We start from the raw sequence: 55411 nt of genomic DNA, 5'->3' as shown, positions 1-55411 counted from the left end.
ACGCTCAGCAGGAACTGGCCCATGCTGGCGGCGAACCCCATCGCGAGCGTGGCGACGTCGTTGGGGATCAGCCGCATCGTGTCGTAGATGGCGAGGCCCGCGTGGACCGAGCCGCCGGGGCTGTTGATGAACAGGCAGATGTCGGTGCGCGGGTCCTCCGCCGACAGGATCAGCAGCTGCGCGCAGACCCGGTTGGCGGACACCTCGTCGACCTGCGTGCCCAGCAGCACGATCCGCTGCCCGAGCAGCTGGGCCGCGAGCTGGTCGTCGAACCGGGTGGGCGGGGTGTCGCCCTCCTCGGCCCGGGGCGCGAGCGTGGTGAGAGAGGTCATGGGAACTCCTCGTCGGTTCAGCGGTTGCCGTCGACTTCACTGTTGCCCGGCCACCCCGCCCACCGGCGGTTTCTCTGCCCGCGGCAGATCTGCCACGGGCAGAGCGATGACTTCGAGGGCGTGCGCCGGTCTCTATTGCCGACCGGTTCGACACCTCCAGGAGGACGACATGACCGCCGAGGGATTCATCACCTGCCTCTGGTTCGACGACCAGGCGGAGGACGCCGCCCACTACTACGCCTCGATCTTCAAGAACTCCAGCATCCAGAACATCACCCGCTACCCCGAGGGCGGCCCGCAGCCGGCCGGGTCCGTCCTGACGGTCGAGTTCACGGCCAACGGCCACAAGTTCTGCGCGCTGAACGGCGGCCCCCAGTTCACCTTCAACGAGGCGGTCTCCCTGCAGATCTTCTGCGAGAACCAGGAGGAGGTCGACCACTACTGGACCAAGCTCACCGAGAACGGCGGCGAGGAAGGCCCGTGCGGCTGGCTCAAGGACAAGTACGGGCTGTCCTGGCAGGTCGTCCCGGAGCGGTTCCCCCAGCTGATCGCGGACCCCGACCCGCAGAAGGCCGCCCGCGCCATGCAGGCGATGATGGAGATGCGCAAGCTCGACATCGCCGCCCTGGAGAAGGCCTACGCCGGGGAGTGAGCGCGCGGTCAGCCGCCGGTGCGCTCCGCGACCGCCCGCGTGATCTCCCGGGCGATGCGCAGGATGCCGGGGGAGCGCACCGGACACGGCCTCGGCGTGGACGTCGTGGGCGCCAGACAGAAGTGCAGGTAGTCGTCGTCGCGGTGCAGGGCCGTGACGCCACGGCCCGGCTCCGTGCAGTAGCCGGCGTGCGCCCGCTCGTACGCCGTGCACGGCAGGTGCTGGACCCAGGTGTAGCGCCCGGAGGCGGGGCCGACCGCCCGGCCCGCGTCGGCGACGGCGTCGTGCGAGGCCGCCGCCCGCTCCTCGTAGAGACGGTTCACCCGGCGCACCCGGTCCGGGGTGATCGGGTCCGGGCCCTGGAGCACCCACAGGATTCGCGGCCGCCGGGCCCCGCCCGCCGCGCCGATCTGCTCCGTGAGCCGCCGGGCGTCGGCGGCGTACCGCTCCAGATACCGCCCGGGTGAACGGTCGTACGTGATGCCGTCCATGCACGGCGTGTAGCCCCAGGAGTTCCCCCAGAACTGCAGCACCACCACGTCCGGCCGCAGCCTGCGCACCAGCGCGGCCGCCTTGTCCGCGTCCGGCACCAGCGAGCGCGCGCCGGTGCCCTCCAGGTAGTCGCACAGGGTGGTGCCCGAGTACGGCGCCGCCGTGTAGCGGGCCCGCAGCTCGCGGCGCAGCTCACGGCCGACGACCTGCTGGTTCTCCATCGCCAGGGAGTCTCCGAGATACAGCACCACGGGCGGCTCCTCGGGCGGTGCCTGCACGGAGGGGGCCGCCTGCTGCCGGGTCGTCGCGGGCAGATCCGCCGCGACGCCCTCCCCGGACGCCGGGTCCCCGCACCCGCCGAGCAGCAGCGCTCCGGCCACCAGTGCTCCCACCAACCACGGCCTGTGCATACGGCAACTCCCGCCCGGCCACCGAAAGGGTTCCCCAGGCAAGCACACCCGGGCCGCGCACGGAAGACACACCTCGGCCATGACGGCGTACAGCACAACGCGGGGCGTACGGCTACGAGTTCGTCACCGTACGCCCCGCCGGTCGGCACGCGATGCGTCAGACGCGGTCGGCCACGATCAGCAGGTACTGGAAGCTGCCGTTGCGGTAGGCGTCGAGGAAGGTCTCCTCGATCCCGGTGACGAGGTGGTCGGCCTGCCGGCGCATCTCCCAGTAGGGGATGGTCGCCTCCGTCAGGTCGGTCACCTGCACCGGCACCAGCCGGTTGCGGGACATCGCCCGGAAGTACTCGGAGCGGGGGTGGATGTCGCAGATGTAGTGGGCGTTGATCAGCGACACCTCGCGCGAGGCCCGCCCGTACGTGTCGTTGTAGCAGCCGGTGATCACCACATAGCGCCCGCCCCGGCGCAGCAGCCGGGAGTGCTCGGCGAACAGCAGGTCCAGCTCGACGTACATCGTGGACTCGTTGTTCCAGGACGCCGCGTACGCGCCGGACTCGAAGCCGGTGTCGAGCATGTTGCGGTGGTGGTAGCGCACCTTGTCGTCGATCCCGCGCTGACGGGCCTGCTCGTTGGCGAACTCGCACTGCTTGGCGGAGATGGTGACGCCGTCGGCGTGGCAGCCGTAGCGCAGATGCGCCGTGACACTGCCGCCACCGCGCCCGCAGCCCGCGTCGAAGACCCGGTCCTCGGGCGTGAGCGGGCCGAGATGGCCGGCGAGCAGCTCCGCCTGGGCGTGCTCCAGCCGGTGCAGCTCGGCCGTGACGCGCTTCTGCCGCAGCTCCGGGTCCTCCTCCTCGAACACGGTCCAGTCGGGCTCACCGATGCCGTAGTGGTGGTGGTAGAGGTCGTCGACCTTGCCGAGTTCGAGGTTGACCGGGTTCTCCTCGGCGTTCCAGTAGTCCGCGACGCGGTTCTGGTAGAGGGACTGGATCGGCAGCGTGCCGGTGCCGAGGTCGCGGGCGATGGTCAAGAGGTACTCCTAGAGTCGTACGTGTGACGGTGGGTCGAAGTAGCCGTCACGTCGGTCACCAGTAATCGGGCAGGTGGTATCGGTGGTGGTTGGTGGCGTGCCACTCGTGGTTGCCGGCCACCCAGTCCGCGAGGCCCTGGGCGTAGCGGGCGACGAGCGGTGAGCCGGCGGACAGCAGCGCCGACTCCGTCTCGAAGGCGTCCATGATCCGGTTGTGGATCTCGACGCTGCGCAGATAGGCGGCCTTCAGCCCGCACTTGTCGTTGGCGGCGACCACCACGGGCAGGTTGAGATGCGTCGGGTCGCCCAGCTCCTTGGTGAAGGAGTACAGGTCGTTGACGATCGTGGTGGCGTTGCAGGCCAGCGCGGTGATCCGCTGGATCTCGGGGCGGGCGTAGAGGGCCTCGGGCAGTTCGTAGCCGTCGACCGCGTCGACGATCGACAGACAGGGCCGGAAGTTGTTGAACTGCCGCATCACCAGGTACTCCCACACCCGCGGCTTGAAGCCCGTCTCCGCCCAGGCCGCCTCCGCGAGGTAGCCCATGTGCAGCCGGGCCATGTCGTGCACGAACCGGTCGGTCTGGCTGGGTGTGGCGACGGCGGCGAAGTCCGCGACAGCGTGGTGGTACGACCTGAGCGGCCCGTCGGCCTCCATGCCGTGCCGCCACTCCTCCTCCAGCTCCGGGGTGCCGTGGTACGGGTCGAGCGCGGACTGCGCCATGATCAGGCGGCCGCCGAGGCCCTTGTGGGAGGCGCCCCGGCCCTCGTCCACCTCGCAGTAGCAGCTGTCGACGAGGTTCTCGGCCAGCAGCAGCTTCCCGGCGGCCGTGAGCCGTTCCAGATCGGCCGCGCAGGGGTGCTGCAGCACCACCGCCCGCCCGAACTGGAAGCCGGAGAAGTCCCCCGACCACTTCTCGGGAAACAGGTCCAGCCGACGCGCCCAGTCCTCCAGCCTCCGGTCCACCTCCGCCGCCTTGGCCGGGTCGGCCGGCGCGACGGTCCGGTACTTGAGCCCGGGCACGGCCCCGCTGCGCCGCGCCGCCACGCTGCGGGCGAGGCTGGGCGGACCGGGCAGCGAGGACGCGCCCTGGGCGCTCGCCGGCTCAGGCGGACGAGGTGGATCGGCCAGGCCGGGTAGACCGGCGAGATCGGCTACCGAGGGCACGTCGGAGACGGGCAGATGCGCCCGGAGCAACGCGACGAGACTGTGCGGACCGGGCATCCGGAAGGGGGCGGTCGGCGGTGCGGCCGGCGCGGGCGCGTCGGCGGGCGGTGCGGTGGGTTGGGCAGGCCGGTCTGTCGGTGACGGTGCGGCCTGCAGGGGCGCGTCCGCAGGCGGGGCGACGGCCTGTACGGGCACGTCCGCAGGCAGCGGGGCGGTCGGCACGGAGGCGTCCGCAGGCGGTGTGAGGGCCTGCACGGAGACGTCCACAGGCAGTGGAGCGGTCGGCCCGGACACGTCCGCAAGAAGGGCGACGGCCGGTGCGGGCGCGTCCGCAGGAAGGGGGGCGGCCGGCGCGGACACGTCCGCAGGCAGTGGGGCGGCCGGTGTCGGCGCGTCCGTCGGCGACGGTGCGGCCTGTACCGGCACCTCCGCGGACGGCGGCACCGTGGCCTGTGCGGGTACCTCCGGCGAGCGGCCGGTACCGAGTGTCTCGGCGAGCGTCGGTGGCCCGGGCAGCAGGCGGGGGGCGGGGGGTTCGGGTGCGGTGGCCGGCGGCTCCGGCGGGGTCACCGGCGGCTGGGGTGTCGTGGTCATCGGTACGGTCTCCGCGCTGTCAGTCGGCCGTGCGGCCGATCTGGACGTTCTCCAGGATTCCGGCGGCGTCGGGGACGAGGATGGCCATCGAGTAGTAGGCGGTCACGAGGTACTTGATGATCGCGGCGGAGTCGATGCCCATGAACCGCACGTTCAGGCCCGGCTGGTACTCCTCCGGGATGCCCGTCTGGTACAGCCCCACCACACCCTGGTCGGCCTCGCCCGTGCGCAGCGCGATGATGCTGGTGGTGTGCTGCGGGGAGATCGGGATCTTGGCGCACGGAAACATCGGCACCCCGCGCCAGGCCGGCACCTCGTGTCCGTTCACACTGGCCGAACCGGGCACCAGACCGCGCCGGTTGCACTGCCGGAAGAACGCCGCGATGGCCTTCGGATGGGCGAGGAACAACTTGGTCTTGCGCCGCATCGACAGCAGCTCGTCCATGTCGTCCGGGGTGGGCGGCCCGGTGAAGGTGCTGATGCGCTGTCCGTAGTCGACATTGTGGAGCAGCCCGAACTCACGGTTGTTGACCAGCTCCCACTCCTGACGCTCACGGATCTCCTCGATCGTCAGGCGCAGTTGCTGCTCGGTCTGGTTCATCGGGTCGTTGAAGAGGTCGGCGACCCGGGTGTGCACACGCAGTACGGTCTGGGTGACGGACAACTCGTATTCACGCGGGGAGAGTTCGTAGTCGACGAACCCGCCGTTCAGGGTCGGTTCGCCCGTGTGCCCGGCCTGCACGGGCATGTCGGCCTCGCCCTTGCGGTTCATCGGCAGCCGCTGCCGCTCGGCGTACTGCGCCAGATGCGCGGCCAGCGAGGGGGACCGGTCGGTGAGCTCCCGCAGCGTGTCCCACGGCAGCGCCAGCACCACGCCGGCCGTGTCGGCACGCACCGAGGTCAGCCACAGCGGGTCGGGCCGGCCGAGGGCCTCGTCGCCCAGCTGGCTGCCGTCGGTGACGGTGCCGACGATCTCCTCGTCGCCGTACTTGCCGTTCGCGTAGCGGGTGAAGCGGCCGTGCACCACCAGGTAGCCCTCGGTGACGGGCTGCCCGGCCTCGCACAGCACCTGCCCGGCGCGCACCTCGCGGACCCGGAAGCGGCCGGCGATCTCCTGAAGGACGTCCAGGTCCGAGTATCCGCGCAGCGCGGGGAGTTCGGTCAGGGTCTGGGGAATCACACGGACGTCGTCCGCGCCGTTGTGCTCGAACTGCACCCGGCCTCGCCCGGAGCGCAGGTTCAGGCGCCGGTTCACACGGTAGGCGCCGCCTCTGACGTCGACCCACGGCAGCGTCCTCAGCAGCCAGCGCGAGCTGATGGCCTGCATCTGGGGGACGGTCTTGTGGGTGTGCGTGAGCTGCCGGGCCGCGTGGACGCCGAGGCTGGTGAGCTGGCCGTCGGCGAGTGGTCCGGGGCCTGGGCCCTCGGTGGCGACGTCGGTGAGGCTGTCCGGTGTGGACACATTCCCTCCCGGGAGATGGACGGGCATGGGAGACCAAGGTCATGTTCGGCAACAAGAGAAACAGGAGTGACGAAAGTCGGATACGGCGTAAAGGGGGCGGGTGCGCGCGCAACCGGTGGCAAACATTCCGGAAGTTGGTCACACCCGGCGTGCGACCGTTCCGCGCGCCGGTGCGGCGCTCCCGCACGCCCTGTGGCGCGCCGGCCCGGCCTGACAGCGCACCGACCTCGTCCAGCTACGATCCGCGCCCGTCCCTGCGTGCCCCTCCCGTCCGGCGCTCTCGGCGCGCGGGCTCGCCCCGCCATGGCTAGCGTGAGGAAGCGGACCCGTCCCCGATCCGAGAGGGCCGATCATGGCCGCACTACCTGAGGGCACCCCCTGTTGGGCGGACGCGATGTTCACCGATCTGGAGGGGGCCAAGAGCTTCTACGGCGACGTCCTCGGCTGGACCTTCGGTGAGGCGTCGTCCGAGTACGGCAACTACACCCAGGCCTACGCGGGCGGCAAGGCCGTCGCCGCCGTCGTGCCGCCGATGCCCGGCCAGGAGGGCACCTCGCAGTGGTGCCTGTACTTCGCCTCGCCGGACGCGGCCGCGACCGCGCGGAAGGTCCGCGACCACGGCGGCGAGGTGCTGATGGAGCCGATGCAGGTCGGCGACTTCGGCACGATGGTGCTGGGCCGCGACCCGAGCGGGGTCGTCTTCGGCGTCTGGCAGGCAGGCGTGCACGTCGGCTTCGAGGCGCCGCCCGAGCAGCCCGGCGCGTTCTGCTGGGCGGAGGTCTTCACCCGCGAACCCGAGAAGTCCGACGCCTTCTTCCCCGCAGTCTTCGGCTACAGCGCCAAGCAGATGCAGGACGACGCGGTCGACTTCCGCATGTTCGACCTGGGCGGCACCACGGTCCTCGGCCGGATGAAGATGACCGAGGAGTTCCCGCCCGAGGTGCCGGCGTACATCAACGTGTACTTCACCGTCCCCGACTGCGACGGGGCCGTCGAGAAGGCCACCGAGCGGGGCGGCACGCTGCGCTTCGGCCCGATGGACACGCCCTTCGGCCGGTTCGCGGCACTCAGCGACCCGCAGGGCGCGAACTTCTCGGTGATCGACGTCACGACGAAGGCGGGCGAGATGCCGCAGACCACCGACGTCACCTGAGAGGCAGGAAAAGAGGCCCCTGACGCCCATGGCATGATCGGACGCATGCGTGAACGTGTTGTGGCCGCGTGCGACGGGGCTTCGAAGGGAAACCCGGGGCCGGCCGGCTGGGCCTGGGTCGTCGCCGACGCGACGGAGACCCCCGACCGCTGGGAGGCCGGGCCGCTCGGCAAGGCCACCAACAACGTCGCGGAACTCACCGCGCTGGAGCGGCTGCTGGCCGCGACCGACCCGGCCGTGCCCATCGAGATCCGCATGGACTCGCAGTACGCGATGAAGGCCGTCACCGCCTGGCTGCCCAACTGGAAGCGCAACGGCTGGAAGACGGCCGCCGGCAAGCCGGTCGCCAACCAGGACCTCGTCGTCCGCATCGACGAACTGCTCACCGGCCGCGAGGTCGAGTTCCGCTACGTCCCCGCCCACCAGGTCGACGGCGACCGGCTCAACGACTTCGCCGACCGGGCCGCCAGCCAGGCCGCGAGCGCCCAGGAGAGCGCGGGCAGCGCCCTCGGCTCCCCGGTGCCGCCGCCCGCGCCGGACGCCCCGGCGAAGGCCCCGCGGCGTAAGCCGGCAGCCCGGAGCGGCGGCTCCTCCCGCACGCTCAAGGCCAAGTTCCCCGGCCGCTGCGGCGTCTGCGGCCGTTCCTACGCGGCAGGCGAGTCCATCGCCAAGAACGCCTCCGGCTGGGGCCACCCGGAGTGCCGCACCGCCGAGGCCTGATCGGCGAAGGTGCGGGGGGCGGGTGGGCGGCTCTCCGCGATCGTCCTCCCCCAGCTCGCAGCACTCCGGCAAAGTGGTGCCTTTTGCGATCCCGGTCACTGCTACCCTGCGTCGCACATCAACCGCTCTGAGTCATGACCAGGGGTGCGCGTGAAGGTCGCCATCGTCGGAGGCGGGCCCGCCGGCCTGTATCTGTCGATCCTGCTGAAGCTCCAGGATCCCGCCCACGACATCACCGTCCACGAGCGCGATCCCGAGGGCTCCACCTACGGCTGGGGCGTCACCTACTGGCAGGGGCTCCTCGACCGCCTCCACGCCCACGACCCCGAGTCCGCCCGGGCCGTCGACGCGGCCTCGGTGCGCTGGAGCGACGGCGTGGCCCACGTCCGCGACCTCACCACCCGCCACCGCGGCGACCAGGGCCACGGCATCGGCCGCCACCGGCTGCTGGAGATCCTCGCCGCCCGGGCCCGCTCCCTCGGCGTGCGGCTCCACCACGAGCACGAGGTCACCGACGCGCGGGCCGTCGCGGACGCCGACCTGGTGGTGGCCGCCGACGGCGTCCGCAGCGCCCTGCGCACCCGGCACGCCGACCACTTCGGCACGGAGGTGGCCGTCGGCCGCAACTCCTACATCTGGCTCGGCACCACCAAGGTCTTCGACGCCTTCACCTTCGCCTTCGTCGAGACCGACCACGGCTGGATCTGGGCGTACGGCTACGGCTACAGCGACACCCACAGCACCTGCGTCGTGGAATGCTCCCCCGAGACCTGGACCGGACTGGGCCTGGACCGGGCGACCGAGGCCGACGGGCTCGCCCTGCTGGAGAAGCTCTTCGCGGACGTCCTCGACGGCCACCCCCTCATCGGCCGCGACCGGTCCGACGGCGGCGCCCAGTGGCTGAACTTCCGCACCCTCACCAACCGCACCTGGCACCGCGACAACCTCGTCCTGCTCGGCGACGCCGCCCACACCACGCACTACTCCATCGGCGCGGGGACCACCCTCGCCCTGGAGGACGCCATCGCCCTGGCCGCCGCCCTGCGCGAGCACCCCGCGCTGCCCGACGCCCTCGCCGCCTACGAGCGCGACCGCAAGCAGGCCCTGCTGTCCGTGCAGAGCGCGGCCCGCTACAGCGCCCAGTGGTACGAGAACCTGCCCCGCTACATCCACCTCCCGCCCGAGCGCATGTTCGCCCTGCTCGGTCAGCGCCACTCACCGCTGCTGCCGTACGTCCCGCCCCAGCTGTACTACCGGCTGGACCGGGCGGCCGGACAGCTGGAGCCGCTGCGCCGCCTCAAGCGCTGGCTCGGACCGAGGCTGGCACGCGGCGTGCACGCAAGGAGGCTGGAGTCCCGCAAGTGACCGGGCTGCGGCGGGCCGTCGGGTGACGTGCCCGTTTGGAGGGACCGCCGTGCGGATACCCGAGTGCTCATGACAGCGGAGGCGGCGAAACGGACGGGGCGTGACGAGACACCGGAGGAGCGCGCGGACCGGATGTGGGGCGAGCTCATCCAAGAGGTCCGCGTGGCCCAGATGGGCGTGCAGATCCTGTTCGGCTTCCTGCTGACCGTCGTCTTCACCCCGACCTACAGGCGGCTGTCGGACACCGACCAGACGATCTACATCGTCACCGTCGTCCTCGGCGCCTGCGCCACCGGCGCTCTCATCGGCCCCGTCTCGCTGCACCGGCTCGTCTCCGGCCGGCGGGTGAAACCGCAGGCGGTGCGGGTGGCCTCCAAGCTGACGCTGCTCGGGCTGGTGCTGCTGCTCGCCACCATGACCGCGTCCCTGCTGCTCATCCTGAGGGTGGCGACCCACAACGGCTTCGTGCCCTATCTGGTCACGGCCGTCGTCGCCTGGTACGTCCTGTGCTGGTTCGGGATCCCGATGTGGACGCGCCACCGCCACACCTCCCGGTGAGCGCCGACGACGTCAGAGGCGGCTGAGCTGCCGGTCGTGCACCCGGCTGAGCGCGAGCAGCGCCACCGTGGCCCCGATCAGCGCGCAGAACATGTCCCACTGGGTGTCCCACACATCGCCCTGCGTGGCGAGGAACGCGTCCGCCGAGTGACCGCCGATCACGGCCGCCGCCCACTCGAACATCTCGAAGACCGCGCTGAAGGCCAGACACGCGCACACCGTCAGCGGCGCCAGCCACCGGCTGCCCCGCAACGGCGAGGTCCGGCCGAGCAGCTCCCGCACCAGAATCGCCGGCACGAAGCCCTGCATCAGATGCCCGAACCTGTCGTACGGATTGCGCTCCAGGCCGAACGTGTCGCGCACCCAGTCACCGAGCGGCACCTCGGCGTACGTGTAGTGCCCGCCCAGCGACAGCACCAGCGCGTGCACCGTGAGCAGCCCGCACAGCAGCCCCGTCAGCGGGAAGCGCCGCCAGGTCAGGGCGATCAGCGGCAGGCCGACGATCACCCAGACCGTCTCCAGGAACCACGTCATGCGGTCCTGCGGCGCCCAGGCCGACACGGCGAGCCCGGCCACCGCCACCCCGGCGAACAGCAGGGGCGGCACCCGGCGCGCGGCGCGGGCGGTGGACTGGGCGGACAGGGCGGTCGGCGCGGACGTCGCGGGCATGGGCGGGCTCCTCTTCGTGGGAGCACCATCGTGGCGGCGGCCGTCCGGCGACGACATGAGTACGCGTACTCAACCGCCGCCGGCCGCTGGGACGTTACTCCCCGGAGCCCTCCTCACGGGCTCCGCGCAGCGCCGTCAGACAGCTGCCGATGGCCTGCTGGAGCTCCTCCAGCCGCTGCACCATGTCGTCCTCGTAGAAGTCCTGCGCGTCGTCGAAGGTCAGCTCCTCGAACGCCTTCGTCGCCTTCTGCAGACTGCTGTAGAACTTCGTCCGCCGCTCCCGCACCCGCAGCTCGGGATCGGCCTCCACGGCGTCGGCGACCAGCGACTTCATCGAGTCGTAGGCCTCGCTCGCCCACTCGCCGGCGTCCTCGTCCGCCTCCAGCTCGTCGATCAGCGACAGATGCCGCTCGGCCTCCTGCCGTACGTCCAGCGGCGCGTCGACGGTCTGCCCGGCCGGGGTGCGGATCTGGCCGGACTCGGCGATCTGCCGGACGTAGCCGATCCGGTCGGCGGCCCGGCTCTCACCGGCGACGGCCTTCTTCAGCTCGTCCGTGCGTACGACGTCCCGCGCCAGCTCGGCCTGGAGCTCCGGGTCCTCGCGCACCCGGTCGAGCAGCGCCTGGCGGGCCGCGCGGGCGGTGGAGGGGTCGGCGAGGATCGCGGCGCGCAGCGCGGTCGGGTTCTCGGCGACCTCCAGCGCCTTCGTCGGACGGATGCCCTCGGCCTCGGCGGCCTCCGCGATGGCGGTGCCCCGCTCGGAGGTCGCGCTGGAACGGGCCACGTAGTAGCTCAACCACACGTCCGCGTCCGGCAGTTCGATCTCCTGCCCGGGCGTGAGCGCCTCGAAGTGCGGGACCATCCCGTCGTCGGCGGCCCGGTCCCAGGCCTTGTAGTAGCGCATGACCCGCTCCGCGGAGCACCCGGCCAGCTCGGCGAACTCCTTCGCCGACACCTTCGGCGTCTCCTGCGCACCCTGGCCGCCCGGCCGTACGCTGCGCGCCACCATCAGTCCGAAGGCCCAGCCGCCGGTGCGCGCGTACGCGCCGAACTCGCGCGCGTCACGGGCCACGAGGTCGGCGAGCGGCGCGGGGGAGGCGGGGGCCGGGTCGAGCGAGGGGGTCGCCAGGGTCACGGACGGTCTCCTAGGAAGGGCTACAGATGCAGAGAGGAAGCCTATATGCACCGGTTGGCCGTGCTTTGCCATCCCTCGCCGTGGCGATAAGGCGCGCATGACCTCTCGAACTTTCACGCCGAATCCGGTCAGGATGTCCCCATGACCGTGTGCCCCCTGCCCGCCGCCACCCCGGCCGCCCAGGGCGTCGACGCCGCCGGCGTCCTCGCCCTCCTCGACGCCCTGGAGGCCGAGCCCGACATCGAGATGCACAGTCTGATGGTGCTGCGCCACGGCCATGTCGTGGCCGCCGGCTGGTGGGCGCCGTACGCGCCCGAGCGCCGCCATCTGCTGTATTCACTGAGCAAGAGCTTCACCGCGACGGCCGCCGCGTTCGCGCTCGACGACGGACTGATCGGTCTGGACGAGCCGGTGCTCACCCATTTCCCCGAGTTCGAGGCCGACATCACCGACCCGCGCAGCCGGGCCATGCTGATCCGGCATGTGGCGACCATGTCCAGCGGCCATCTCGCCGAGACGGTCGACGACGCCTACGGCACCGACCCCGCCGAACCGGTGCGCGGCTTCCTGCTCCAGCCGCCGCAGCGCGACCCCGGCACCGTCTTCGCCTACAACCAGCCCACCACCTACACCCTCGCCGCGATCCTCCAGAAGGTCACCGGGCAACCGCTCACCGAGTACCTGCGCCCCCGGCTGTTCGACCCGCTCGGCATCGGCGAGGCGGCCTGGCTGCGCGACGGGACGGGCCGCGAACTCGGCTTCAGCGGACTGCACCTGACCACGGAGGACGTCGCCCGGTTCGGCGAACTGTATCTGCGCGACGGCGTCTGGCAGGGGCGGCGGCTGCTGCCCGAGGGGTGGGTCGCCGAGGCGAGCCGCGCGCATGTGCCGACCGGGGGCGCCATGGGCGGCACCGACCGGCAGGACTGGGACCAGGGCTACGGCATCCAGTTCTGGCGCTCCCGCAACGGCTTCCGCGGGGACGGCGCGTTCGGCCAGTTCTGCCTGGTGCTCCCCGAGCAGGACGCCGTGGTCGTGACGACCGCGGCCACGGAGGAGATGCAGACCCTGCTGAACCACGTATGGAAGCACCTGCTGCCGGCCTTCCGTCCCGCCCCGCTGCCCGGTGCCCAGGACGCCGCCCTCGCGGACCGGCTCGCCCGGCTGGCGCTGCCGCCCGCGACCGGCAAGGCCGCCCCGCCGGAGCGGCCCGAGGCCTGGGCGGGCGCGTCCTTCAGCCCGTACGGCGGTGTCTGCGCCGACCAGCCCGGGCTGAGCGGCGTCGAGGTGACCCCCGGCGCGGACGGCTGGACGGTCACCCTCGGCGAGAACGGCCACCGGCTCGGGCTGGCTCTGGGCACCGGCGGCTGGGCCGTCGCCGAGGAGCCGCTGCCCGTCGCGGTGAGCGGTGGCTGGACCGACCCGGACACGCTCGTCGTGGAGACGCTGTTCCTGGAGACCCCGCACCGGCTGGTGCTGACCTGCTCGCTCCCGGACCGCACTTTCACCGCCCGCTGGCGTCACGCCCCGCTGCACCGGCCGCCGCTGGGACGGCTGCGGGCGCCGCTCACGCCGGGTCCGCCTGCCTGAAGGTCCGTAGGAAGGCGGCCAGCGCCGCGCGGTTCCCGGCGTCCGACCAGTCGGCCGCCGGGGTCGTCCAGCGCAGTGAGTAGCCGCGGCCGTCACCGAGGAGGAAGCCCCGGCCGAGGGTCCGCAGACGCAGGCCGCCCGCCGTGCTGAGCCACTGCATGTCGGCGGCCCTGCGGCCCTGGTACGTCCGTGCCGCGATCGCCCCGACCCGGCGGAAGCCGCCCGCCCGGCGCAGGTCCTGCTCCACCCCGCGCCAGACGGCGACCGGGTCCGGGCCGACGCGCGCGCTGTAGGTGACGGTGAGCGTGCGCGGGTCGCCGGAGGCGCCGAGCACCACGCGATAGGCCAGGTCGTCCACGCGGGTCGTGTCCAGCGGGCGCCAGCCGTCGGGCAGGGCGACGGAGAAGCCCTCCGGGGAGCTGTACGTACGAAAGCCGTCCGGCAGCCCTGTCGCTGTCGGGGAGGCGGTCGGCGCGGCCGTGCGTGTCGGCGTCGCGGGCGTGGCCGGTGCCGAGGGCGTGGCGGGCGTGGCCGGTGTCGCGGGCGCGGCCACGGGTGCGGACGTACGAGGTGCCGCGCGGCGGTCGGACGCCGAGGTGCCCGAGCCGGGGAACGTACCCGTCGCCGCGAGCACCGCGACCGTCACCGTGACCACGGCGAGGGCCGTCCCGACGGCGAGCATGCGTCCGCCACGGCCCGAGACCGAGCGGCACACCGTGGCGGCGTAGGGGTGCCGCACCCGCGGCCGGGGCACCGGCGCCGTCGCGGCATCCGCCGACAGCACCCGGGTCAGGGCCTCGCGCACCACCGGCCGGGGCAGCCGGTCACGGGACTCCTTGCGCAGCAGCCCCTGCACGGCCCGGGCGAGCGGACCGGCCCGCACGGGGGCGCGCAGCGGCAGCCGGTCCACGCCCTTCAGCGTGGCCTCGGGCCGGCCGCGCTCCCGGAACGGCGGGCGGCCCTCGACCATCGTGTAGAGGATCGCGCCCAGCGCCCACAGATCCGCCGCCGGACCGATCCGCTCGTCGCGCGCCTGCTCGGGCGAGGCGTACGACGGTGCCGTGAGCCGCGGTGCGAGCGTCGCGCCCGCCAGCCCGAACCCGCCCACGACGGCCGGGCCGCGCTCCGGCACGAACACCTGCCCGGGGCTCAGCTCGCCGTGCGTGAGGCCCGCCGTATGCGCCGCGTCCAGCACGTCGAGCAGCTCAAGCCCGATCCGCGCCGCCCGCACATAGTTGAACGCGCCCCGCTGGGCCAGGAGTTCCCCGAGCGGGGTGCCGCCCACCCACTCCGTGACCGTCCACAGGGCGTCCGCGTCCGTCACCGCGTCGAGCACCGCCGGGACCCGGTCCGGGCACAACGTCCGCATGGTCTCCGCGGCGTGCATCACCCGGCTCACCGCCCGCCGCGCGGCCCGCGCGTCCAGACCGCCCTCGGGCAGCCCCACCCGCGTCAGCAGACAGGGGCGGCCCGTCTCGACGTCCTCGCCGTACCAGCCGACGCGGTTCGTCTCCTGCTGCACGACCTCCAGGGGCCGGTACCGGCCGGCGATCAGCTCTTCCGTGGAGAGGTGCGGCTCGACCATGGTCATTCCCTCGCTGGACCCGGATTGTCGGTTTCCCAGTGGTACGGCGAGTGAGAGGCCGTGCGTTCAACGGCGACGGCAACGCTGACTTGACGTCAGGAGAGGTGGGCGGAAGAGGCCGTCAGGCGGAGTCCTCCGTGCTGTCCAGGCCGAAGCGGGCCGTCCAGTCGGCCATGTCCGCGGCCGACACATTGCCTCCGCACACCACAAGCCCGAGCCGGGCCCCGTCGCCGACCCGCTCCCGCATCCGGCGTGCCGCCGGCAGCAGACAGCCGGCCGCCGGCTCGGCCCACACCTTGGCGTGCTCGGCGAGGTCCAGACAGCCGCGGACCGCCTCCCGGTCGGGGACCACCAGCACCTCGGTGACCAGGGACGCCACATGCTCGTAGGTCAGTTCGCTCACCGACGGGGCGCTCAGCGTGCTCACGATCGACGACAGCGGCACCGGCCTCGGCCCGCCCGCCGCCAGCGCCACCGACATCGCCTCGGCGCCCTCCGTCTCCACGCCCCACACCCGCACACCCGGACGGCGCGCCTTCAGGGCCGCCGCCACACCGGCGATCAGGCCGCCACCGCCGATGCTGACCAGCACATCCGTCAGCTCGTCCGCGTCCTCGGCCAGCTCAAGACCCACCGTGCCCTGACCCGCGACGACCAGCGGGTCGTCGAAGGGGTGCACCAGCGTCATGCCCTCGTCGCGCAGCCGGTCCATCAGCGCGAACGCCTCGTCCATGGTGTCGGTCAGCCGCACCGACGCCCCCGCCGCCTCGGCGATCCGCACCGCGCGGGCCGGCGCCGAACGAGGCATCACCAGCGTGGCCTTCACATGGAAGGCCGCGGCCGTCACCGCGAACGCGATGCCGTGGTTGCCGCCGCTGACCGCCACCACACCGGCCGCGCGCTCGGCGTCCGTGAGCGACAGCAGCTTGGCCGTGGCGCCGCGGACCTTGAACGAGCCCGTGTGCTGGAGCAGTTCCAGCTTCGCCGTGACCGGCACGCCGAGCAGCGCGCTCAGCCCCGGGCTGGGCACGGTGGGGGTGCGGACGATGTGCCCGGCGATGCGCTCGGCCGCGGCCTCGATGTCCGTGATGCTGATCAAGAACTCACCTTTCCGTGTACTCGGGTCCCGGGTCGCTCACGCGCCGAACAGCTGTGTCCAGTACGTGCCCGCCCGGCCGCCGCCCGCGAAGCCGATGCCTATGTGGGTGAAGTCCGGCTGAAGGATGTTCGCGCGGTGGCCGGGGCTGTTCATCCAGCCCGTGACCACCTCGGCCGGGGAGCGCTGGCCGCAGGCGATGTTCTCGCCTATGGACCGCCGGGCGGCCCCCGCGGCGGCGGCCCGGTCCCAGGGTCTGCTGCCGTCCGGCGCGGTGTGCGCGTAGAAGTCCCGGGCCACCATGTCCGCGCTGTGCGCCTGCGCGGCCCTGGTCAACAGCGGGTCCGCGGCGAGTGGCGGCAGCCCGGCCGTGGCGCGCTCGATGTTGGTCAGCGCCACCACCTCCGCCTCCGTACGGGCCAGATCCCCGGGCCCGAGCGGCCGGGCCCACAGCGCCGTCCAGAACACGTCGGCCCGGCCGAGCCCGGCGTGGGTGAACGCGGAGTCCTGAAGGGTGCGCCGGGCCTGCGCGTTGCTCATGCAGTGGTCCAGGAACTCCTGCGGGGTGCGCGGCCCGGACACCAGATGCTCGCCGACGCGCACATACGCGAATCCGGTCCGGGTCAGCCGCTGATAGACCGAGACGCCGTCCCGCCCCTCGACCCCGAGCCGCCCCGCGGCGGCCATCGCGGCGGCATGCGCCTGCGCGGCGGCGGCGAGACGGGGGTCGAACGCGACGGAGGGTGAACCGGCCTGCGCCCGGGCGGCGTTGACGGGGGCCAGCCATGAGGGGGCATCCGGCGACGGACCGTTTCCCGCCGAGGTGCTCGCCCCCTCGTCCGTCACCTCGACGCCGAAGTCCCGGGCCAGACCCGCCAGGCCCTCGGTGTAGCCCTGGCCGAGGGCGCGGAGCTTCCAGGTGGGGCCGCGGCGGTAGAGCTCGGCCAGGAGCAGGACGGTCTCGTCGTGGGGGCGGGGCGGGGAGAAGCGGGCGAGGAGGCGACCGCCCGGAGCGGTGACCTGGAGGGCGGGGGAGGGGAGGCGGCTCAGGGGCGTACCGGGCTCGGCCGGGCTGACGGCCACGGTGACCCGGGTGGCCCCGGCACGCAGGGCTCCCGGGTCGACGGTGAGGGTGTCACCGGCGAGGCGGGCGCCCGGCGCGGACGGCTGGTTGAAGAACACGAAGTCGGCGTCGTCGCGCACCCGGCCGCCGTCGTCCGTGATCAGCGCGCACACGTCGAACGGCCCGGGCACCCGCACGGTCAGCACACCCTGCGGCAGGGGCACATTGCCCCCGGGGACCAACTCGCTCATTCCGCCCCCCCCCGCTGTCGTGACCGGGGACACCATCGCCCGGCCGTGGCTCTCGACCGCACAACGGCCTGGCCCCGCCCGGGGTTCCCGCGACACGCCGGGCGGGCGCGCGTCGAGCAGGCCGGTCCCCGGTCGGGTCGGCCCGCGCGTCGAGCAGGCCGGTCCGGTCCCCGGTCGGGCCGGCCCGCGCCGAGCAGGCCGGTCCCCGGTCGGGCCGGGTCAGGCCATCGGTCAGCCCTCGTCGATGAGCCCCGGCCCCGCCCCCTGCGCGGCGTCCTGCTGCCGCTCGGCCGGCACGGCCGCGCGCTTGGCCGTGGTCTTCCCGCAGAACGCCGACTCCAGCGTGCCCAGCATCGTGTCGAGCACCTTGCCGTTGTTGGAGGTGTTGGCCAGAGCGGCGAGGCTGCGCCTGCCGTCCTTGGAGGTGAAGGCGTAGGTGTAGTAGCCCTGGACCGCGCCCGTGTGGCCGTACACCGAGATCCCGCAGGACAGAGTGCGGCGCCGCAGTCCGAGGCCGTACGCCTGGGTGCTGTTCACCGGGGTCCATCTGGTCATCTGCTTCAGCATCGCGGCGGAGGTGAGCTTGCCGCGCATGACGGCCGAGGTGAAGGTGTTCAGGTCCTGGGCCGAGGAGATCAGCGCCCCGGCGCTCTGCGCCCAGGACACCGTCTGCCGGGTGGAGTCGACGAGCCTCGCGCCCGCCTGGTCGGGAGTGAGATAGCCGCGCGCGTAGCGGCCCGGCAGAGCCGTGTCAGGGTGCACGTAGAAGGTGTTGCGCAGCTTCAGCGGCTCGATGATCCGGGTGCGGTACGCGCTCGCCACGTTCTTCCCGGTGAGCTTCTCGATCAGCATGCCCGCGACGACGAAGTTGGTGTTGGAGTACGCGTACGCCGCCCCCGGCGCGCCCGTGCGCGGCCGGCTCAGCGAGCGGTCGACCAACTGCCGGTAGGTGAAGACCTTGGTGCGGACCGCCTCGAAGCCGGGCACGGTCTTGGCGAACATGTCGTTGGTGTAGTCGTACAGCCCGCTGCGGTGGCTGAGCACATGCCGGACCGTGATGCGGTCGTCGGGCAGCAGGCCCGGAAGATAGCGGTTGACGGGCGCGTCCAGCTTCAGCCGGCCCTCGTCGACGAGCTGGAGCAGCACCACGGCGGAGAAGACCTTGGTGACGCTGCCGATGCGGAACCGGTCGTTGGTGGTGATGGTCCGCCCGGTTCCGCGGTCGGCGACGCCGGAGGACACCCGGTGCACGACCCCGTGGTCGTCGACGCGCGCCATCGCGCCGGGCGCGCCCTGCCGTCGCGCGGTGCTCAGCACGCTGCGCAGCCCCGCGAGGTCGGGTGCCGCCACGCTCTGCTGGACGTCCTGGGCCGATGCGGCGTGGGCCGATACCGCCGTCGCGGGGGCCGGCACCGCCAGGAAGGACAGCACCACCGCGCCGAGTACGGCGGTCCTGCTCACCGTGTTCTTCACCATCCGGCTCCGCTCCCTCTCCTGCCTGGGGGGTTGGTCATGTCTGCGCACGAGATGGGGGTTTTGCGTGCGAGATCGGTCACATCCAGGCGGGGCAACTTTCTCGCATCCCGTCACATCTCCACAGGCGACACACAGTTGGCGGCCGAACCTGCCTTACCGGGCCAGTAGGGCCGCCCCTGGCACTAAGGAAGCCACAACAGTGCGTAGACCCCACATACGCGGCCTGGCGGTCGCCGTCGCCGTGACGTCGGCCGCCACGGGCCTCACCGGCACGGCATTCGCGAACAGCGCCTCGCCCTCGGTCGTCGACGCGGCCCGCGCCGCCGCCTTCGCCCACGCCGGCGCGACCGGTGTCGTCCGCGGCGACGAACTGCAGCCGCAGGACGTGCTGACCGACCCGGAGGGCGCCCGGCACGTCCGGTTCGTCCGCACCCACAACGGCATGCCGGTCCTCGGCGGCGACCTCGTCGTCCACCTCACCGACGAGCTGGCCTACGCGGGCGTGACCCGCGCCGCCGACCACGCCGTCCGCCCGGACACCATCCGCGCCGAGCTCACCGCCGGCGAGGCCCGGGCCAAGGCCGCCGCTGCCGCGGACGGCACCGCCGGCGCCGCCGAACTCGTCGTGGACGCCCGTGACGGCGACGCGACCCTCGCCTACCAGGTCCAGGTCACCGGCAGCGACACCGCCGAGGGCACCGGCACCAGCACGGTCGTCGTCGACGCAGTCACCGGCGAGATCCTCAGCAACACGCCCGACGCCGACGAGTTCCTGTCACCGAAGCTGGTGCGCACCCTGCGCGCCCGCGGCGAGCGCCTCGACCCCGCGACGGGCCTCGCCCCCGCCACGCCCCGTCTCACCGGCGCGACCGCGGCCGCCAGTTACCCGGCGCCCGCCACCGGCACCGGCAAGTCGCTGTTCGCCGGCCAGGTCCAGCTCTCCACCACGCGTACCGCGGCCACGACGTACGTGCTGAAGGACCCCAAGCGCTGGGGCACCGAGACCCGCGACGCGCGGGGCCTGGAGCCGACCGCCTTCTCCCAGACCAAGCGGTTCACCACCAGCACCAACATCTGGGGCAACGGCACCGTCTCCAACCGGGCCACCGCCGCCGTCGACGCCCAGTACGGCGTCGCCGAGACGCTGGACTTCTACAAGGAGCGGTTCAACCGCAAGGGCATCAAGAACGACTCCAAGGGCGCCCGCGCGATCGTCCACTTCGGCAACAAGGTCGGCAACGCCTTCTGGGACCCGTACTGCGGCTGCATGCTGTACGGCGACGGGGACGGCGACCTGTTCAAGAAGCCGCTCGTCGTCCTCGACGTCACCGGCCACGAGCTGAGCCACGGCGTCGTGGACGCCACCGCCCGCCTGGAGCCCACCCGGGTCGACGGGCAGGGCAACCAGTACGGCGAGGCCGGCTCCCTCAACGAGTCGCTCGCCGATATCTTCGGCTCCGGCGTCGAGTTCCAGGCGAAGAACGCCAAGAACCCGCCGAACTACCTCATGGGCGAGAAGCTCGGCCTGTCCCAGAAGTTCCTGCGCCGCCTCGACAAGCCGTCCCTCGACGTGCTGGAAGGCGCCATCGACTACTGGTCGCCGGCCGTCTACGACGCCGAGGTGCACGCCGGCTCCGGCGTCTCCTCGCACGCCTTCTACCTGCTCGCCGAGGGCAGCGGCCGCAAGACCATCGGCAGCGTCACCTACGACTCGCCGACCATCGACGGCCTGCCCGTCAAGGGCATCGGCCGCGCCAAGGCGCTCGCCATCTTCTACCGGGCCCTGACCCGCTACATGGTCTCCACGACCGACTTCCACGACGCGCGCATCGCGACGATGAAGGCGGCCAGGGACATCTACGGCTCGGGCAGCGTCGAGTACAAGGCGGTCAGCCGCGCCTGGGCTGCCGTCAACGTCCGGGTGGCCAACACACCCACCCGCTGACGCCGACCAGCACCCACAGGGCGCCCCGGAGGACCAACCTCCGGGGCGCCTTCGCCGTCCCGGCGTCCGTCCCTTCGCCGCCTCGTGGTCGTCCTGCCGCACGCCGACGTGGTCGCCCTGCAGCCGCCTCGCCCTCGTCCCCGCGGGCGCACTGCCCCCGCCCCGCCGTACTGCGGCCGTCAGCCCGTGCGCTCCCCTGTGATCAGGCCCTCCCGGTAGGCGATCGCCACCGCCTCGGTGCGGCTCGCGGCGCCGAGCTTGGCGAGGATGTTGGAGACGTGGACGCTGGCGGTCTTGCCGGTGATGAACAGTTCCTCGCCGATCTGGCGGTTGCTGCGGCCGAGCGCGAGCAGGCGCAGCACGTCCTGTTCGCGGGCCGTCAGACGGGCGGGGCCGCTGCTGCCCGCAGGCGCCGGATCGGCGAGGCGGGCGCGGCGCAGAAGGGCGTCGACACGCTCCAGCAGGGGCGTGGCGCCGAGCCGGGCGGCCGTCTCGCGGGCCGCCTTCGCCTCGGCGGCCGCCTCCTCGCGACGGTCGGCCGCCAGCAGGGCCTCCGCGAACGGCACCCGCGCGCGGGCCTGTTCATAGGGGTCCCCGTAGTCGAACGCGTTCACCGCGGCCGCCCAGGCCTCCGGGTCGAGGCCACGCTGCGCCCGTATGCACTCCGCCTCGGCCCGGGCCAGCCAGGCCAGTCCCTCGGGGCCCTGCCGTCGGCCGTTTACACCGCGTCCGGCGGACTGCCGTGCCAGGCCGACGAGTTCGGCCGCCGTGTCCGTCCAGCGCCGGGCCGCCGGCTCGTCGCCCGACGCGCGGCTCGCCACCGCCGCGTCGGCGACCGCGGACAGGGCGAGCGCGGCCAGCCGTACGGTGACGTCCGGGAGGGTGCCCGAGTCGTCCTTGAGGGTCTCCACCAACGACCGCATCCGCGCCACCGAGCCCTCGGCGTCCCCGCGCTGCGCGGCCGCGTCCGTCAGGACGATCCCTGCGACGAGCACCGACATCCACTCGAACGGCCCCCGCAGCAGCTCCTCGGCCCGCTCCACGACCGACGCGTCCCCGCGCGCGAGCCGCACGAACAGCGCGGGCCCCACCGTGAACGCGCCCGCGGCCGGCAGCACTCCGGTGTCCTGCTCCGCCGCGCGGACGCAGTCGTCCCAACGGCCCACCGAGTACAGCGCCATCAGCCGCAGATAGCGCATCTCCAGCGGATACGGCGACGACAGCAGCCCGGCGCCGCGCGCCCGGTCGAGCCCCTCGTCCAGCCAGGGCAGGCACTCCTCGAGCGCGCCCGCCTCGAAGGCGCCGATGGCCAGATGGAACAGGGCACGCAGCTCCACCGGAGCATTGCCCGAACCCCGGGCCAGCTCCCGCGCCTCAAGAAGCCGGGCCCGGCCCTCCGGGCTGCGGCGGCCGTCGAAGTAGGCGAGCGAGACCAGCAGATCGGCCCGCGCATCGGTGAGGTCCAGGGCCTCGGCGGCCTTCAGCGCCTGCTGCGCCACCCGCTGGGCGATCTCCGCCTTCCCGACCTGCCGGGCGGTCAGCGCATGCGTGGCCGCCGCCCACACCCAGGTCGGCGACGGCGGATCGGCCGGGATCAGCGCGAGCGCCTCGCTGCTGTAGGCGTAGGCGGCCGTGAGACTGTCGACGTCCAGCAGATTGCCCGCCAGGGTGTAGCGGACCCGGGCCGCCAGCTCCGAGTCGGCGTCCCGGCCGACGCCCGCGAGCGCGGCCCGCGCAAGGGAGACCGCGCGATGCGACTCCCCGGCGTGCGCGGCCGCCGCCGAGGCACGCAGCATCAGGGTGATCCGGTCGCCCCCCTCGCCCTCCGGCCGCGCCTCGGCCGGCACCGACACCCACAGATCGAGGGCGGCCTCCAGATGGCGCAGCTCCTCGGCGGGCGCGCCCAGCCGCTTGGCGTGGTCGGCGGCCTCCAGGGACGCGGTGAGCGCCTCCGGCAGGTCATGGCTCTCCCGGTAGTGGTGAGCACGCTCCGCGGCGGTCTCCGCGGAGCGTCCGCGACCGGCCAGCAGCCGGGCGAACGCCCCGTGCAGCCGCGCCCGCTCGCCCGGCAGCAGATCTGCGTACACCGCCTCGCGCGCGAGCGCGTGCCGGAAGGAGTACGTGTCGTCGTCGGCGGAGACCAGCAGCCGGCGCTCCACGGCCTCGCGCAGCGCCGTCTCCAGCGCCTCCTCGGGCAGCCCGGCCGCCTCCCGCAGCAGCCCGTGCTCCACCCGGCGTCCGGCGACCGCGGCCGTGCGCAGCACCTGCTGCGTGGTGTCGGAGACCTGCTCGAAACGGATCAGCAGCACATCGGCCAGCGCGTCCGGCACCCCGCCCGCCCCCGGGTCCGTCGCCGCGAGCAGCTCCTGCGCGTAGAAGGCGTTGCCCTCGGCGCGCTCGACGATCCGGCGGACCGTGGCCTCCGGCAGCGGCCCCTGCTGGTCGTCCTGGAGCACTCGGACCAGCCGGGTCACCTCCGCGTCGGCCATGGGCCGCAGCTCCAGCCGCTCCACCGACGGCAGCCGGACCAGCTCCGCCAGCAGCGGCCGCAGCGGATGCCGGCGGTGCAGGTCGTCCGCGCGGTACGACGCCAGCAGCGCGAGCCGGCTGCCGGGCGCGCCGCCCGCGGGCCGCTGCAGCACCCCGCGGCTGAGCAGGAACCGCAGCAGGTCCCGGGAGGACTGGTCGGCCCAGTGCAGGTCCTCCAGGACGATCAGCAGCGGCGCGGTCTGCGCCAGGTCCGTCAGCAGCCCCGCCACGTCCTCGAACAGCCACAGCCGTCCGCCCATGTCCCGCGCGCTGTCCGCACCGCAGCCCAGCAGCCGCCCCAGCGCGGGCCGCGCGGCGAGGACCGGCTCGAACCGCTCGTCGGCGGCGAGAGCGCCCAGCACCTCCGTGAACGGCAGATACGGCAGCCCCACGTCACCGAGGTCGACACAGTGCCCCGTCAGCACGGTCACGCCGTCACGCGCGGCCCGCGCCGACACCTCGTCCAGCAGCCGCGTCTTGCCGACGCCCGCGTCACCGGCCACCAGCACCGCACGCGCCTCACCCCCGCGGGCACGCTCCAGCACCCCGGTGAGCCGGGCGAACTCCTCCTCCCGGCCGACCAGAGGAGTCACGGTGAAGGCGCTGTTCGACACGCCCCCATCCTGGCACGCCCCACCGACAACACCCCGGCCGCGTCCCATCCGGTGGGACGCGGCCGGCGACGGCTTTCGGCGTGCTCAGCGCAGCGACTGCGCCCAGTTCGCCGGCACCCGTCCCGCGGGCCCCGGCACCGGCTGGTCCGCCGGGTGGCTCACCGGCGGGGCCAGCTGGGGGCCGGATGCGTACAGTTCGTCCGTGGCGAAGTCCCAGAACCAGTCCTCGCCGGGCTCGTAGCTCTGGATCACCCGGTGCCCGGTCTCCCGGTAGTGCGCACTGGCGTGCTTGGACGGCGAGTCGTCGCAGCAGCCGACATGCCCGCACTGGGCGCAGCGGCGCAGATGGAACCACCAGCCGCCGGCCGCGTCGCACTCGACGCAGCCGCTGCCGCTGGGCGGCACGGTCGGGTCGATTCCGTTCTCACTGGACATGCGCCGGCTCCTCGGGTGTCTCGGTGTCCTCGATGTTCACGGGCGCCGCCTCGCCCTCCTCGGCGGTCAGCGGCAGCAGGACCTGGAAGCGGGTGTCGCCCGGCACGGACTCCACCGTCAGGCTGCCGTGGTGCTTGTTGACCACGATCCGCCAGGAGATGTCCAGGCCCAGCCCGGTGCCCTCGCCGACCGGCTTGGTGGTGAAGAACGGGTCGAAGATCCGGTCGCGGATCTCCGCCGGGATGCCGGTCCCGGTGTCGCGGAACTCCACCAGCGCATGGTCGTTGTCGAGTGCGGTCCGCACGGTCAGCGTGCCCTGGCCGCCGGCGCTCTTCATCGCCGCGACCGCGTTGTCGATCAGGTTGGTCCACACCTGGTTCAGCTCCGCCGGATACGACGGGATCCTCGGCAGCGAACGGTCGTAGTCCTTGACGACCTTGATGTCCGGACCGAACTTCCCGGCCAGCATCATCAGGGTGCTGTCGAGGAGTTCGTGCACATCGGAGTTCTGGTAGGGCGCCCGGTCCAGCTGCGAGTACTGCTTGGCGGCGTCCACCAGGCTGGAGATGCGCTTGGTCGAGTCCTCGATCTCGTCCATCAACAGCTCGGTCTCGACCGTGTAGTTGAGCCAGCCGACGGCCGCCTCCAGGATCTCCTCGCCGACCGACGCGGCCACCTGCTCCAGCCAGTCCACGTCGAGCCCCGCCTGCACGAAGGTCGGGGCCAGCCGCCAGCCGTCGGTGATGCCGCGGTCGTCGAGCCAGTCGGAGATCTCGTCCTCGCGGTCGGAGGCCTCCAGCGGGCTGAGCGAGGGCGCCTTGGCGACGCGTTCGGCGGTGCGCTCCTGGATCTCGATCAGGCTCGCGAGCTGCTCCGGCGGATAGGGGCCGGAGGAGATGATCGCCAGTTTGTGCCGCATCTTGGCGACCCGCTCGCGCAGCGACGCCGTGGCCCGTACGGCCGCCGCGGCGGGGTTGTTGAGCTCGTGCGTGAGCCCCGCCGACAACGAGCCCAGCGCCAGCAGCCGTTCGCGCTGGCCTATGAGCCGTGCGCTGTTCTTCGACCCGAAGAACACGCCCTCCAGCAGATGCACCGCCATCGGGAACCACTCCCGCATGACGGCCGCGAAGGTGTCGGCCGGCAGCACGAAGAACCGCGTCGGCTGCGTCACCCGCATCGAGTTGTTGTACACCTGCTTCACACGGTCGCCGATGTACGCCTGCATGGCGCCGGTGTACGACCCCGGGTGCGAGCTGCGCACCACCTCGATGTCGTCGCCGCCGACCTTGCGGGACAGCACGACCTCGCCCTCTATCAGCACGAAGAAGCAGGTCGCCGGGTCGCCCTCGGAGTAGACGTGGCCGGGCTGGAACAGCTCCACCCGGCCCTCGGCGCACAGCCGCCCGAGCTGTTCGGACGTCAGCTTCTCGAACAGGAACAGCGAGCCGATCTCCTTGGGACTGCAGGGCATCCGCTGTCCGCTCATGACTGCTCCAGGTAGCGGTGGACGAGCATGACGGCCATGGCTCCCTCTCCGACGGCGGACGCGACACGCTTCGCGGACTCCGCGCGCGCGTCGCCCGCCACGAACACGCCCGGCACATTGGTCTCCAGGTGGTACGGCGGCCGGTCCAGCTCCCAGCCCGCGGGCGGCCGCCCGTCCGGGGTCATCAGGTCGGGCCCGGCCAGGATGAAGCCGCGCTCGTCACGCAGCACCGTGCCCTCCAGCCAGTCGGTCAGCGGGGCGGCGCCGATGAACACGAACATCCACTGCGCGTCGACCCGTTCGGTCTCACCGGTGACGGTGTCGCGCAGCGTGAGCTGCTCCAGCCGGTCGCTGCCGTGCGCGGCCTCCACGACCGTGCCGGTGCGCACCGAGATGTTGGGCGCCTCCGCGATCTGCTGGATCAGATAGTGCGACATCGACGCCGACAGGTCGGGCCCGCGCACCAGCAGCGTGACCGACTTCGCGCCCTTGGACAGGTACATCGCCGCCTGCCCGGCCGAGTTGGCGCCGCCCACGATGTAGATGTCCTGGCCGAGGCAGGACGGCGCCTCGGTCAGCGCGGAGCCGTAGTAGACGCCCTTGCCGGTCAGTTCGGTCAGGCCCGGCGCGGCGAGCTGCCGGTAGGACACGCCGGTCGCCAGCAGGACGCTGTGCGCCGAGACCGAGGAGCCGTCGGAGAACCGTACGGTCCGTGCCGCGCCGGAGATCTCCAGGCCCGTCACCTCACGGGCGGTGAGCAGTTCGGCGCCGAACTTGACCGCCTGCCGCCGGGCGCGCTCGGCCAGTTGGGCGCCGGAGACCCCGTCGGGGAAGCCGAGGTAGTTCTCGATCCTGGAGCTCTGCCCGGCCTGCCCGCCGGTCGCCGACCGCTCCACGAGCACCGTGCGCAGCCCCTCGGAGGCGCCGTAGACGGCCGCGCCGAGACCGGCGGGTCCGCCGCCGATGACCACCAGGTCGTAGAAGTCGGCGGTCGGCGTGGTCGCCAGGCCCACCCGCGCGGCCAGTTCGGGCGCCTCGGGCTCGACCAGCGGCGCGCCGTCGGGCGTGACCACCAGCGGCAGCCGCTGCCCGTCCTCGCCCGCCGCGGCCAGCAGCCGCCGGCCCTCGGGCTCGTCGGCCGAGTACCAGCGGTACGGCACCTGGTTGCGGGCCAGGAACTCGCGCACCTCCGAGGAGCGCGCGGAGAAACGGTGCCCGACGACCTTGGTGCTGGGCACCGGCCGGAAGTCGCTGGACCGCCACGCCTCCAACAGGTCGTCCAGGACCGGGTACAGCTTCTCCTCCGGCGGGTCCCACGGCTTGAGGAGGTAGTGGTCCAGGTCGACCACGTTGATCGCGTCGATGGCCGCGTTGGTGTCCGCGTACGCCGTCAGCAGCACCCGCCGGGCGCCCGGGTACACGTCCAGGGCCTGCTCCAGGAACTCGATGCCCGTCATCTGCGGCATGCGGTAGTCGGCGAGGATCACCGCCACCAGATCGCCGCGCAGCTTCAGCTCGCGCAGCGCGTCCAGCGCGGACTCGCCGGACTCCGCGCGCACGATCCGGTACGACCCTCCGTAACGGCGTCTGAGATCACGGGCGACGGCACGGGAGACCCCCGGGTCGTCGTCCACGGTCATGATGACGGTGCGCGCCGCCTCGGCGACTTCAGTCATGCCTCTCCCACCCCGAGCGCTCGTACCTGCGGCGCGGTTCCCCGCCGCCGCGCCGGCTCCCGGCCCATCGTAATTTCGATCGTCTTCTTCCGCTCGGTCATGGGCGGGCCGTCACGGCCTTCTCTCGCGCAGGACGCAGAACTCGTTCCCTTCCGGATCGGCCAGTACCACCCAGGGCTGCTCACCCTGCCCGACGTCCGCGTGGCGGGCGCCCAGCGCGAGCAGCCGCTCCACCTCGGCGCTCTGGTCGTCGGGGCGGAAGTCCAGGTGGAGCCGATTCTTGCCGGTCTTGCCCTCCTTCACCGGCTCGAAAATGATTCCGGGAAGACTTTCTGAGGTCGGGCGGATCTCGAACTCCTCCCAGGAGTCGTTCAGCACCTCCCAGCCGAGCGCCTCGGCCCACCAGCGGCCCAGGGCCACCGGGTCGGCCGCGTCCATGACGACTTGCTCCCACTGCAGGCTCATGAAGGCAGCGTAGTGAAGACTGACCGGGCAGCAGCACATGAGCGACGAAGGAGGGCGGTCGGCATGACGAGGCCGATCACGGCAGGCGTCGACGGATCGGACGAGAGCCTCGCGGCCCTCGCCTGGGCGGCCCGCGAGGCCGTACGGCGGGGGCGGCCGCTGCGGGTCGTACAGGGGTGGGAGTACGAGCCGCACGAGGCGCTCGACGGGGACCGTGACACGCAGGCGCGCTGGGCGGGCGAGGCGGTGTCCACGGCCGCGCGGAAGGCCGCCGAGCGGCACCCCGGCCTGGAGGTGACCGCCGACGCCGTCGAGGGGCCCGTCGTCGACCTGCTGGTGGCCGCGGCCGCCGAGGCCGAGCTGCTGGTGCTGGGCTCGCGCGGACACGGCCCCGTGGTCGGGTTCCTGCTCGGCTCGGTGGGCCAGCAGGTGATCGCCGAGGCCGCCCGGCCGGTGGTGCTGGTGCGCGCCGGGGACAAGGCGTCCGCCGAGGTCGCCGGGCACGAGATCGTGGTGGGGCAGCAGGGCGGGGTGGAGGACAGCGCGGCCGCGCTGGGCTTCGCCTTCGAGACCGCCGCCGCCCGCGGGGCGACCGTACGGGCGGTGCGCGCCTGGACGCTGCCGCCGGTGTTCGCCTACAGCCCCGGCTCCCTGAAGCTGCTCGACGACGCCGGCGGCCCCGAGCCGTTCGAGCGCAAGGCGCTGGCCGAGGCGCTGCAGCCGTGGCGGGACCGTTTCCCCGATGTGCACGTCGTCGAGCACATCGAGATGGGCAGCGCCGGTCAGGTGCTGCTGTCGGTGGCCGCCCGGGCGCAGCTGGTGGTCGTCGGGCGGCGCGCCCACCGCACCGCCGTCGGCGCCCGCATCGGCTCGGTCGCCCACGGCGTGCTGCACCACGCGCCCTGCCCGGTCGCGGTGGTCCCGCCGGCCTGACCTCGCCCGTGCCTCACTCGTGCGAGGGGGACTCCAGGGTCTCCCTCGCCTTGGGCAGAATGTTGTCCACGTAGTCCTTGACCGCCGTGTCGATGCCGATGTCGTGCTGGGCGCGCTCGGACAGGAACCAGCGGTGCTCCAGGAGCTGGTGGTAGATCTCCGCCGCGTCCATGGTGCCGCGCAGCTCCAGCGGGACGGCCCGCACGGTCGGCCGGAACACCTCGCGCACCCACCGGTGCGCCAGCACCTCGGGCCGGGCCGCGAGCGGGTCGCCGGGGGCGTAGTCGTCCTGGGTCGCCATCCAGCTCTCCAGGTCGTTCAGCAGCCGCCGCGCCTGGTTCTCCTCGGTGTCCAGGCCGGTCAGCCGCAGCAGCTGGCGCTGGTGGTGGCCGGCGTCGACGACCTTGGGCACGAAGGTCACCGTGTCGCCGTTGGAGGAGTGCTCGATCTGCATCTCGGCCACGTCGAAACCGAGGTCGTTGAGCCGGCGGATACGGCGCTCGATGTAGTGGTACTTGCCCGCCGGGTACACCGAGACGCGGGTCAGCTCCTTCCACAGCTCGCCGTAACGGGCGCAGATCTCCATGCCGAACTCGATGGGGTCCACCGACGGGTGCAGCGCCCCCGACGCCTCCAGGTCCAGCAGCTCGCCGCTGATGTTGACGCGCGCAAGATCCAGGTCGTAGTCGCGCTGGCCGGGGCTGAGCCGGGCGTGCAGTTCGCCGGTCTCGGCGTCCACCAGGTAGGCGGCGTACGCGCCCGCGTCCCGCCGGAACAGCGTGTTGGACAGCGAGCAGTCGCCCCAGGCGAACCCGGCCAGGTGCAGCCGGACCAGCAGCACCGCGAGGGCGTCCATGAGACGGTGCATGGTGGCCGGGCGCATCGTCGTCTCGAACATCGAGCGGTACGGCATCGATCCGCCGAGGTGACGGGTGATCAGCACCGGCTCCAGCGGCTCACCGGAGGTGTCCTCCCGCCCGGTGACCACCGCGAGCGCGTCCACCGCCGGGATGCCGAGGCGGTCCAGGTCGCGCAGCAGCTCGTACTCGCGCAGCGCGGGCCGCTCGGCGAGCTCCTTGACGGCGACGACCTCGTCACCGGCGCGGGCGTAGCGCACGACGTGGCGGGAGATACCGCGCGGCAGCGGCACGAGGTATTCCTCGGGCCAGTCCTCCAGCGGCACGTGCCAGGGGAGTTCGAGGAGCAGGGCCGGGTGCTCCGGGTTGGTGGCGCTGATGTGCAAAGCCATGGCCCGACCCTAGACGCAGCCCGCCGGTCCCGGAACGGCCCGTTCACCTGCCGGAACGGGCCCCTGGCACGGCGTGTTCGCGGGCCCGGTCCGCGGCCGCCCGGACCGGGCCGCGGTGCGCGGGGCCGTGCCCGGGCAGCAGCAGTTCGCCGTCCAGGGCCCCGATGGTCTCCAGCGAGGTCAGGGCGCGGGCGCTCTCGTGGTGGAACATGTCCAGCAGCATTTGCGGCCCCTCCAGGCGGGAGGTGGCGTGGCCGGTCACCAGGGCGTCCCCGCCGAGCACCGCGCCGCGGTCCGGCAGATGGAAGACGCTGTGGCCCAGGGTGTGGCCGGGCGTGTGCACGGGCACGGGCCGGCCGGGCAGGTCCAGCGGGCCGTCGGACGGGAAGGCCGCGGGGGAGGCGACCGGCACCTTCACGGTCCCGCCGGCCCTGAGCGCGTGCACCGCCCACGGCAGCACGCCCGGTCGCCAGCCGTTGGCGAGGACCGTGCCGACGTTCACCTGGTGCAGGAACTCCCGGCGCGCGTGCGGGACTTCGGCGTCGTGCAGATACACCGGCGTGCCGTAAGTGGCGCGCAGATACTCGGCGGAGCCCAGATGGTCGTTGTGGGCGTGGGTGATGAGGACGGCCGCGACGGCCTCGGGCGCGCTGCCCACCTGCGCCAGCGAGTCGAGCAGCCGCTCCCGGTCGCCGGGATAGCCGGTGTCGACGAGCGTGACGGCGTCACCGTCCTTCAGGATGACCCAGTTGGTGTTGCTGCCGTGCACCAGATAGGTGTCGTCGGCGACCTGCTGCACATCGGCGCGCATCTTCGTCCCGCGTGGTGAGGTGGGATCGGGCGGGGGACAGCAAAGCAGATCACCGCCGCCGACGGCACCTCAGCGCACTCCCTGCGGCCGGAACTGGATGCTGATCCGCGGTCCCGTCGCGCGCGTGCTCTTCGGGATGCAGTGCTCCCAGGTCCGCTGGCAGGAGCCGCCCATGACGATCAGGTCGCCGTGCCCGAGCGGCCGGCGCACCGCCCTGCCGCCGCCCATGGGCCGCAGCAGCAGATCCCGGGGCGCCCCGACGGAGAGGATCGCGACCATCGTGTCCTCGCGCGCGCCGCGCCCGATGCGGTCGCCGTGCCAGGCCACGCTGTCCCGGCCGTCGCGGTAGTAGCACAGCCCGGCCGTCGCGAACGGCTCGCCGAGCTCCTCGGCGTAGTGCGCGGTGAGCGCCTCGCGCGCCTCGGCCAGCACCGGGTGGGGGAGCGGCTCGCCCGCGCCGTAGTAGGCGAGCAGCCGCGGGACGTCCACGACATGGTCGTACATCTGGCGGCGCTCGGCGCGCCAGGGGACCTCGGCCACCAGCTGTTCGAACAGCGCGTCGGAGCCGGTCAGCCAGCCGGGCAGGACGTCGATCCAGGCGCCCGAGCCGAGCACCGTCCGGCGCAGCCCGTCGAGCGGGCCGAGGGCCAGCCGGTCGGTCTGGTCGAAGAGGGAGCTCTGGAGGTGCATGGATCCAGCGTACGCCCTGATTCGAATATGCGTTCTATGAGGGCGGGGTCTTTCGATACAGCGGTGTATCGGATACGTTCCTGTATCGAACGAAGGGCGGCGGACCATGGCGACGGAGCCGAAGACCGGTGGACGGACGACCAGACGCCGGGTGAACACGCGGGCGAACCTGCTCGACGCCGCGTTCGCCGTGTTCGCGGCGAAAGGCTTCGGACGAGTCTCGATCGAGGAGGTCTGCGAGGCCGCCGGCTACACCCGGGGCGCCTTCTACTCGAACTTCTCCAGCCTGGACGAGCTGTTCTTCGCCCTCTACCGGCAGCGCGCCGAGCTCATCGCCGAGCAGGTCGCCGGAGCCCTGGCGCTCGACGGGCCGGACCTGGACGTCGCCCAGTCGGTGGACCGCGTCACCGAGGTGCTGCTGCTCGACGTGGACTGGCTGCTGGTCAAGACGGACTTCCTGGTGCACGCCGCCCGTGACCCGGCCGTCGCCGAGACCCTGCTGGAACACCGGGCCGGGCTGCGCCGGACCATCGCCGACCGGCTCTTCCGCGCGCGCGGCCACACCGAACTGCCCGCCGTCCTCGCAGACGTGGACTCCGCGGCCCACGCGGTGGTCGCCGCGTACGACGGCGTCACCGTCCAACTGCTGCTGGACAAGGACGCCGACGGCGCCCGCGCCTGGCTCAGGCAACTGCTCACCGCGCTGCTGACCGACGGCAGCGGCACAGCCCACTGAGGGCCCACTTCAGGGAAGGGAACGCTCGCCCATGGACGCGGACGTCATCGTCGTCGGAGCCGGCCTCGCCGGACTGGTCGCGGCGCACGAACTCACCAGCCGGGGACGCCGGGTCGCCCTGGTCGACCAGGAGAACCCCGCCAACCTCGGCGGACAGGCCTACTGGTCCCTCGGCGGGCTCTTCCTCGTCGACTCCCCGGAACAGCGGCGCCTGAAGATCAAGGACTCCTTCGACCTCGCCTGGAACGACTGGCAGGGCAGCGCCCAGTTCGACCGCATCGACGACGAGGACTCCTGGGCCGTGCGCTGGGCACGCGCCTACGTCGAATGGGCGGCCGGAGAGAAGCGCTCCTGGCTCGACGGGCACGGCATCAAGCTGCTGCCGACCGTCGGCTGGGCCGAGCGCGGCGACCTGCGCGCCGACGGACACGGCAACTCCGTGCCCCGCTTCCACATCGCCTGGGGCACCGGCACGGGCGTGGTCGAGCCGTTCGTCGCGTACGCCGAACAGGCCGCGCGCGACGGGCTGCTCACCTTCCATCACCGCCACCGCGTCGACGAGCTGGTGATCGAGGACGGCACCGCGCGCGGGGTGCGCGGCACGCTCCTCGCCCCCGACGACTCACCGCGCGGCGTCGCCTCCAACCGGGAGACCGTGGGCGAGTTCGAACTGACCGCCCAGGCCGTGATCGTCACCTCCGGCGGCATCGGCGCCAACCACGACGTCGTCCGCCGCTACTGGCCCGAGCGGCTCGGCACCCCGCCCGCCGAGATGGTCACCGGCGTCCCCGCCTACGTCGACGGCCGCATGCTCGACATCAGCGCCGACGCAGGCGTCCGCCTGGTCAACCGCGACCGCATGTGGCACTACACCGAGGGCCTGCAGAACTGGGACCCCATCTGGCCCGGCCACGGCATCCGCATCCTGCCCGGCCCGTCCTCCCTGTGGTTCGACGCCGTCGGCCGCCGTCTGCCCGACCCCTGCCTGCCTGGCTACGACACCCTCGGCACGCTCAGGCACCTGCGCACCACCGAGGACATCGCCGGATACGACCACTCCTGGTTCATCCTCACCCGGAAGATCATCGAGAAGGAGTTCGCGCTCTCCGGCTCCGAGCAGAACCCGGACATCACCGCCAAGGACAAGCGGGCCGTGCTGCGCGCCCGTCTCCTCGGCAAGGGCGCCCCGGCCCCGGTGCAGGACTTCGTGCGCCACGGCGCCGACTTCGTGGTCGCCGACACCCTGGAACAGCTCGTCGAGAAGATGAACGCCCTGACGGAGAAGGCGCTGTTGGACGCGGGCGCCCTGCGCCGCCAGATCGAGGCCCGTGACCTCCAGCTCGCGGGCCCCTACAGCAAGGACGCGCAGATCCAGGGCATCCACAACGCCCGCCGCTACATCGGCGACCGCCTCGGCCGCGTCGCCACCCCGCACCGCATCCTCGACCCCGAGGCCGGGCCGCTGATCGGCGTCAAGCTGCACATCCTCACCCGCAAGACCCTCGGCGGCATCCAGACCGACCTCGACTCCCGCGCCCTCGGCCTCGACGGACAGCCCGTCGAGGGCCTGTACGCCGCCGGAGAGGTCGCCGGCTTCGGTGGCGGAGGCGTCCACGGCTACAACGCCCTGGAGGGTACGTTCCTCGGCGGCTGCCTCTTCTCGGGCCGCTCGGCGGGCCGGGCGGCGGCGGGGCAGACGGGCTGAGCGGGGCGGCAGACGGGCTGAACGGGGGTCAGCGCCTTTCGAGAAGAAGGCCGCGTGGCTTCAGCCCCTTTTTCGAGAGGGCAGCCGCGCGGCTTCAGCCCTGTTCGAGGAGCCGGACCAGCACCGCCGCATGGCTGTGCTCCGGCTCCTTCGACGCCGTCAGCAGCGTCACCGGGCCCCGCTTTGCCGACTCCCTTACGCCGTCCAGGAGTTCGGCCGCCTCAGGCGTGGCCAGCTCCGCCTCGTAGCGGCGCGCGAACTCCTCGTACGACCCCTCGCCGGCGTGGTACCAGCGGCGCAGCTCGGTGGACGGGGTGAGGCCCTTCGGCCACTCGTCCACCCGGGCCGCGTCCTTCGAGACACCCCGCGGCCAGAGCCGGTCGACCAGGACGCGCACGCCGTCGTCCGGCTCCGGGGGCTCGTAGATTCGGCGTACGCGCACGCTCACGCAGGACCCTCCTCGGCCGACGGCTGCTGTCCGGAGCGTAACCCGGCCCGCCCGCGCCCGTTCCGGCTCGCTCGGCCGACCGGGTGTCCCTCACGCCTCCCGCCGCTGACCTGCGCGACGGCGCCGCAGCAGAAGCCGCCGCTCGCTCTCACTGGTTCCGCCCCACACTCCCATTCCCTGCGCCGTGTCCAGCGCGAACTCCAGACAGGCCTCCCGCACGGGGCAGCGCGCGCACACGCCTTTGGCCTGTTCCGTCTGCAACAGCGCAGGCCCCGAGGTGCCTATGGGGAAAAAGAGGTCGGGGTCGTGGTGGCGGCACTCGGCACGCTCTCGCCAGTGGTCCATCGGTGTCACCGCACTCCTCCAAGCCCTCCCGAATGCATTTACTCGCCCTCGGGTGACCTGTCCGCGGTGGGCGAAACCGGAATTTCGGGCGGCTGCGCCGGATCGGCCGGAACGAGACCCAGGTCACACTCACCGATGTCACAGGGCGACGGGGTCGTCTCGTCCTAGGGGTGTAGCCGACGAACAACGCTGAAGGAGCACATCCCGATGGAACCCCGTATCGACGCCCGTGCCAGCAAGGTCGCCATGAACGTCGTCAAGCACCTGGTCGCGGCGAACAAGGCGCTCCACGACTCGGGCCTGCCCGTCTCCACGCAGGAGCTGATGAAGATCCGCGCCAGCCAGATCAACGGCTGCGGCTTCTGCCTCGACATGCACGTCAAGGACGCCGCTGCCGCCGGTGAGGACCCGGTCCGTCTCGCCCTGGTCGCCGCCTGGCGGGAGGCCACCGTCTTCACCGAGGCCGAGCGCGCCGCCCTGGAGCTGGCCGAGCAGGGCACCCGCATCGCCGACGCGGCCGGCGGCATCCCCGACGACGTCTGGGCGAACGCCGCCAAGCACTACGACGAGGACCAGCTCGCCGCCCTCGTCTCCCTGATCGCGATCATCAACGCCTTCAACCGGATGAACGTGATGATCCAGGTGCCCGCGGGCGACTACACGCCGGGCCAGTTCGGCTGAACGGAGCGCGGGTCCACGGCGGCCGGCCGAGCCTCGGCGACGTGTCCGGCCGCCCGCCCGACGCGCCTGACGTCGGCGGGCTTCGGCGGCCCGGCCCACGAAGGTGCCCCGGCTTGCTGGTGTCGGCCTTCCTCCAGGCCGCGGCAGGCCCTCGACTTCCCTTGCGCGCGGGGGAGTTGCGGGTGCAGGGGTACGGCGGTACGGGGCGGGGGAGGAGGGCCGGGGCGTGGGACCTGCCTTGGTTTTCGTGCACGGGACCGGCGCCCCGCGCGACCCCGACGCCGAACGGGCCTCATGGCTCGCGGCCCTGCCCTTCGGCGCCCGCCGCGCAGGCCACTCCCGCCAGGCCTGCTCCCCGATCGGCATGCGCACGGTCGTCCTGCCCCGCCCGCCGGCCACCCCCGACCGTGTCGAGAGGTGGCTCAACGCCTGGGACCGGGACGACATCATCGCCCTGCGCCCTCTGCTCGAGAGGGCCTCCGCGTGAGCGCGCCCCGGCTGCTGCTGGTCGTGGCACCCCAGAACGCCGCGCTCGGCCGGCTGGCCGAACTGGAGGGTGCCGCCCATGCCTTGGCCGAGACCCTCTTGCGGGACGACCTCGGCGGGTGCGCCCCCGCCGGCGCCGACGGAGCCGTCCTGCTGTACGGGGCGGACGCGACCAGGGCCCGTATCGAGGCCGCGGTACGGGCCGCCGCCGAACGGGCGGGCGAGAGGGGCGCGACCCTGGTCCTGGCGTTCCTCGGGCACGGAATGGCCGGCGGCCGCTCCGAGCTGTACCTGATGGGCAGCGACGCCCGGCCCGACGTCGTGGGCACGGCCGTGAACGTCGGACATCTCGTCGTCCTGGCCGCCGAACAGCCCGGCGTCGACGGGGTGATCGCGCTGGTCGACACCTGCCATGCCGCGCGAGCCGTGCCCGACGTCAAGTTCCTGGTGGCAGGCGTGCGCGGCGGGTGCACCCGGGTGTCCCTGCTCATGGCCTCCGGTGCGGACCAGCAGGCGTACGACCTCGTCTTCAGCCGGCGTCTCGTCGACGTACTGCGCCAGGGTCTGCCCGGAGCGGGGGAGCGGGCGGGGGTCGCGGCCGTCAAGGAGGCGCTGCGGCTGCTCGTCCACGGCCAGGACGTGGTCAGCCTGGAGCACGACGGCGACCACTTGGCCGCGGAGGGCCTCTGGCTGGCGCACAACGCCCGGCGCGCAGGCGGCGACCGCCCCGGCCCCGGCCCGCTCGGCGCCGACGACCTGCGCAGGCCTCCCCGTGCTCCAGCTCATCCGCCAGGAGCTCGTCCCCGAGGCCACGGTCGCCGACCTCGCCGAGCTGATCACGAGCGACCTGGTGACTCTGCATCCCCAGGACGACGGCACTTTCGTGATCACCTTCCGCGAAGGCGCGGAGGAGCACCTCAGACGCCTCCTGCCCCAGCACCAGGCCTGGCGCCTGTGCGCCCTGCTGGAGAAACACGTCGACACCTCCGGTGTACCGGCGGTCCTCCACGACCCCGACGCCCTGCGGCTGCTGCCCGCCGAGGCCAGGCCGTTCGGCGAGGCGGCCAGGGACGCGCTGCGGGCGCTCGGGGTGGGGGGTGGCGACTCGGATGTGGCGGAGATGGTGCGGGCCGTCGAGTCGGCGACGGCACGGCTCGCAGGGGACGACGACGTCGAGGGGATCGCGCGTGCCCTGTACGAAGCGGCTGTTCCGGCGTTCGCGGACGATGTGGTGCTGTGTGTGCATGACCCGCTGCCGACCGACGGAGACCTGCTGGCCGCCAGGGTGCTGAGCCTGTTCCCTCCGAGCGACGACTTCCCGGCGTTCACCGCGGCGCTCCCCCACAGCGCCCTGACCTGGGCGATGACCACGCCGGAGCCCCTGTTCGCGGACTCACAGAGCGGCGCCCAGGCACTCGGCGACCTTCTCGGCCCCGGGCGGCCGACGGTCGGCGGCAGCCGGGCCCTCCTGGCACCGCTCTACACCGAACGCCATGTTTTGGGCCTCGCAGTCTTCCTACGGGGGAAGTCCCGGGCGCCGTTCCGTACCGACGAGCTGTCGACCGCCGCTCGACTGGCCGCGCACACCGCGCTCGGCGTCCAGGTGACGACCCTGCACCGCCGGGAGGTAGCCCGCGTGCTGCAGCGCGGCATGATGCCGCCGAGCCTTCCGCAGACGAGTGGAGTGGACCTGGCGGCACGCTATCTGCCCGCGACCGGCACGGCCGAAGTGGGGGGCGACTGGTACGACGCGATCCCGCTGCCGCACGGTCGCGTGGGACTGGTCGTCGGAGATGTCATGGGCCGTTCGATCGGAGCGGTGAAGGCCATGGGCAATCTGCGTACGGCCGTGCGCGCGCTGGCCGCCGGCGACCCGGCGCCGCAGGAGCTGCTGCGGCATCTGGACACGCTGACCCGTCGCATCGAGCCCGACCGCCTGGCGACCTGCCTCTACGCCGTCTGGGACCCTGCCATCCGGCGGCTGTCGATCGCCGCCGCAGGGCACCTCCCGCCGATCCTGGTGGAGCCCGACGGCAGAACCGGGATCCTGGACGTGCCGACGGGTCCACCGCTGGGCGTGGGCAGTGCAGTTCCGGAGGCCGTCGAGGTGGAGGCGCCCGCCGGGTCGACGCTCGTGCTGTACACCGACGGTCTGGTGGAGTCCCGGACGCGGGACGTGTCGATCGGCCTCCAGCTTCTGTGCGAGACCCTCGGCGGCACCGGCCCTGATGGGCTCTCGTCCCTCGACGCCCTGTGCGACGAGGCGCTCGGCACGCTCCCGGCCGGTGACCGGGACGACGACGTGGCCCTGCTCGCCGCGCGGTTCCCCGGCCCCGCGGCGGACCGTGTCGAGCAGTGGGTGCTGGACGCCACCCCCCGTTCGCCGGCCCGGGCCCGGCACCTCGTGCGCATCGCGCTGGAACGCTGGGGACTGGAGGCGATCGACGACCCGGTGCTGCTGCTCGTCAACGAACTCGTCACGAACGCCGTGATCTTCACGTCAGGCCGCATCACTCTGCGGCTGGTGTACACGGACGTGCTGCGCTGCGAGATCGGCGACGACGTCCGGGAGCCGCCGCGCCTGAAGAAGGGGGGCATGGGGCTGTACCTGGTCGAGAGGCTCTCGCAGCGGTGGGGCAGCCGCCCGGCTGGCACCGGCAAGGTGGTGTGGTTCGAGTGCGACCCCCCCGAGGTCACGCCCCCCTGACCGGCCCCTGGTGCAGGGCCCGCGCCGCCTCCTCCACCACCGCCCCCGCCAGCACGGCCAGCGCGGGCGAGTCGAGTTTCCACTGCTGCCAGTACAGCGGCACGTCCACCGGCCGGTCCGGGGCGAGTTGGACCAGGCGGCCCGCGTCGAGCAGGGGACGGGCCTGGGACTCGGGGACCATGCCCCAGCCGAGGCCCGCGGCGACGGCCTCGGCGAAGCCCTCCGAGGTGGGGACGTAGTGGCGGTCCGTGCTCGCGGGCATGCCCACCAGGCGGTGGACGAAGCCGTCCTGGAAGTCGTCGCGCCGGTCGAAGACCACGACCGGGGCGTGCGGGAGCACCTGCGTGAGCGGGCCGGCCAGATGGCGGGCGGCGAAGTCCGGGTGCGCGGCGGCCAGATAGCGCATCCGGCCCAGCGGGCGCACCGAGCAGCCCGGCACCGGGTCGGGAGAGGACGTCACCGCGGCCATCACGCGTCCCTCGCGCAGCAGCGCCGCCGTGTGGTCCTCGTCCTCGCGGTGCAGCTCGAAGAAGAGCCGGGGTTCCTGCCGTACGCGGACCAGGGCCGGCAGGAACCAGGTCGCCAGCGAGTCGGCGTTGACCGCCACCGACACCCGGGTCGCCTCCCCGGCCCCGCGCATGCCCAGCTCGGCACGCGCGTCCCGCTCCAGCCGGGCCAGCTGGCGGGCGAACCGCACCACGACCTCGCCCGACTCCGTGGGGCGTACCGGCTTGGTGCGCAGCAGCAGCACCCGGCCGGTGCGCTGCTCCAGCGCCTTCACCCGCTGGCTCACCGCGGACGGCGTGACATGCAGCGCGGCCGCGGCCGCGTCGAAGGTGCCCTCGTCCACCACCGCGAGCAGGGTGCGCACCTGGTCGAGGGGCAGTTCCGGCAACCCGGCATCCGTCTTCATGAACGCTAAAGATACGTAAGAATCTTTAGCTGTACGCGCAGTGATCGCTTCTTTAACGTCGACGCCATGAGCAACGCACTGTCCGCCGCCGCCGCGGGTTTCGGCACCGGCCTCTCCCTTATCGTCGCCATCGGCGCCCAGAACGCCTTCGTCCTGCGCCAGGGCATCCGCCGGCACGCCGTCCTCGCCGTCGTCGGCATCTGCGCCCTGTCGGACGCGTTGCTGATCACGCTGGGTGTGGCCGGGGTCGGCGCGGTGGTGGTGGCGTGGCCGGGCGCGCTGACCGCGGTCGGCTGGATCGGCGGGGCGTTCCTGATCGCGTACGGCGTCCTCGCCGCACGCCGGGTGCTGCGGCCGCAGGGCGCGCTGAGCAGCGAGGGAGAGACCACGGGGTCACTGCGGCGCGCGGTGCTCACCTGCCTGGCGATGACGTGGCTGAACCCGCACGTCTACCTCGACACCGTCTTCCTGCTCGGCTCCATCGCCGCCGACCGGGGCCCGCTGCGCTGGACGTTCGGGCTCGGTGCCGCGCTGGCCAGTCTGTGCTGGTTCGCCGCGCTCGGCTTCGGCGCCCGGCTGCTCAGCAGGCATCTGGCCCGGCCGGGCGCGTGGCGGGTGCTGGACGGTCTGGTCGCCGCCACGATGATCACCCTGGGCGTGCTGCTGATCGTAGGCAATTGACTCAGACGACGCCCCGGCGGTGCATCGAGTACTGCTCCATCAGCTTGTTCCGGGTGGACTCCAGCCGGTGCGCGAGGATTTCGGAGACGATCCGCACCAGGGTCAGCCCGAGCTGCGGGTCCTCCTCGCACAGTTCGAGCACGGGCTGCGCCTCGAACTCGTAGGCCCGCACGGGACTGAAGGCCTCCGCACCGAAGTCCCACTGGTACGGCGGGAAGAGCCAGGACCAGCCGAGCAGGTCGCCGGCGCCCAGGCTGGCGACGGTCACGCGCTGGAGCGACGTCACCCGCTGGTCGAGGGAGACCGCGCCGGAGCGGATGACCCAGAACCGGTCGGCCGTGCCGCCCGCCTCGAAGATGCGGGTGTCCTCGGCGAAGGACACCTCCCGGGCGAGCGCCATCAGCCGCTCGCGCTGCGGCGGGGGAAGGGCGGTGAGCAGTTTCGTCGCTTTGGTCATGGCGCGGGGCTCCTGCCGGGAGACGTTCCGGTGTTTTCCCTACGCCCATTTCAGCCGCGGTCGGCCGGAAGAGCACCTCGACGGAACGGGTTTCCGCGTCAGGGCAGAAAAAAGCCCTGGCCGGACGGGGGAAACCAGCCAGGGCAGATCATGGAGCGGTTCGGAGGACTCGGTCGTCGATTCCGTGACCACTTATGAGTGAACGATAAACCATTCACGAGCGCGTAACCCTCTGGAAACCGGGTGGAGTGACGGATTTCACTTCGTGACGCGGATGTGCTCCAGGCTGGGATCGGCCGCGTCGGGCAGGTTCATGCCCGCAGCGAGGCCGGAGCGCAGATACCGCAGCACCGGCTCGGTCAGCCGCTCGCCCGGCAGCACGGCCGGAATCCCCGGCGGATACGGCGTGATCATCTCCGCCGCGACCCGGCCGGCCGCCTCCTTCACCGGCACCTGCTCGGCCGGGCCGAAGAACGCGTCCCGCGGCAGACACGCCTGCGCCAGCCGCAGCCTGGCCGGCTCCGGCACCTCGACGTCCGGCGCCGCGGGCAGCCCGGGAGCCGCCCGTGCGAGATCCTTGAGCGCCATGACCAGCTCGCCGGTCGTCGCCTCGTCGTCGGCGTGCGTGATCTGCGCGCCGATACGGCGGTGGTCGGTCAGATGCGCCTCGATCTCACGGTGCTCACGCAGCCAGTCGGCCGCCTGGTAGCCGGTGATGCCGATACCCGACACGTCGATCACGCCCGGCAGCGGATCGACGTCGTCGGCCAGACCGGGCCCGCGGTACTCCTCCCGGCCCTCCATGCGCAGCCCGTCGATGTCCTCAACGGCCTCCCGCACCCGCGCCGCCAGCTCCAGCGCACCGCCCATCAACTCCCGGCCGCGCAGCATCATCTGACGGCGCCAGCCGTCCATGCCGGCGTAGATCAGCACCGACGGGCTGGTCGTGCCGAGCAGATCGGCACGCATCTTCAGCAGCTCGGGGGGCACCAGATCGCCGCGCAGATGGAACACCGAGCCCTGCTCCAGGCCGGAGCCCATCTTGTGGATGCTGGTCACGCAGATGTCCGCGCCCGCGTCCATCGCCCAGGACGGCAGATCCGGGTGGAAGGGCAGATGCGCGCCCCATGCCTCGTCCACGATCAACGGCACCCGGCGCCGATGGCACGCCTCGGCGATCGCGCGCAGATCCGCGCACGCGCCGTACGGCGTCGGGCTCGTCACCAGTGCGCCCTTCGCGTCCGGCCGGCGCTCCAGGGCCTTCTCGAACTGCTCGGCGGACGGCGGGTGCGCCAGATGCCGCTCGGCGTCCCAGCGGGGCTCCACCCACACCGGCTCGATACCGGAAAGGATCAGCCCCGACACCACCGACTTGTGCGCGTCCCGCCCGATCAGCAGCGGCTCGTGCGGCCCCGCCACGGCGAGCATGGCCGCCTTGACCGACAGGGAGCTGCCGCAGGTGGTGAAGAACGTGTGGTCCGCGTGCACGGCATCGGCCATCAGCTCCTCGGCCCGCTCGAGCACCCGGCCCCGCGTGAGCCGGTCGTCCAGCCCGCCCGACGCCAGGACGTCCCCGAGGAACACCGCGTCCCCGAGCACCGCCCGCACAGCGGGGTCCGCCCCGCGCGCCTGTTTGTGCCCGGGCGGTGCGAACGCCAGCCTGCCCGAACGGTGGTAGTCGGCCAGGGCCTCCAGGACCGGTGCGCGTGTGTGATCGGCTGTCATGCGCGGCGGGTTCCCGGAGGCGCCGAAGACAATCAGCCGGTCTCTGGCCCTGGCCCTGGCCCGGCCCTGGTCCTGGCCCGGCCCTGGTCCTGGCCCGGCCCTGGTCCTGGCCCCGGTCCCGGCCCCTGGTCCTGGCCCCGGTCCCGGCCCCTGGCCCTGGCCCCGGTCCCGGACCCTGCCCGGACCCTGCCCCGGCCCGGACCCTGGCGCCGGTCCTGGCCACTGCCCCGGCCTGGACCCTGCTCCGGACCTGGACCCTGTTCCGGACCCGGCCACTGCCCCGGCCTGGACCCTGCCCCGGCCTGGACCCTGTTCCGGACCCGGCCACTGCCCCGGCCCCCGGCCCCGGCCACTGCCCCGGTCCCGGTTCGGCAGGGCACCCCGCCGGACCGGTCAAGGGCTCCCGCCGGCCCCGCTCTGCACGCTCGGTGCGTCCATCGCATGGCTGCCCGGTTTCAGGATCTCGTCCAGGACCCGCAGCACCACCTCGTACGCCAGCCCGCGCATCTCCGCCTCGCGCGCCGCACCCGGGTCATGGGAGCGCAGCTCCTCACCACGCGCCCGCCAGGTGCGCAGCTCCTGCGTCGCACAGGCCCTGCTCCGCTGCATCCGCCGCAGCAGTTCGTCAGCGTCCACGACATCGGTCATACCGAGCGGGTACCCGGCTCGGGCAGGTTTCTCAGCCCTGTCCGCGGACGTCTTCCCCGCTTTCCACATGCGCCCGCACCTCGTCCGGAGTCAGGTACGAGTCGGTGTACTCGAAGTCCTTCAGCTTGGCCGGCTTGCGGGCCTGGAAGCCGGTGCGGACGAAATCGTCGCCCGCGACCGCGTTGAGCATCCAGTTGGTCAGCACCCGGGTCTTGGCGACATTGGTGCGCAGCGCGCCCCAGTGGTAGCCGCGGGCCACCGCCTGGGCGGGCAGTCCGCGCAGCTCGATGCCGAGCGGCTTGGACACGGCGTCCTTGCCGCCGAGATCGACCACGAGGCCCAGGTCCTTGTGGACGTACGGCTGGAGCGGCTCGCCGCGCAGGGTCGCGATGACGTTCTCGGCGACCTTGCGGCCCTGCCGCATCGCGTGCTGCGCGGTCGGCGGGCAGACCGCGCCCTCCTCGCCCTTGGCCACGTCCGGCACCGCGGCCGCGTCACCGAGCGCGAAGACGCCGTCGTGGCCCGGCAGGGTCATCTCGGCGTTCACCGCGAGGCGCCCGCGCACCGTCTCCGCGCCGAGGGTGGCGATGAGCGGGCTGGCCACCACGCCCGCGGTCCAGATCAGCGTGCGGGTCGGCACCACCCGGCCGTCGGTGAAGGTGACCTCCTCCGCGCCGGCTTTGTCGATGGAGACGCCGAGGGACACCTCGATGCCGCGCCGCTGGAGGACCTCCATGGCGCTGCGGCCGAGCTTGTCGCCCAGCTCGGGCATCAGCTTCGGCGCGATGTCGATCAGATGCCACTTGATCAGGCTCGGGTCCAGGCGCGGGTAGCGCTTCACCGCGGCGTGCGTCAGCTTCTGCAGGCACGCGGCCGTCTCCGTACCGGCGTAACCACCGCCGACCACCACGAACTGCAGCCGCGAGGCCCGCTCGGCGGGGTCCTGGCTGGCGTCGGCGAGGTCCAGCTGGGAGATGACGTGGTCCCGGATGTACGCGGCCTCGGCGAGGGTCTTCAGGCCGAAGGCGTGGTCGGTGAGCCCGGGGATGTCGAAGGTGCGGGTGACGCTGCCGGGGGCCAGCACGATGTAGTCGTACGGCTCGTTCACGACCTCGTCGGTGATCGTGCGGATCACGCACACCTTGGCCTTCAGGTCCACGCCGATCGCGCCGCCGGGGATGATCCGGGTGCGGTACTTCTTGCTGCGGCGCAGCGACAGGGCGATCGACTGCGGCGTCAGCACGCCGGAGGCGACCTGGGGCAGCAGCGGCAGATAGAGCTGGTAGGCGAACGGCGTCACCAGGGTGACGTCCGCTTCGTTCGGGGCGAGCCTGCGCTCCAGTCGCCGTACGCACTCCACGCCGGCGAAGCCTGCGCCCACCACCAGGATCCTGGGTCGTGTCACGGTGTCCATCCCTTTCCGCGCTTCCAGGCGGTCTTTTCCGCTGACGCCATGCGCCTGCCCCTGGATCGCTGCCTCGCACCTCACTGATCCCACCGTGTCCCGAGCGGGCTCGCCAGCCGAGTGAGGCAGGCTGGCGAATCCGCGGGGCACCAGCATGCAACGCATGGGGCGTCCGCGTACCCGATCAACGGGATCTCGTACGGACTTTCCACGAGTCGATCATTCATGCCTACGGGTTTCCGGCGCGGCCCGTCCGTCACTCCTGCCCGGTGAGCGCGCGGGTGGCCTCCCGCTGGATCCGGGCCGAGCGGCGGAGGAAGTCGAGCACGACGGCGAGCTCCGCGTCCGAGTACTCGGCGTACAGGCCCGCCAGTTCGGCGGCGAACGGCGCGAACAGCGGCGCGAACCGGGCCTCCGCCTGCGGGTCGGCCTCCACGTTGACCCGTCTGCCGTCCTGCGGGTCCCTCACCCGGCGGGCGAAGCCCTTGCGCTCCAGCCGGTCGATCAGCCCGGTCACGGAGGCCGGTGCGAGGCCGGTCAGTTCACCGAGCTCCCCGGCGCTCAGCGCGCCCGAGCGCTGGAGCAGGTCGAGCGTCTTCTCCTCCACCGGGCTGAGCTCCATCCGGGCACTGATCGCCGCGTGGTACATGACGGCCGCGTTGCTGTGCACGCGCCCCGCCTCCTGGAGTCCGGCGAGGAGTTCCTCCCTTGACGCCCCCATGCTGCCTCCTTATATTTAGTTCGGCCGAACGAAATAATAGCAGGCATCGAGAGGACGGGGGATTTGGCATGGACATCCAGGAAGCCCAGATCCGCGAGCTGTTCGCCGAGTACTGCCGGACCTGGACGGCGGCGGACTCCGCCGGCTTCGGACGGCTGTTCACCGACGACGCCGACTACGTCTCCTACGACGGCAGTTGGGCGGCCGGTGCGGCCCGGCTGCGCGAGAACCACGACAAGCTGTTCCGCGGCGTGATCGCGGGCTCGGCCATGGTCGGCGAGATCGAGTCGCTGCGGTTCGTCAGCGACTCCGTCGCCGTGGTCGTCGGCAACGGCTCGGTGCTGATGCCCTGGCGCAGCGAGCTGCCCAGGCGACGGCTGTCGCGCCAGATCATCGTCTGCGTCCGTACGTCCGAGGGCTGGCGGATCGCCGCGATCCAGAACGGCCGGCAGCGACCGGTGACCATCCCGGAGCCGGACTCGATGCCGTCGAGAATGTCCCGGGCCCTGACCCGCCTGGCCGGGCGCCTCGGCCTGGGCAGGGCGCGCGAGGTCACCCTCCCGGCGGTCTGAAGGCCCTCGGCAGGGCCTCAGCGGAACACGTCGTCCCCCTCGTCCCAGGACAGCGGGTCGTCCGGAGCGGGGACGCGCGGCAGGGGAGTGCGCGCCTGGTACATGGCGTCGATCTCCAGGGCGTAGCGCTGCACGATCGCGTCCCGGCGCGGTTTCATCGACGGCGTCAGCAGCCCGCCGGCCACGTCGAAGGGCTCCGGCAGCACCCGGAACACCCGGATGGACTCCTCGCGCGACACCGCGCTGTTGGCCGCGGCCACCGCCCGCCCGATCTCGTCCTGCAGCGCGTTCTCCTCCCGGGCCTCCCGGCTGAGGGCGCCGTTCTGCCAGCGCTGCGCCGAGCGCCAGTGCGCCAGGAACTCGGGGTCCAGGGTGATCAGCGCCCCGACACAGGGCCGGTTGTCGCCCACGACGACCGCCTGGTGCACCAGCGGATGCAGCCGCAGCCGCTGCTCCAGCAGCGCCGGGGCCACGCTGGTGCCGCCGTTGGTGATGATGACGTCCTTCTTGCGGCCGGTGATCGTCAGATAGCCCTCGGCGTCCAGTCGTCCGAGGTCACCGGTGGCCAGCCAGCCGCCCCGCAGCGCGGCCCGGGTGGCGGCCCCGTCGCCGACATAGCCCTGGAACACCGACGGGCCGCGCACCAGGATCTCCCCGTCCGGGGCCACCCTGATCTCGGTGCCGGGCAGCGGCCGTCCGACGGTGCCCGACTTCTCCCGGCCCAGCGGCTGCATCGTGATGCCGCCGCCCGTCTCGGTGAGGCCGTAGCCGTCATGGACGTAGATGCCGATGCCCTCGTAGAACAGGGACAGTTCGCGGCTGAGCGGCGAGCCGCCCGACGTGGCGCGCCGCACCCGCCCGCCGAGCGCCTGGCGCAGCCGCCGGTACACCGTCCGCTCGTACAGGGCGTGCTGGAGCCGGAGGTTGGGGCCGGGGCCCGCCCCGCGGCCCAGCCGGTGGCGCTCGGTGGCCGCCGCGAAGGCCCGTGCCGTCTCGGCCGCGCGCTCGAACAGGGCGCCGTGGCCCGCCTGCTGGGCCGTGCGCAGGAACGTCTTGTACAGCTTCTCGAACAGGGAGGGGACGCCGTAGAAGTAGGTCGGCCGGAAGGAGCGCAGCGCCGCGGTCAGGGACGCCTCGCTCAGGTCGGGCTCATGGCCCATGACCACCCCGCCGCGCAGGCAGATCTCCTGGATCATCAGGCCGTACACATGCGACAGCGGCAGAAAGGCGAGGATCCTCGGCTGCTGTCCCGGCGGCGCCGCGGTGTGGCCCCAGCCCTCCAGGATCGTGTCGCAGGGGCTCGCCAGCGCCCGGTGGCTCAGCGCGCACCCGGTCGGCCGCCCGGAGCTGCCGGAGGTGTAGGCGACGACGGCGGTGGCGTCGGGCAGCACGATCCGGCGCAGCGAGTCGACCGTGGTGGCCGGGAGGAACGCGCCCCGCTCCACCAGTCGCTCCAGCCCCCCTGCGTCCAGCTGCCACACATGCCGCAGCCGGGGCAGCGTCGTGCACACCGAGCCGACGGTCATCACCGCGGGCTCGTCCTCGACCACGACCGCCACACACCCGGAGTCCCGCAGAATGCACTCCACCTGGTCCCGCGACGACGACGGATGCAACGGCACCACCTCGGCGCCCACCGCCCACAGGGCATGGGCGAACACCGTCCACTCGTAGCGGGTCCGCGCCATCACGGCCACCCGGCTGCCCGGCGTGATCCCCGAGGCGATGAGCCCCTTGGCGAGGTCGACCACCTGGTCCCTCACCTCGACCGCGCTCACCTCTTCCCACCCCCCGGCGGGCCCGGCGGTGCGGCGGGCCAGCAGTGGCAGGGTGGGACTGTGGGCGGCCGCCTCGAAGACGCTGTCGGCGAGCCCTCCGGGCCGCAGCGTGCGGAAGTGCGGAGCGAGAGCGAGGTCGCGCATGCGCTGCTCCTGGTCGGTACGGGCTGTGACGGCGCCGACGAGCACTGTTATCGACGGTGGTCGAATCTAGCCCAGGAGCGGGCTGACCGGGCCGGGAACGGAATAACGGTTCGGCGCTGATGATCTCGGCGCGGGCGGGGGACTCGGGGCACATGACCCACATCAGCCCCGATCCCGAACCCGAGCGCAGCACCGGCCTGGAACCGGGCGGCGGCGTCCCCCCGGGCGAGACCCCGCCCGCCGAGAGCAGCCTGCCCGAGGCAGGACCCCGCGAGACGCACAACCCCACCAAGGGCTGGGGCAAGGCGCCCCTGGCCATCATCCTGGTGGTGGTCGTGCTCATCGCGGCGTTCTTCCTGGCCTACGCCCTGGCGCTGCTGCTGTGACGAGACGCGCCGGGCCTCACTCCTGGGTCCGGCGCACACACCCGGTGACCACCTCGCGCAGGCTGCCGGTCCGCTCCAGCAGGTCCCGCTGCACCTGCGCCCCGTTGCCTTCCCGCAGCAGCCGTTCGCACGCCTCACGGGCGTGTGCCAGATCCCCGCTGTCCGCGAGCGCCTCGCCGACATGCTCCAGCAGCGCCCCGACGACCTTCGCCGCCGGGGCCGGCCGCAGGGTCGCCGGGTGCAGCAGCAGGTCCGTGAGCCCGAAACGCGCGGCCCGCCAGTTCGCCAGCCGCACCAGGCTCACGCTCAGCTCCGCCGGCGGCACACCCTCCCGCCATTCGCGGGCCGCCGTCTCGACCAGCCCCCGGGCCAGCATCGCGACGAGCACGGCCGAGTCCGCGTGCAGACACACGTCGGCGACCCGGATCTCCACCGTCGGATAGCGCTCCGAGAGGCGCGCGTCGAAGTACACCATCGCCTCGTCGAGGATGACCCCCGTCGCCACCATGTCGGCCACCCTGCGGTGGTACTCCTCGGCCGACCCGAACACCTCCGTCGGACCGGCCGACGGCCACTGCTGCCACACCCGGCTGCGGTAGCTGCTGTACCCGGTGTCCCGGCCCTGCCAGAACGGCGAGTTGGCGCTCAGTGCCGACAGCACCGACAGCCACGGCCGCACCCGGTCGGCGACCGCGACGCCCTCCTCGTCGGACTCCACACAAACATGGACATGGCAACCGCACACCAGCTGCCGCGAGGTGATGTCGTACTGCTCCGCCATCCACCGGTAGCGGTGGTTCAGCCCGACGCTCGGGCTCAGCGGCAGCGGGGACGTGGCGAGCGCGGCCACCGCGCAGCCCAGCCCGCCGGCGTACCCGGCGGCCTCCTTGCGGCAGCGGACGATCTCCTCCCGCAGGTCGGCCATGTCCTCCTGCGGGTGGGTGGCGAACTCCACCATCTGGTCGTGCAGTTCCTTCTCGAAGACCTGCTCGCCGGTGACGTCCGCCGCGGCGCGTGCCAGCACCGCGGCCGACATCGCCCGCGGGTCCCCGTTCTCGGGATCCACAAGGAGGAGCTCCTCCTCCACTCCGACGGTGCGCAACGGTCACAGCCTCCCCGCGTCCGGTGATAGACACCCGACTGCCCCGTCGGAGGCCCTTCACACCGTGTACGGCCGCAGCCACACCGTCGCGAGCGGCGGCAGCGTGACCCTGAGCCACCCGTCCTCGGGCTTCACCGGGTCCGGCTGGGTGACCCCGGAGCCGCCGTAGCGCAGGTCGTCGGTGTTGAGGACCTCCTGCCAGACGGCCACGTCGTCCGGGACCCACAGCGGGTAGTCGTGCCGGACGACGGGGGAGAAGTTGCTCACCGCCAGCAGCGGGTCGCCCGACGCGTCGAAGCGCAGGAACGCGAAGACGTTGTCGTCACCCGCGTCCCCCACCGACCACCGGAACCCGGCCGGGTCCGTGTCCCGCTCCCACAGCGCCGGCGTCGACCGGTACGCGGCATTGAGATCACGGACCAGATCACGTACGCCGCGATGGTCCGGCTCGGCCGAGTAGCCCGGGTCCAGCAGCCACCAGTGCGGGCCCTCCGGCTCGGACCACTCCGCGCCCTGAGCGAACTCCTGGCCCATGAAGAGCAGTTGCTTGCCCGGGTGGGCCCACATGAACCCCAGGTAGGCGCGGTGGTTGGCGCGCTGCTGCCACCAGTCGCCCGGCATCTTGGACACGAGGGCCTGCTTGCCGTGGACGACCTCGTCGTGGGAGATCGGCAGGACGTAGTTCTCGCTGTAGGCGTACACCATCGAGAAGGTCATCTCGTTGTGGTGGTACTTGCGGTGCACCGGCTCGTGCTGGATGTACTCCAGCGAGTCGTGCATCCAGCCCATGTTCCACTTCAGCCCGAACCCGAGCCCGCCGCCGTCCGTCGGCCGCGTCACCCCCGTCCAGGCGGTCGACTCCTCGGCGATGGTCACCACCCCGGGCACCCGCCGGTACAGCGTCGCGTTCATCTCCTGCAGGAACGCCTTCGCGTCCAGGTCCTCGTTCCCGCCGAACACGTTCGGCGCCCACTGGCCGTCCTCGCGCGAGTAGTCCAGGTAGAGCATCGAGGCGACCGCGTCGACGCGCAGGCCGTCGATGTGGAACTCCTCGCACCAGTACACGGCGTTCGCCACCAGGAAGTTGCGCACCTCCACGCGGCCGAAGTCGAACTCGTACGTCCCCCAGTCGGGGTGCTCGGCGCGCCGCGCGTCCCCGGGCTCGTACAGCGGCTCCCCGTCGAAGCGGGCCAGCGCCCAGTCGTCCTTCGGGAAGTGCGCCGGCACCCAGTCCATGATCACGCCGATGCCCGCCCGGTGCAGCGAGTCGATCAGGAACTTGAGGTCGTCAGGAGAGCCCAGCCGGGCCGTCGGGGCGTAGAAACCGGTGACCTGATAGCCCCACGAGCCACTGAAGGGGTGATGGGCGACCGGCATGAACTCCACATGCGTGAAGCCGAGATCCTTGACGTACGCGGGCAGCTCCTCGGCGAGCTGACGATACGTCAGTCCAGGGCGCCAGGAGGGCAGATGCACCTCGTACACCGAGAACGCAGCCTCGTGCACGGGCCTGTCGCCCCGGTGCGCCAGCCACTCGGCGTCGCCCCACTGGTAGGCCGAGGCGTGGACGATCGACGCCGTGTCCGGCGCGGCCTCCGCGCGGCGGGCCATCGGGTCGGCCTTGAGGAAGCGATGGCCGTACCGTGAGGTGATCTCGAACTTGTAGCGGGTGCCCTCGCCGACGCCCGGCAGGAACAGCTCCCACACCCCACAGGCGCCCAGCGAGCGCATCGGGAACGCGGTTCCGTCCCAGTAGGTGAAGTCGGCGGCCAGCCGCACGCCCTGGGCGTTGGGCGCCCACACCGTGAAGCGGGTTCCGGTCACGCCCTGGTGCGTCATCGGCTCGGCGCCCAGCGCCTTCCACAGCTCCTCGTGCCGGCCCTCGCGGATCAGATGCAGATCCAGCTCGCCGAGCGCGGGCAGGAAGCGGTACGGGTCGTGCACCTCCTGCCCGGGGTCGTCGTCCCCGTACGCCACCAGCAGGGTGTAGTCGGGGATCGACTTCAGCGGCAGGACGGCCGAGAACAGACCGTCGCCCTCGGACAGCAGCGGATGCCGTCGGCCGCCCGTCACCACACTCACGGCACGGGCGAACGGCCGCAGCGCCCGGAAGGCGATCCCACCCGGCACCGGGTGGGCGCCGAGCAGTGCATGCGGATCGTGATGGGCGCCCGACAGCAGCCGCGCACGGTCATCCGGATCCAGGGCCGGCGCGGCCCGGCCCGCTTTTTTCGGCGGGCCGGACGGCTCGGGCAGCGACGTGTCACGCAGGGCCACGGCTCTCAGTCTCCTCTCACGGCCAGACGTTCGATCGCCGCCATCGGGACGGCGAGCCAGTCCGGACGATGCCGGGCCTCGTACACCACTTCGTACACGGCACGGTCGGTCTCGTACGCACGCAGCAGCGCGTGCTTCTTGCGCGGGTCCCAGCCGGCCCGCTCGGCATAGCCCGCGCAGTACGCCTCGCGGCAGCGACGCGCCCACTGCGGCCGCCACGGGCGGCGCTGACGGGCGGCGTAGTCGAAGGAACGCAGCATCCCGGCGATGTCCCGCACCGGGGACTCCGGGATGCACCGCTCGGCCAGCGGACGCGACGGCTCGCCCTCGAAGTCGATGACGAACCACTCCCGCCCCGCCCGCAGCACCTGCCCGAGGTGCAGGTCACCGTGGATGCGCTGGGCGGCGGGCCCCGCGTCGCACGTGACGAGCATGCCGAACGCCCCCCGCAGGCCCGGCAGATACGGCCGCAGCCCCGGCACGCTGTGCGCGGCCGCGTCCAGCCGCTCCACCATCGCCGCCGCCGTACGTCCGTTCTCGGCGGGCGGGCCGCCGGGGAAGGCCTTGGCCAGCGCTACATGGACGTCCGCCGTGGCCCGCCCGAGCGCGTACGCCTCGGAGGTGAAGTCCTCACCGGTGGACAGCGCGTGCAGGGCGAGGGTCCAGCCGTCGGCCGCGTTCGGCAGGAACGGCTGGAGCACACCCAGCGTCGCCCCGTGCGGCTGCGTCGTACGGAACCACGCCACCGGCGCGGGCACCCGGCGGCATCCCTGGCCGGCTAGCGCGCTCGTCACCTCGAGGTCGGGATTGACGCCCGGCTGGATGCGCCGGAAGACCTTGAGGATGTACGCGTCGCCGTACACCAGCGACGTGTTGGACTGCTCGGCGTCCATCAGCCGCGGCGGCAGCCCGGAGGGCACGGTCACCGTCGGGTCCGTCTCGAAGCGCAGCGGACCCAGGCCGCCGGGCCGGCGCAGCCGCTCCAGGAGCAGCTGGGCCGACCGGGGGTCGCGCAGCGCGTCGTAGACCGCCATCCCGGCCAGCGGGCCCTCCTGCGCACGGCCCACCAGTGCCCGGCCGAGGCGGGGCGACAGATGCTCCTGCACACCGAGGATCAGCTGGTAGCAGTCACCGGGCGGGGTCGCGGCGCCCGGCGCGGGCACGCCCGCGTGCCCGGACGGGCTCGGCGCGTGCCCGGCGTGCACCAGCAGATGCAGACAGCCCGGGAACAGCTCGGTCAGCGACAGCAGCCGCAGTTCGGTGACCGGCCGGTCCTTGCCCGCGAACCAGCGCTGCCGCGGGAGCCACTCGCGCAGCAGGCCGTCCAGCGAGGCCATGGGCCGGAGGGGGCCGGTACTGTCCCGGTGCAGGGATGCGGTCTTCGGCATGGCGTCGCGTCCTTTCCTCGGAGCACGCTCACAGTCGCCGGCCGATGCGGGAAGCGACTCGGGTGAGCCGGAACCAGTAGAAGCCGTGGCCCCCGAGCGTCAGCAGATACGGCAGTTCGCCGATCGCCGGGAACCGCACCCCGCCGAACAGCTCCACCGGATGGCGGCCGGCGAACTCGCGCAGGTCCAGCTCGGTCGGCTGGGCGAACCGCGCGAAGTTGCTCACGCACAGCACCAGGTCGTCCTCGTACTCGCGCAGGAAGGCCAGCACGGCCGGGTTCGACGACTGCAGCTCGGTGAAGCTGCCCAGCCCGAAGGCGGGGTTCTGCTTACGGATCTCGATCATCCGGCGGGTCCAGTGCAGCAGCGACGACGGCGACGCCATCGACGCCTCGACGTTGGTCACCTGATGGCCGTAGACCGGGTCCATGATGATCGGCAGGGACAGCCGCCCCGGGTCGCAGGTGGAGAAGCCCGCGTTGCGGTCCGGGGTCCACTGCATCGGTGTGCGTACGGCGTCCCGGTCGCCGAGCCAGATGTTGTCGCCCATGCCGATCTCGTCGCCGTAGTACAGGATCGGCGAGCCGGGGAGCGACAGCAGCAGCGCGGTGAACAGCTCGATCGTGTGCCGGTCGTTGTCCAGCAGCGGGGCCAGCCGCCGCCGGATACCGATGTTGGCGCGCATGCGCGGGTCCTTGGCGTACTCCGCGTACATGTAGTCGCGCTCTTCGTCGGTGACCATTTCGAGCGTGAGCTCGTCGTGGTTGCGCAGGAAGATGCCCCACTGGCAGCCCGAGGGGATCGCCGGGGTCTTGGCGAGGATCTCGGAGACCGGGTAGCGGGACTCGCGGCGTACGGCCATGAAGATGCGCGGCATGACGGGGAAGTGGAACGCCATGTGGCACTCGTCGCCGCCGCCCCGGTAGTCGCCGAAGTAGTCGACGACGTCCTCGGGCCACTGGTTGGCCTCCGCGAGCAGCACCGTGTCCGGGTACATCGCGTCGATCTCGCGCCGGACCCGCTTGAGGAACTCGTGCGTTGCCGGAAGGTTTTCGCAGTTGGTGCCGTCCTCGGCGTACAGATAGGGCACGGCGTCGAGCCGGAAGCCGTCGATGCCGAGATCCAGCCAGAAGCGGAGGGCGGCGAGGATCTCCTCCTGGACGGCCGGGTTCTCGTAGTTGAGGTCCGGCTGGTGGGAGAAGAACCGGTGGAAGAAGTACTGCTCCCGCACGGGATCGAAGGTCCAGTTGGAGACCTCGGTGTCGACGAAGATGATGCGGGCGTCCTGGTACTGCTTGTCGTCGTCGGCCCACATGTAGTAGTCGCCGTAGGGCCCGTCGGGGTCCTTGCGTGACTCCTGGAACCACGGGTGCTGGTCGCTGGTGTGGTTCATGACGAAGTCGATGATGACCCGCATGCCGCGCTGGTGGGCGGCGTCGACGAACTCCACGAAGTCGGCGAGGTCGCCGAACTCCGGGAGTACGGCGGTGTAGTCGGAGACGTCGTAGCCGCCGTCGCGGAGAGGGGACTGGAAGAAGGGGGGCAGCCACAGGCAGTCGACGCCGAGCCACTGCAGATAGTCGAGCTTGGCGGTCAGACCCTTCAGGTCTCCCACGCCGTCGCCGTTGCTGTCCTGGAAGGAACGCACCAGGACCTCGTAGAAGACCGCGCGCTTGAACCAGTCAGGATCCCGGTCCTTGGCGGGGGTGTCCTCGAAGGTGTCATGGACAGGCGAGTTCACGGTCATGACGCGGTGGACCCTCCGTGGTGCGGTGTCGACGGCCGGACGTGGAGCACATGAGCCGGTGACCGGCCGGGCTCCAGGCGCACGTAATTGGAGCTGCCCCAGTGATAGGTCTCACCGGTCAGTTCATCGCGCGCAGAGAGGGATGCGTGCCGGTCCAGACCAAGATGCGCCATGTTCAACGAAACGGTGGCTTCCTGGGTGTGGTGCGGGTCCAGGTTGGCCACCACGATCACCGTATTGGAGTCAGAACGCTTGCTGTACGCGATGACGGCGTCGTTGTCCGTGGCGTGGAATCGCAGGTTCCGCAGTTGCCGCAGGGCCGGGTTGTCCCTGCGGATCTCGTTGAGGCGGGTGATGAGGGGGGCGATGGTGTCGGGGGTGTCCCAGTCGCGGGGGCGCAGCTGGTACTTCTCCGAGTCGAGGTACTCCTCGCTGCCCTCGCGCACCGGGGTGTTCTCGCACAGTTCGTAGCCGGAGTAGATGCCCCAGGTCGGGGAGAGGGTGGCGGCGAGGACGGCACGGACCTCGAAGGCGGGGCGGCCGCCGTGCTGGAGGTAGCCGTGCAGGATGTCGGGGGTGTTGGCGAAGAAGTTGGGCCGCATGTAGCTCGCGGCCTCGCCGGTCAGCTCGGTCAGGTACTCCGTGAGTTCCTGCTTGGTGTTGCGCCAGGTGAAGTACGTGTACGACTGCTGGAACCCGATCTGGGCGAGGGTGTGCATCATCGCCGG

50 protein-coding genes (1 of these 50 cut by a window edge) are annotated in these 55411 nt (G+C 72.4%); 17 read left to right on the top strand and 33 right to left on the bottom strand.

The features are described 5' to 3' along the window. Window positions 1–332 carry the 5' portion of an ATP-dependent Clp protease proteolytic subunit gene (locus ACIQ6Y_RS16385; protein WP_404038541.1) on the bottom strand. The gene continues 307 nt to the left of window position 1, outside the view, so the window shows 332 of its 639 coding nt (coding positions 1–332); its start codon is at window positions 330–332; its stop codon lies off the left edge, out of view. Window positions 333–501: 169 nt separating this feature from the next. Here ACIQ6Y_RS16385 and ACIQ6Y_RS16380 point away from each other — a divergent pair, with 169 nt between their 5' ends. Beyond that, window positions 502–984 carry a VOC family protein gene (locus ACIQ6Y_RS16380; protein ID WP_404038538.1) on the top strand — a complete coding sequence of 161 codons (483 nt, stop codon included), beginning with the start codon at window positions 502–504 and terminating at the stop codon, window positions 982–984. An 8-nt stretch (window positions 985–992) separates the two neighbouring features. On the opposite strand, the gene ACIQ6Y_RS16375 is transcribed toward ACIQ6Y_RS16380, so the two are convergent. From ACIQ6Y_RS16375 to ACIQ6Y_RS16360, 4 genes are all read right to left on the bottom strand, one after another. Continuing rightward, entirely contained in the window at window positions 993–1886 is an 894-nt protein-coding gene (locus tag ACIQ6Y_RS16375; RefSeq protein ID WP_404038536.1) for an SGNH/GDSL hydrolase family protein, read from the bottom strand. A 157-nt stretch (window positions 1887–2043) separates the two neighbouring features. Continuing rightward, window positions 2044–2916, bottom strand: coding sequence for a geranyl diphosphate 2-C-methyltransferase (locus tag ACIQ6Y_RS16370; RefSeq protein WP_404038534.1), 873 nt, complete (start codon window positions 2914–2916; stop codon window positions 2044–2046). Between the two features lie 55 nt (window positions 2917–2971). Continuing rightward, window positions 2972–4138, bottom strand: a complete 1167-nt coding sequence (locus ACIQ6Y_RS16365; RefSeq protein WP_404040057.1) for a family 2 encapsulin nanocompartment cargo protein terpene cyclase — start codon at window positions 4136–4138, stop codon at window positions 2972–2974. A gap of 556 nt (window positions 4139–4694) precedes the next feature. Then, window positions 4695–6137 carry a family 2B encapsulin nanocompartment shell protein gene (locus tag ACIQ6Y_RS16360; RefSeq protein ID WP_404038531.1) on the bottom strand — a complete coding sequence of 481 codons (1443 nt, stop codon included), beginning with the start codon at window positions 6135–6137 and terminating at the stop codon, window positions 4695–4697. Between the two features lie 352 nt (window positions 6138–6489). On the opposite strand from ACIQ6Y_RS16360, the gene ACIQ6Y_RS16355 reads away from it, so the two are divergent. The 4 genes from ACIQ6Y_RS16355 (at window position 6490) to ACIQ6Y_RS16340 (ending at window position 9933) form a co-directional block, all read left to right on the top strand. Next, window positions 6490–7290: a VOC family protein gene (locus ACIQ6Y_RS16355; RefSeq protein ID WP_404038528.1), complete on the top strand. Its 801-nt coding sequence runs from the start codon at window positions 6490–6492 to the stop codon at window positions 7288–7290. A 33-nt stretch (window positions 7291–7323) separates the two neighbouring features. Next, entirely contained in the window at window positions 7324–8010 is a 687-nt protein-coding gene (locus ACIQ6Y_RS16350; RefSeq protein ID WP_404038525.1) for a ribonuclease H, read from the top strand. 150 nt (window positions 8011–8160) lie between these two features. Next, window positions 8161–9375: an FAD-dependent monooxygenase gene (locus tag ACIQ6Y_RS16345; protein ID WP_404038522.1), complete on the top strand. Its 1215-nt coding sequence runs from the start codon at window positions 8161–8163 to the stop codon at window positions 9373–9375. Between the two features lie 69 nt (window positions 9376–9444). Next, window positions 9445–9933, top strand: coding sequence for a DUF6328 family protein (locus ACIQ6Y_RS16340; RefSeq protein WP_404038519.1), 489 nt, complete (start codon window positions 9445–9447; stop codon window positions 9931–9933). Window positions 9934–9945: 12 nt separating this feature from the next. On the opposite strand, the gene ACIQ6Y_RS16335 is transcribed toward ACIQ6Y_RS16340, so the two are convergent. Beyond that, a complete protein-coding gene (locus ACIQ6Y_RS16335; RefSeq protein WP_404038516.1) occupies window positions 9946–10602 on the bottom strand; it encodes a DUF2238 domain-containing protein in 657 nt (218 codons plus the stop codon). Window positions 10603–10696: 94 nt separating this feature from the next. Continuing rightward, a complete protein-coding gene (locus ACIQ6Y_RS16330) occupies window positions 10697–11737 on the bottom strand; it encodes a hypothetical protein (protein ID WP_404038513.1) in 1041 nt (346 codons plus the stop codon). 141 nt (window positions 11738–11878) lie between these two features. Here ACIQ6Y_RS16330 and ACIQ6Y_RS16325 point away from each other — a divergent pair, with 141 nt between their 5' ends. Continuing rightward, entirely contained in the window at window positions 11879–13327 is a 1449-nt protein-coding gene (locus tag ACIQ6Y_RS16325) for a serine hydrolase domain-containing protein (protein WP_404038510.1), read from the top strand. On the opposite strand, the gene ACIQ6Y_RS16320 is transcribed toward ACIQ6Y_RS16325, so the two are convergent. The 4 genes from ACIQ6Y_RS16320 to ACIQ6Y_RS16305 all read right to left on the bottom strand — a co-directional run bounded on the left by ACIQ6Y_RS16320 (window position 13305) and on the right by ACIQ6Y_RS16305 (window position 18798). Beyond that, window positions 13305–14918 carry a protein kinase gene (locus ACIQ6Y_RS16320; protein ID WP_404038507.1) on the bottom strand — a complete coding sequence of 538 codons (1614 nt, stop codon included), beginning with the start codon at window positions 14916–14918 and terminating at the stop codon, window positions 13305–13307. The two genes, ACIQ6Y_RS16325 and ACIQ6Y_RS16320, sit on opposite strands and share 23 nt — an antisense overlap. Before the next feature lie 115 nt (window positions 14919–15033). Further along, the gene (locus ACIQ6Y_RS16315) at window positions 15034–16011 is read right to left on the bottom strand and encodes a threonine/serine dehydratase (protein ID WP_404038504.1); all 978 of its coding nucleotides are present in this window, start codon (window positions 16009–16011) and stop codon (window positions 15034–15036) included. Window positions 16012–16047: 36 nt separating this feature from the next. Beyond that, window positions 16048–17322, bottom strand: a complete 1275-nt coding sequence (locus tag ACIQ6Y_RS16310) for a CAP domain-containing protein (protein WP_404038501.1) — start codon at window positions 17320–17322, stop codon at window positions 16048–16050. Window positions 17323–17553: 231 nt separating this feature from the next. Beyond that, window positions 17554–18798 (bottom strand): serine hydrolase domain-containing protein, encoded by a 1245-nt coding sequence (locus tag ACIQ6Y_RS16305; RefSeq protein ID WP_404038498.1) that lies wholly within the window; start codon window positions 18796–18798, stop codon window positions 17554–17556. 199 nt (window positions 18799–18997) lie between these two features. Here ACIQ6Y_RS16305 and ACIQ6Y_RS16300 point away from each other — a divergent pair, with 199 nt between their 5' ends. Next, on the top strand, window positions 18998–20743 hold the full coding sequence (locus ACIQ6Y_RS16300) for a M4 family metallopeptidase (RefSeq protein ID WP_404038496.1): 1746 nt from the start codon (window positions 18998–19000) through the stop codon (window positions 20741–20743). 179 nt (window positions 20744–20922) lie between these two features. Here ACIQ6Y_RS16300 and ACIQ6Y_RS16295 read toward each other — a convergent pair whose 3' ends face one another. The 5 genes from ACIQ6Y_RS16295 to ACIQ6Y_RS16275 all read right to left on the bottom strand — a co-directional run bounded on the left by ACIQ6Y_RS16295 (window position 20923) and on the right by ACIQ6Y_RS16275 (window position 27948). Next, a complete protein-coding gene (locus ACIQ6Y_RS16295; RefSeq protein WP_404038493.1) occupies window positions 20923–23934 on the bottom strand; it encodes an AAA family ATPase in 3012 nt (1003 codons plus the stop codon). A 36-nt stretch (window positions 23935–23970) separates the two neighbouring features. Beyond that, window positions 23971–24321 (bottom strand): UBP-type zinc finger domain-containing protein, encoded by a 351-nt coding sequence (locus ACIQ6Y_RS16290; protein WP_404038490.1) that lies wholly within the window; start codon window positions 24319–24321, stop codon window positions 23971–23973. Next, the gene (locus ACIQ6Y_RS16285) at window positions 24311–25807 is read right to left on the bottom strand and encodes an ATP-binding protein (protein WP_404038489.1); all 1497 of its coding nucleotides are present in this window, start codon (window positions 25805–25807) and stop codon (window positions 24311–24313) included. Before ACIQ6Y_RS16285 ends, ACIQ6Y_RS16290 begins: the two co-directional genes overlap by 11 nt. Continuing rightward, the gene (locus ACIQ6Y_RS16280) at window positions 25804–27483 is read right to left on the bottom strand and encodes an FAD-dependent oxidoreductase (RefSeq protein WP_404038486.1); all 1680 of its coding nucleotides are present in this window, start codon (window positions 27481–27483) and stop codon (window positions 25804–25806) included. The genes ACIQ6Y_RS16285 and ACIQ6Y_RS16280 overlap by 4 nt, the downstream gene beginning before the upstream one ends. A gap of 111 nt (window positions 27484–27594) precedes the next feature. Further along, window positions 27595–27948 carry a VOC family protein gene (locus ACIQ6Y_RS16275; RefSeq protein WP_404038484.1) on the bottom strand — a complete coding sequence of 118 codons (354 nt, stop codon included), beginning with the start codon at window positions 27946–27948 and terminating at the stop codon, window positions 27595–27597. A gap of 63 nt (window positions 27949–28011) precedes the next feature. On the opposite strand from ACIQ6Y_RS16275, the gene ACIQ6Y_RS16270 reads away from it, so the two are divergent. Next, the gene (locus tag ACIQ6Y_RS16270; RefSeq protein WP_404038481.1) at window positions 28012–28881 is read left to right on the top strand and encodes a universal stress protein; all 870 of its coding nucleotides are present in this window, start codon (window positions 28012–28014) and stop codon (window positions 28879–28881) included. A 13-nt stretch (window positions 28882–28894) separates the two neighbouring features. Here ACIQ6Y_RS16270 and ACIQ6Y_RS16265 read toward each other — a convergent pair whose 3' ends face one another. The 3 genes from ACIQ6Y_RS16265 to ACIQ6Y_RS16255 all read right to left on the bottom strand — a co-directional run bounded on the left by ACIQ6Y_RS16265 (window position 28895) and on the right by ACIQ6Y_RS16255 (window position 31631). After that, window positions 28895–30130, bottom strand: coding sequence for a DUF4032 domain-containing protein (locus ACIQ6Y_RS16265; protein WP_404038479.1), 1236 nt, complete (start codon window positions 30128–30130; stop codon window positions 28895–28897). Window positions 30131–30173: 43 nt separating this feature from the next. Further along, window positions 30174–30941, bottom strand: coding sequence for an MBL fold metallo-hydrolase (locus ACIQ6Y_RS16260; protein ID WP_404038476.1), 768 nt, complete (start codon window positions 30939–30941; stop codon window positions 30174–30176). A 69-nt stretch (window positions 30942–31010) separates the two neighbouring features. Beyond that, a complete protein-coding gene (locus ACIQ6Y_RS16255; protein WP_404038474.1) occupies window positions 31011–31631 on the bottom strand; it encodes an alpha-ketoglutarate-dependent dioxygenase AlkB in 621 nt (206 codons plus the stop codon). A 106-nt stretch (window positions 31632–31737) separates the two neighbouring features. Between ACIQ6Y_RS16255 and ACIQ6Y_RS16250 the strand changes: the two genes are divergently transcribed. After that, window positions 31738–32367, top strand: a complete 630-nt coding sequence (locus ACIQ6Y_RS16250; protein WP_404038471.1) for a TetR/AcrR family transcriptional regulator — start codon at window positions 31738–31740, stop codon at window positions 32365–32367. A gap of 31 nt (window positions 32368–32398) precedes the next feature. Further along, on the top strand, window positions 32399–34072 hold the full coding sequence (locus ACIQ6Y_RS16245; protein ID WP_404038468.1) for an FAD-binding dehydrogenase: 1674 nt from the start codon (window positions 32399–32401) through the stop codon (window positions 34070–34072). Between the two features lie 94 nt (window positions 34073–34166). Here the strand turns inward: ACIQ6Y_RS16245 and ACIQ6Y_RS16240 are convergent, their stop codons facing one another. Together ACIQ6Y_RS16240 and ACIQ6Y_RS16235 are read right to left on the bottom strand one after the other, a co-directional pair. After that, window positions 34167–34520, bottom strand: coding sequence for a DUF488 domain-containing protein (locus ACIQ6Y_RS16240; RefSeq protein ID WP_404038466.1), 354 nt, complete (start codon window positions 34518–34520; stop codon window positions 34167–34169). Window positions 34521–34610: 90 nt separating this feature from the next. Next, entirely contained in the window at window positions 34611–34865 is a 255-nt protein-coding gene (locus tag ACIQ6Y_RS16235) for a WhiB family transcriptional regulator (protein WP_404038463.1), read from the bottom strand. A gap of 207 nt (window positions 34866–35072) precedes the next feature. Here ACIQ6Y_RS16235 and ACIQ6Y_RS16230 point away from each other — a divergent pair, with 207 nt between their 5' ends. The 4 genes from ACIQ6Y_RS16230 to ACIQ6Y_RS16215 all read left to right on the top strand — a co-directional run bounded on the left by ACIQ6Y_RS16230 (window position 35073) and on the right by ACIQ6Y_RS16215 (window position 38739). Then, window positions 35073–35546 (top strand): carboxymuconolactone decarboxylase family protein, encoded by a 474-nt coding sequence (locus ACIQ6Y_RS16230; RefSeq protein WP_404038460.1) that lies wholly within the window; start codon window positions 35073–35075, stop codon window positions 35544–35546. Window positions 35547–35772: 226 nt separating this feature from the next. Then, the gene (locus ACIQ6Y_RS16225; protein ID WP_404038457.1) at window positions 35773–36033 is read left to right on the top strand and encodes a hypothetical protein; all 261 of its coding nucleotides are present in this window, start codon (window positions 35773–35775) and stop codon (window positions 36031–36033) included. Between the two features lie 263 nt (window positions 36034–36296). Beyond that, window positions 36297–37280, top strand: coding sequence for a hypothetical protein (locus tag ACIQ6Y_RS16220; protein ID WP_404040054.1), 984 nt, complete (start codon window positions 36297–36299; stop codon window positions 37278–37280). Between the two features lie 115 nt (window positions 37281–37395). After that, window positions 37396–38739 (top strand): SpoIIE family protein phosphatase, encoded by a 1344-nt coding sequence (locus ACIQ6Y_RS16215; protein ID WP_404040051.1) that lies wholly within the window; start codon window positions 37396–37398, stop codon window positions 38737–38739. On the opposite strand, the gene ACIQ6Y_RS16210 is transcribed toward ACIQ6Y_RS16215, so the two are convergent. Then, window positions 38726–39652, bottom strand: coding sequence for a LysR family transcriptional regulator ArgP (locus ACIQ6Y_RS16210; protein WP_404038454.1), 927 nt, complete (start codon window positions 39650–39652; stop codon window positions 38726–38728). The two genes, ACIQ6Y_RS16215 and ACIQ6Y_RS16210, sit on opposite strands and share 14 nt — an antisense overlap. Before the next feature lie 66 nt (window positions 39653–39718). On the opposite strand from ACIQ6Y_RS16210, the gene ACIQ6Y_RS16205 reads away from it, so the two are divergent. After that, window positions 39719–40333, top strand: a complete 615-nt coding sequence (locus ACIQ6Y_RS16205) for a LysE/ArgO family amino acid transporter (protein ID WP_404038451.1) — start codon at window positions 39719–39721, stop codon at window positions 40331–40333. A gap of 1 nt (window position 40334) precedes the next feature. Here the strand turns inward: ACIQ6Y_RS16205 and ACIQ6Y_RS16200 are convergent, their stop codons facing one another. The 5 genes from ACIQ6Y_RS16200 to ACIQ6Y_RS16180 all read right to left on the bottom strand — a co-directional run bounded on the left by ACIQ6Y_RS16200 (window position 40335) and on the right by ACIQ6Y_RS16180 (window position 45289). Further along, entirely contained in the window at window positions 40335–40790 is a 456-nt protein-coding gene (locus ACIQ6Y_RS16200) for a cyclic nucleotide-binding domain-containing protein (protein ID WP_404038449.1), read from the bottom strand. Window positions 40791–41048: 258 nt separating this feature from the next. Then, the gene (locus ACIQ6Y_RS16195) at window positions 41049–42515 is read right to left on the bottom strand and encodes an aminotransferase class I/II-fold pyridoxal phosphate-dependent enzyme (protein ID WP_404038447.1); all 1467 of its coding nucleotides are present in this window, start codon (window positions 42513–42515) and stop codon (window positions 41049–41051) included. 393 nt (window positions 42516–42908) lie between these two features. Then, window positions 42909–43163, bottom strand: coding sequence for a hypothetical protein (locus tag ACIQ6Y_RS16190; protein ID WP_404038445.1), 255 nt, complete (start codon window positions 43161–43163; stop codon window positions 42909–42911). 31 nt (window positions 43164–43194) lie between these two features. Next, window positions 43195–44577 (bottom strand): NAD(P)/FAD-dependent oxidoreductase, encoded by a 1383-nt coding sequence (locus tag ACIQ6Y_RS16185; RefSeq protein ID WP_404038442.1) that lies wholly within the window; start codon window positions 44575–44577, stop codon window positions 43195–43197. A gap of 247 nt (window positions 44578–44824) precedes the next feature. Beyond that, window positions 44825–45289: a MarR family winged helix-turn-helix transcriptional regulator gene (locus ACIQ6Y_RS16180; protein WP_404038439.1), complete on the bottom strand. Its 465-nt coding sequence runs from the start codon at window positions 45287–45289 to the stop codon at window positions 44825–44827. Window positions 45290–45357: 68 nt separating this feature from the next. Here ACIQ6Y_RS16180 and ACIQ6Y_RS16175 point away from each other — a divergent pair, with 68 nt between their 5' ends. Then, window positions 45358–45861, top strand: a complete 504-nt coding sequence (locus tag ACIQ6Y_RS16175) for an SgcJ/EcaC family oxidoreductase (RefSeq protein WP_404038436.1) — start codon at window positions 45358–45360, stop codon at window positions 45859–45861. Window positions 45862–45878: 17 nt separating this feature from the next. Here the strand turns inward: ACIQ6Y_RS16175 and ACIQ6Y_RS16170 are convergent, their stop codons facing one another. After that, on the bottom strand, window positions 45879–47783 hold the full coding sequence (locus ACIQ6Y_RS16170; protein ID WP_404038433.1) for an AMP-dependent synthetase/ligase: 1905 nt from the start codon (window positions 47781–47783) through the stop codon (window positions 45879–45881). Between the two features lie 152 nt (window positions 47784–47935). Between ACIQ6Y_RS16170 and ACIQ6Y_RS16165 the strand changes: the two genes are divergently transcribed. After that, entirely contained in the window at window positions 47936–48169 is a 234-nt protein-coding gene (locus ACIQ6Y_RS16165; RefSeq protein WP_404038431.1) for a DUF6480 family protein, read from the top strand. 16 nt (window positions 48170–48185) lie between these two features. Here the strand turns inward: ACIQ6Y_RS16165 and ACIQ6Y_RS16160 are convergent, their stop codons facing one another. From ACIQ6Y_RS16160 to ACIQ6Y_RS16140, 5 genes are all read right to left on the bottom strand, one after another. Then, complete coding sequence (locus ACIQ6Y_RS16160; protein WP_404038429.1) at window positions 48186–49271, bottom strand: glutamate--cysteine ligase; 1086 nt, start codon at window positions 49269–49271, stop codon at window positions 48186–48188. Window positions 49272–49328: 57 nt separating this feature from the next. After that, window positions 49329–51548 (bottom strand): 1,4-alpha-glucan branching enzyme, encoded by a 2220-nt coding sequence (glgB, locus tag ACIQ6Y_RS16155; protein ID WP_404038427.1) that lies wholly within the window; start codon window positions 51546–51548, stop codon window positions 49329–49331. Window positions 51549–51553: 5 nt separating this feature from the next. Continuing rightward, window positions 51554–52936, bottom strand: coding sequence for a maltokinase (locus tag ACIQ6Y_RS16150; protein WP_404038425.1), 1383 nt, complete (start codon window positions 52934–52936; stop codon window positions 51554–51556). A gap of 28 nt (window positions 52937–52964) precedes the next feature. Beyond that, window positions 52965–54683 carry a maltose alpha-D-glucosyltransferase gene (gene treS, locus ACIQ6Y_RS16145; protein ID WP_404038423.1) on the bottom strand — a complete coding sequence of 573 codons (1719 nt, stop codon included), beginning with the start codon at window positions 54681–54683 and terminating at the stop codon, window positions 52965–52967. After that, the coding region (locus ACIQ6Y_RS16140) for a DUF3459 domain-containing protein (RefSeq protein WP_404038420.1) at window positions 54680–55411 on the bottom strand (732 nt) is incomplete at its 5' end. The genes treS and ACIQ6Y_RS16140, both read right to left, overlap by 4 nt.

This window comes from Streptomyces sp. NPDC096205, from assembly GCF_044763135.1.
Taxonomy (GTDB): Bacteria; Actinomycetota; Actinomycetes; order Streptomycetales; family Streptomycetaceae; genus Streptomyces.
This window is presented reverse-complemented; position numbering and strand designations above follow the sequence as displayed.

Excerpts from the sequence above, each read along its gene's own strand:
- ACIQ6Y_RS16355 (WP_404038528.1), top strand. The coding sequence starts at position 6,490 with ATGGCCGCACTACCTGAGGGCACCCCCTGTTGGGCGGACGCGATGTTC.
- ACIQ6Y_RS16285 (WP_404038489.1), bottom strand. The coding sequence starts at position 25,807 with ATGAGCGGACAGCGGATGCCCTGCAGTCCCAAGGAGATCGGCTCGCTG.
- ACIQ6Y_RS16325 (WP_404038510.1), top strand. The coding sequence starts at position 11,879 with ATGACCGTGTGCCCCCTGCCCGCCGCCACCCCGGCCGCCCAGGGCGTC.
- ACIQ6Y_RS16210 (WP_404038454.1), bottom strand. The coding sequence starts at position 39,652 with ATGAAGACGGATGCCGGGTTGCCGGAACTGCCCCTCGACCAGGTGCGC.
- ACIQ6Y_RS16205 (WP_404038451.1), top strand. The coding sequence starts at position 39,719 with ATGAGCAACGCACTGTCCGCCGCCGCCGCGGGTTTCGGCACCGGCCTC.
- ACIQ6Y_RS16255 (WP_404038474.1), bottom strand. The coding sequence starts at position 31,631 with ATGCACCTCCAGAGCTCCCTCTTCGACCAGACCGACCGGCTGGCCCTC.
- ACIQ6Y_RS16235 (WP_404038463.1), bottom strand. The coding sequence starts at position 34,865 with ATGGACCACTGGCGAGAGCGTGCCGAGTGCCGCCACCACGACCCCGAC.
- ACIQ6Y_RS16290 (WP_404038490.1), bottom strand. The coding sequence starts at position 24,321 with ATGTCCAGTGAGAACGGAATCGACCCGACCGTGCCGCCCAGCGGCAGC.
- ACIQ6Y_RS16335 (WP_404038516.1), bottom strand. The coding sequence starts at position 10,602 with ATGCCCGCGACGTCCGCGCCGACCGCCCTGTCCGCCCAGTCCACCGCC.
- ACIQ6Y_RS16190 (WP_404038445.1), bottom strand. The coding sequence starts at position 43,163 with ATGACCGATGTCGTGGACGCTGACGAACTGCTGCGGCGGATGCAGCGG.
- ACIQ6Y_RS16150 (WP_404038425.1), bottom strand. The coding sequence starts at position 52,936 with ATGCCGAAGACCGCATCCCTGCACCGGGACAGTACCGGCCCCCTCCGG.
- ACIQ6Y_RS16185 (WP_404038442.1), bottom strand. The coding sequence starts at position 44,577 with ATGGACACCGTGACACGACCCAGGATCCTGGTGGTGGGCGCAGGCTTC.
- ACIQ6Y_RS16365 (WP_404040057.1), bottom strand. The coding sequence starts at position 4,138 with ATGCCCGGTCCGCACAGTCTCGTCGCGTTGCTCCGGGCGCATCTGCCC.
- ACIQ6Y_RS16220 (WP_404040054.1), top strand. The coding sequence starts at position 36,297 with ATGGCCGGCGGCCGCTCCGAGCTGTACCTGATGGGCAGCGACGCCCGG.
- ACIQ6Y_RS16380 (WP_404038538.1), top strand. The coding sequence starts at position 502 with ATGACCGCCGAGGGATTCATCACCTGCCTCTGGTTCGACGACCAGGCG.
- ACIQ6Y_RS16170 (WP_404038433.1), bottom strand. The coding sequence starts at position 47,783 with ATGCGCGACCTCGCTCTCGCTCCGCACTTCCGCACGCTGCGGCCCGGA.
- ACIQ6Y_RS16195 (WP_404038447.1), bottom strand. The coding sequence starts at position 42,515 with ATGACAGCCGATCACACACGCGCACCGGTCCTGGAGGCCCTGGCCGAC.
- ACIQ6Y_RS16305 (WP_404038498.1), bottom strand. The coding sequence starts at position 18,798 with ATGGTGAAGAACACGGTGAGCAGGACCGCCGTACTCGGCGCGGTGGTG.
- ACIQ6Y_RS16250 (WP_404038471.1), top strand. The coding sequence starts at position 31,738 with ATGGCGACGGAGCCGAAGACCGGTGGACGGACGACCAGACGCCGGGTG.
- ACIQ6Y_RS16350 (WP_404038525.1), top strand. The coding sequence starts at position 7,324 with ATGATCGGACGCATGCGTGAACGTGTTGTGGCCGCGTGCGACGGGGCT.
- ACIQ6Y_RS16230 (WP_404038460.1), top strand. The coding sequence starts at position 35,073 with ATGGAACCCCGTATCGACGCCCGTGCCAGCAAGGTCGCCATGAACGTC.
- ACIQ6Y_RS16265 (WP_404038479.1), bottom strand. The coding sequence starts at position 30,130 with ATGGCTTTGCACATCAGCGCCACCAACCCGGAGCACCCGGCCCTGCTC.
- ACIQ6Y_RS16200 (WP_404038449.1), bottom strand. The coding sequence starts at position 40,790 with ATGACCAAAGCGACGAAACTGCTCACCGCCCTTCCCCCGCCGCAGCGC.
- ACIQ6Y_RS16340 (WP_404038519.1), top strand. The coding sequence starts at position 9,445 with ATGACAGCGGAGGCGGCGAAACGGACGGGGCGTGACGAGACACCGGAG.
- ACIQ6Y_RS16260 (WP_404038476.1), bottom strand. The coding sequence starts at position 30,941 with ATGCGCGCCGATGTGCAGCAGGTCGCCGACGACACCTATCTGGTGCAC.
- ACIQ6Y_RS16215 (WP_404040051.1), top strand. The coding sequence starts at position 37,396 with ATGACCACGCCGGAGCCCCTGTTCGCGGACTCACAGAGCGGCGCCCAG.
- ACIQ6Y_RS16310 (WP_404038501.1), bottom strand. The coding sequence starts at position 17,322 with ATGAGCGAGTTGGTCCCCGGGGGCAATGTGCCCCTGCCGCAGGGTGTG.
- ACIQ6Y_RS16375 (WP_404038536.1), bottom strand. The coding sequence starts at position 1,886 with ATGCACAGGCCGTGGTTGGTGGGAGCACTGGTGGCCGGAGCGCTGCTG.
- ACIQ6Y_RS16165 (WP_404038431.1), top strand. The coding sequence starts at position 47,936 with ATGACCCACATCAGCCCCGATCCCGAACCCGAGCGCAGCACCGGCCTG.
- ACIQ6Y_RS16275 (WP_404038484.1), bottom strand. The coding sequence starts at position 27,948 with ATGAGCCTGCAGTGGGAGCAAGTCGTCATGGACGCGGCCGACCCGGTG.
- ACIQ6Y_RS16280 (WP_404038486.1), bottom strand. The coding sequence starts at position 27,483 with ATGACTGAAGTCGCCGAGGCGGCGCGCACCGTCATCATGACCGTGGAC.
- ACIQ6Y_RS16295 (WP_404038493.1), bottom strand. The coding sequence starts at position 23,934 with ATGGGACGCGGCCGGGGTGTTGTCGGTGGGGCGTGCCAGGATGGGGGC.
- ACIQ6Y_RS16245 (WP_404038468.1), top strand. The coding sequence starts at position 32,399 with ATGGACGCGGACGTCATCGTCGTCGGAGCCGGCCTCGCCGGACTGGTC.
- ACIQ6Y_RS16175 (WP_404038436.1), top strand. The coding sequence starts at position 45,358 with ATGGACATCCAGGAAGCCCAGATCCGCGAGCTGTTCGCCGAGTACTGC.
- ACIQ6Y_RS16270 (WP_404038481.1), top strand. The coding sequence starts at position 28,012 with ATGACGAGGCCGATCACGGCAGGCGTCGACGGATCGGACGAGAGCCTC.
- ACIQ6Y_RS16320 (WP_404038507.1), bottom strand. The coding sequence starts at position 14,918 with ATGACCATGGTCGAGCCGCACCTCTCCACGGAAGAGCTGATCGCCGGC.
- treS (WP_404038423.1), bottom strand. The coding sequence starts at position 54,683 with ATGACCGTGAACTCGCCTGTCCATGACACCTTCGAGGACACCCCCGCC.
- ACIQ6Y_RS16180 (WP_404038439.1), bottom strand. The coding sequence starts at position 45,289 with ATGGGGGCGTCAAGGGAGGAACTCCTCGCCGGACTCCAGGAGGCGGGG.